At 71.1% G+C, this 55,949-nt stretch carries 53 protein-coding genes (2 of these 53 cut by a window edge); 35 read left to right on the forward strand and 18 right to left on the reverse strand.

All coding sequences use genetic code 11. The features are described 5' to 3' along the window. A protein-coding gene (locus tag HNP44_RS02525) for an RNA polymerase sigma factor (protein ID WP_259141613.1) crosses the window boundary here: on the forward strand, positions 1 to 875 show its 3' portion. 388 nt of this gene lie to the left of the window's left edge; only the last 875 of its 1,263 coding nucleotides appear in the window; its start codon lies off the left edge, out of view; the stop codon is at positions 873 to 875. A 68-nt stretch (positions 876 to 943) separates the two neighbouring features. Here the strand turns inward: HNP44_RS02525 and HNP44_RS02530 are convergent, their stop codons facing one another. Together HNP44_RS02530 and rfbA are read right to left on the reverse strand one after the other, a co-directional pair. Further along, a complete protein-coding gene (locus HNP44_RS02530; RefSeq protein WP_259141612.1) occupies positions 944 to 1,516 on the reverse strand; it encodes a dTDP-4-dehydrorhamnose 3,5-epimerase family protein in 573 nt (190 codons plus the stop codon). Next, complete coding sequence (gene rfbA, locus HNP44_RS02535) at positions 1,513 to 2,382, reverse strand: glucose-1-phosphate thymidylyltransferase RfbA (protein ID WP_259141611.1); 870 nt, start codon at positions 2,380 to 2,382, stop codon at positions 1,513 to 1,515. The genes HNP44_RS02530 and rfbA overlap by 4 nt, the downstream gene beginning before the upstream one ends. Before the next feature lie 65 nt (positions 2,383 to 2,447). Here rfbA and HNP44_RS02540 point away from each other — a divergent pair, with 65 nt between their 5' ends. The 16 genes from HNP44_RS02540 to HNP44_RS02615 all read left to right on the forward strand — a co-directional run bounded on the left by HNP44_RS02540 (position 2,448) and on the right by HNP44_RS02615 (position 17,640). Continuing rightward, positions 2,448 to 3,512: an alpha/beta hydrolase family protein gene (locus HNP44_RS02540; protein ID WP_259141610.1), complete on the forward strand. Its 1,065-nt coding sequence runs from the start codon at positions 2,448 to 2,450 to the stop codon at positions 3,510 to 3,512. After that, positions 3,509 to 3,859: a hypothetical protein gene (locus HNP44_RS02545; RefSeq protein ID WP_259141609.1), complete on the forward strand. Its 351-nt coding sequence runs from the start codon at positions 3,509 to 3,511 to the stop codon at positions 3,857 to 3,859. The genes HNP44_RS02540 and HNP44_RS02545 overlap by 4 nt, the downstream gene beginning before the upstream one ends. Next, positions 3,844 to 4,683 (forward strand): PaaX family transcriptional regulator C-terminal domain-containing protein, encoded by an 840-nt coding sequence (locus HNP44_RS02550; protein WP_259141608.1) that lies wholly within the window; start codon positions 3,844 to 3,846, stop codon positions 4,681 to 4,683. Before HNP44_RS02545 ends, HNP44_RS02550 begins: the two co-directional genes overlap by 16 nt. 9 nt (positions 4,684 to 4,692) lie before the next feature. Next, positions 4,693 to 5,694, forward strand: a complete 1,002-nt coding sequence (gene rfbB, locus HNP44_RS02555; protein ID WP_259141607.1) for a dTDP-glucose 4,6-dehydratase — start codon at positions 4,693 to 4,695, stop codon at positions 5,692 to 5,694. Between the two features lie 145 nt (positions 5,695 to 5,839). Further along, complete coding sequence (gene kstR, locus HNP44_RS02560; RefSeq protein WP_259141606.1) at positions 5,840 to 6,469, forward strand: cholesterol catabolism transcriptional regulator KstR; 630 nt, start codon at positions 5,840 to 5,842, stop codon at positions 6,467 to 6,469. Positions 6,470 to 6,597: 128 nt separating this feature from the next. After that, the gene (locus tag HNP44_RS02565) at positions 6,598 to 7,416 is read left to right on the forward strand and encodes an MlaE family ABC transporter permease (RefSeq protein ID WP_259141605.1); all 819 of its coding nucleotides are present in this window, start codon (positions 6,598 to 6,600) and stop codon (positions 7,414 to 7,416) included. After that, positions 7,416 to 8,270, forward strand: coding sequence for an MlaE family ABC transporter permease (locus tag HNP44_RS02570; protein WP_259141604.1), 855 nt, complete (start codon positions 7,416 to 7,418; stop codon positions 8,268 to 8,270). The genes HNP44_RS02565 and HNP44_RS02570 overlap by 1 nt, the downstream gene beginning before the upstream one ends. Positions 8,271 to 8,282: 12 nt before the next feature. Then, positions 8,283 to 9,314: an MlaD family protein gene (locus HNP44_RS02575; protein ID WP_259141603.1), complete on the forward strand. Its 1,032-nt coding sequence runs from the start codon at positions 8,283 to 8,285 to the stop codon at positions 9,312 to 9,314. A gap of 1 nt (position 9,315) precedes the next feature. After that, positions 9,316 to 10,320 (forward strand): MlaD family protein, encoded by a 1,005-nt coding sequence (locus HNP44_RS02580; protein WP_259141602.1) that lies wholly within the window; start codon positions 9,316 to 9,318, stop codon positions 10,318 to 10,320. Next, positions 10,317 to 11,309: an MlaD family protein gene (locus tag HNP44_RS02585; RefSeq protein WP_259141708.1), complete on the forward strand. Its 993-nt coding sequence runs from the start codon at positions 10,317 to 10,319 to the stop codon at positions 11,307 to 11,309. Before HNP44_RS02580 ends, HNP44_RS02585 begins: the two co-directional genes overlap by 4 nt. An 8-nt stretch (positions 11,310 to 11,317) precedes the next feature. Continuing rightward, positions 11,318 to 12,391, forward strand: a complete 1,074-nt coding sequence (locus HNP44_RS02590) for an MlaD family protein (RefSeq protein ID WP_259141601.1) — start codon at positions 11,318 to 11,320, stop codon at positions 12,389 to 12,391. Then, positions 12,391 to 13,416 (forward strand): MlaD family protein, encoded by a 1,026-nt coding sequence (locus HNP44_RS02595; RefSeq protein ID WP_259141600.1) that lies wholly within the window; start codon positions 12,391 to 12,393, stop codon positions 13,414 to 13,416. Before HNP44_RS02590 ends, HNP44_RS02595 begins: the two co-directional genes overlap by 1 nt. Then, positions 13,413 to 14,489, forward strand: a complete 1,077-nt coding sequence (locus HNP44_RS02600) for an MlaD family protein (RefSeq protein WP_259141599.1) — start codon at positions 13,413 to 13,415, stop codon at positions 14,487 to 14,489. Before HNP44_RS02595 ends, HNP44_RS02600 begins: the two co-directional genes overlap by 4 nt. 19 nt (positions 14,490 to 14,508) lie before the next feature. After that, on the forward strand, positions 14,509 to 16,599 hold the full coding sequence (locus HNP44_RS02605; RefSeq protein ID WP_259141598.1) for an acyl-CoA dehydrogenase: 2,091 nt from the start codon (positions 14,509 to 14,511) through the stop codon (positions 16,597 to 16,599). Between the two features lie 44 nt (positions 16,600 to 16,643). Beyond that, positions 16,644 to 17,429: a 2-keto-4-pentenoate hydratase gene (locus HNP44_RS02610; protein ID WP_259141597.1), complete on the forward strand. Its 786-nt coding sequence runs from the start codon at positions 16,644 to 16,646 to the stop codon at positions 17,427 to 17,429. A gap of 22 nt (positions 17,430 to 17,451) precedes the next feature. After that, positions 17,452 to 17,640 (forward strand): ferredoxin, encoded by a 189-nt coding sequence (locus tag HNP44_RS02615; RefSeq protein WP_013128373.1) that lies wholly within the window; start codon positions 17,452 to 17,454, stop codon positions 17,638 to 17,640. Positions 17,641 to 17,805: 165 nt separating this feature from the next. On the opposite strand, the gene dmpG is transcribed toward HNP44_RS02615, so the two are convergent. Both dmpG and HNP44_RS02625 read right to left on the reverse strand, forming a co-directional pair. Further along, a complete protein-coding gene (dmpG, locus tag HNP44_RS02620) occupies positions 17,806 to 18,855 on the reverse strand; it encodes a 4-hydroxy-2-oxovalerate aldolase (RefSeq protein WP_259141596.1) in 1,050 nt (349 codons plus the stop codon). After that, positions 18,852 to 19,760 (reverse strand): acetaldehyde dehydrogenase (acetylating), encoded by a 909-nt coding sequence (locus HNP44_RS02625; RefSeq protein ID WP_259141595.1) that lies wholly within the window; start codon positions 19,758 to 19,760, stop codon positions 18,852 to 18,854. Before HNP44_RS02625 ends, dmpG begins: the two co-directional genes overlap by 4 nt. Positions 19,761 to 19,911: 151 nt before the next feature. Here HNP44_RS02625 and HNP44_RS02630 point away from each other — a divergent pair, with 151 nt between their 5' ends. Genes HNP44_RS02630 through HNP44_RS02640 form a run of 3 tightly spaced genes read left to right on the forward strand, consistent with a single transcriptional unit; the run spans position 19,912 to position 22,492 of the window. After that, a complete protein-coding gene (locus HNP44_RS02630; protein WP_259141594.1) occupies positions 19,912 to 21,129 on the forward strand; it encodes a cytochrome P450 in 1,218 nt (405 codons plus the stop codon). Between the two features lie 5 nt (positions 21,130 to 21,134). Beyond that, the gene (locus tag HNP44_RS02635; RefSeq protein ID WP_259141593.1) at positions 21,135 to 21,704 is read left to right on the forward strand and encodes a TetR/AcrR family transcriptional regulator; all 570 of its coding nucleotides are present in this window, start codon (positions 21,135 to 21,137) and stop codon (positions 21,702 to 21,704) included. A 35-nt stretch (positions 21,705 to 21,739) separates the two neighbouring features. Beyond that, positions 21,740 to 22,492, forward strand: a complete 753-nt coding sequence (locus HNP44_RS02640) for an IclR family transcriptional regulator (RefSeq protein WP_259141592.1) — start codon at positions 21,740 to 21,742, stop codon at positions 22,490 to 22,492. A 49-nt stretch (positions 22,493 to 22,541) separates the two neighbouring features. Here HNP44_RS02640 and HNP44_RS02645 read toward each other — a convergent pair whose 3' ends face one another. From HNP44_RS02645 to HNP44_RS02655, 3 genes are read right to left on the reverse strand one after another with little or no spacing between them, the layout of a single operon-like run. Beyond that, positions 22,542 to 23,231 (reverse strand): nuclear transport factor 2 family protein, encoded by a 690-nt coding sequence (locus HNP44_RS02645; protein WP_259141591.1) that lies wholly within the window; start codon positions 23,229 to 23,231, stop codon positions 22,542 to 22,544. Continuing rightward, a complete protein-coding gene (locus tag HNP44_RS02650) occupies positions 23,232 to 24,005 on the reverse strand; it encodes a glucose 1-dehydrogenase (protein WP_259141590.1) in 774 nt (257 codons plus the stop codon). A 2-nt stretch (positions 24,006 to 24,007) separates the two neighbouring features. Next, the gene (locus tag HNP44_RS02655) at positions 24,008 to 24,898 is read right to left on the reverse strand and encodes a 3-oxoacyl-ACP reductase (RefSeq protein WP_259141589.1); all 891 of its coding nucleotides are present in this window, start codon (positions 24,896 to 24,898) and stop codon (positions 24,008 to 24,010) included. A gap of 121 nt (positions 24,899 to 25,019) precedes the next feature. Between HNP44_RS02655 and HNP44_RS02660 the strand changes: the two genes are divergently transcribed. From HNP44_RS02660 to HNP44_RS02675, 4 genes are read left to right on the forward strand one after another with little or no spacing between them, the layout of a single operon-like run. Further along, a complete protein-coding gene (locus tag HNP44_RS02660) occupies positions 25,020 to 26,201 on the forward strand; it encodes an acyl-CoA dehydrogenase family protein (protein ID WP_259141588.1) in 1,182 nt (393 codons plus the stop codon). A 15-nt stretch (positions 26,202 to 26,216) separates the two neighbouring features. Then, positions 26,217 to 27,299 carry an acyl-CoA dehydrogenase family protein gene (locus HNP44_RS02665; protein WP_259141587.1) on the forward strand — a complete coding sequence of 361 codons (1,083 nt, stop codon included), beginning with the start codon at positions 26,217 to 26,219 and terminating at the stop codon, positions 27,297 to 27,299. After that, positions 27,296 to 28,939: a GMC family oxidoreductase gene (locus tag HNP44_RS02670; RefSeq protein ID WP_259141586.1), complete on the forward strand. Its 1,644-nt coding sequence runs from the start codon at positions 27,296 to 27,298 to the stop codon at positions 28,937 to 28,939. The genes HNP44_RS02665 and HNP44_RS02670 overlap by 4 nt, the downstream gene beginning before the upstream one ends. 1 nt (position 28,940) lies before the next feature. After that, a complete protein-coding gene (locus tag HNP44_RS02675; protein WP_259141585.1) occupies positions 28,941 to 30,503 on the forward strand; it encodes an AMP-binding protein in 1,563 nt (520 codons plus the stop codon). On the opposite strand, the gene HNP44_RS02680 is transcribed toward HNP44_RS02675, so the two are convergent. Continuing rightward, positions 30,489 to 32,006 (reverse strand): ATP-dependent DNA ligase, encoded by a 1,518-nt coding sequence (locus tag HNP44_RS02680; protein WP_259141584.1) that lies wholly within the window; start codon positions 32,004 to 32,006, stop codon positions 30,489 to 30,491. The genes HNP44_RS02675 and HNP44_RS02680 overlap by 15 nt on opposite strands. A gap of 108 nt (positions 32,007 to 32,114) precedes the next feature. Here HNP44_RS02680 and HNP44_RS02685 point away from each other — a divergent pair, with 108 nt between their 5' ends. Both HNP44_RS02685 and HNP44_RS02690 read left to right on the forward strand, forming a co-directional pair. Continuing rightward, positions 32,115 to 33,131, forward strand: coding sequence for an ATP-binding cassette domain-containing protein (locus HNP44_RS02685; protein WP_259141583.1), 1,017 nt, complete (start codon positions 32,115 to 32,117; stop codon positions 33,129 to 33,131). After that, complete coding sequence (locus HNP44_RS02690; RefSeq protein WP_259141582.1) at positions 33,128 to 33,949, forward strand: ABC transporter permease; 822 nt, start codon at positions 33,128 to 33,130, stop codon at positions 33,947 to 33,949. The genes HNP44_RS02685 and HNP44_RS02690 overlap by 4 nt, the downstream gene beginning before the upstream one ends. Positions 33,950 to 33,989: 40 nt before the next feature. Here the strand turns inward: HNP44_RS02690 and HNP44_RS02695 are convergent, their stop codons facing one another. Together HNP44_RS02695 and HNP44_RS02700 are read right to left on the reverse strand one after the other, a co-directional pair. Beyond that, positions 33,990 to 37,217, reverse strand: coding sequence for a BTAD domain-containing putative transcriptional regulator (locus tag HNP44_RS02695; protein ID WP_259141581.1), 3,228 nt, complete (start codon positions 37,215 to 37,217; stop codon positions 33,990 to 33,992). Positions 37,218 to 37,269: 52 nt separating this feature from the next. Beyond that, on the reverse strand, positions 37,270 to 38,850 hold the full coding sequence (locus HNP44_RS02700; protein WP_259141580.1) for a succinic semialdehyde dehydrogenase: 1,581 nt from the start codon (positions 38,848 to 38,850) through the stop codon (positions 37,270 to 37,272). Between the two features lie 45 nt (positions 38,851 to 38,895). On the opposite strand from HNP44_RS02700, the gene HNP44_RS02705 reads away from it, so the two are divergent. Continuing rightward, complete coding sequence (locus HNP44_RS02705; protein ID WP_259141579.1) at positions 38,896 to 39,915, forward strand: LLM class F420-dependent oxidoreductase; 1,020 nt, start codon at positions 38,896 to 38,898, stop codon at positions 39,913 to 39,915. 3 nt (positions 39,916 to 39,918) lie between these two features. Here the strand turns inward: HNP44_RS02705 and HNP44_RS02710 are convergent, their stop codons facing one another. From HNP44_RS02710 to HNP44_RS02720, 3 genes are read right to left on the reverse strand one after another with little or no spacing between them, the layout of a single operon-like run. Beyond that, a complete protein-coding gene (locus tag HNP44_RS02710) occupies positions 39,919 to 40,605 on the reverse strand; it encodes a hypothetical protein (protein ID WP_259141578.1) in 687 nt (228 codons plus the stop codon). 9 nt (positions 40,606 to 40,614) lie between these two features. Further along, complete coding sequence (locus tag HNP44_RS02715; protein ID WP_259141577.1) at positions 40,615 to 41,112, reverse strand: pyridoxamine 5'-phosphate oxidase family protein; 498 nt, start codon at positions 41,110 to 41,112, stop codon at positions 40,615 to 40,617. 4 nt (positions 41,113 to 41,116) lie between these two features. After that, entirely contained in the window at positions 41,117 to 42,220 is a 1,104-nt protein-coding gene (locus tag HNP44_RS02720; RefSeq protein WP_259141576.1) for an NAD(P)H-dependent flavin oxidoreductase, read from the reverse strand. A gap of 119 nt (positions 42,221 to 42,339) precedes the next feature. Here HNP44_RS02720 and HNP44_RS02725 point away from each other — a divergent pair, with 119 nt between their 5' ends. Then, entirely contained in the window at positions 42,340 to 43,134 is a 795-nt protein-coding gene (locus tag HNP44_RS02725) for a crotonase/enoyl-CoA hydratase family protein (protein ID WP_259141575.1), read from the forward strand. Positions 43,135 to 43,208: 74 nt separating this feature from the next. Here HNP44_RS02725 and HNP44_RS02730 read toward each other — a convergent pair whose 3' ends face one another. Then, a complete protein-coding gene (locus HNP44_RS02730) occupies positions 43,209 to 44,762 on the reverse strand; it encodes an AMP-binding protein (RefSeq protein ID WP_259141574.1) in 1,554 nt (517 codons plus the stop codon). Positions 44,763 to 44,926: 164 nt separating this feature from the next. Between HNP44_RS02730 and HNP44_RS02735 the strand changes: the two genes are divergently transcribed. The 3 genes from HNP44_RS02735 to HNP44_RS02745 are packed head-to-tail and all read left to right on the forward strand — an operon-like array spanning position 44,927 to position 48,104. Further along, positions 44,927 to 45,856 (forward strand): Zn-ribbon domain-containing OB-fold protein, encoded by a 930-nt coding sequence (locus tag HNP44_RS02735; protein ID WP_259141707.1) that lies wholly within the window; start codon positions 44,927 to 44,929, stop codon positions 45,854 to 45,856. After that, positions 45,853 to 46,932, forward strand: coding sequence for a thiolase domain-containing protein (locus tag HNP44_RS02740; RefSeq protein WP_259141573.1), 1,080 nt, complete (start codon positions 45,853 to 45,855; stop codon positions 46,930 to 46,932). The genes HNP44_RS02735 and HNP44_RS02740 overlap by 4 nt, the downstream gene beginning before the upstream one ends. Further along, entirely contained in the window at positions 46,932 to 48,104 is a 1,173-nt protein-coding gene (locus HNP44_RS02745) for a thiolase domain-containing protein (RefSeq protein ID WP_259141572.1), read from the forward strand. The genes HNP44_RS02740 and HNP44_RS02745 overlap by 1 nt, the downstream gene beginning before the upstream one ends. Positions 48,105 to 48,114: 10 nt before the next feature. Here HNP44_RS02745 and HNP44_RS02750 read toward each other — a convergent pair whose 3' ends face one another. Both HNP44_RS02750 and HNP44_RS02755 read right to left on the reverse strand, forming a co-directional pair. Further along, entirely contained in the window at positions 48,115 to 49,251 is a 1,137-nt protein-coding gene (locus HNP44_RS02750; protein WP_259141571.1) for an MFS transporter, read from the reverse strand. A gap of 255 nt (positions 49,252 to 49,506) precedes the next feature. Beyond that, positions 49,507 to 50,730, reverse strand: coding sequence for a cytochrome P450 (locus HNP44_RS02755; protein WP_224645357.1), 1,224 nt, complete (start codon positions 50,728 to 50,730; stop codon positions 49,507 to 49,509). A 246-nt stretch (positions 50,731 to 50,976) separates the two neighbouring features. Between HNP44_RS02755 and HNP44_RS02760 the strand changes: the two genes are divergently transcribed. Beyond that, positions 50,977 to 52,137, forward strand: a complete 1,161-nt coding sequence (locus HNP44_RS02760) for a steroid 3-ketoacyl-CoA thiolase (RefSeq protein ID WP_259141570.1) — start codon at positions 50,977 to 50,979, stop codon at positions 52,135 to 52,137. Between the two features lie 4 nt (positions 52,138 to 52,141). Beyond that, positions 52,142 to 53,119 carry an NAD-dependent epimerase/dehydratase family protein gene (locus HNP44_RS02765; RefSeq protein ID WP_259141569.1) on the forward strand — a complete coding sequence of 326 codons (978 nt, stop codon included), beginning with the start codon at positions 52,142 to 52,144 and terminating at the stop codon, positions 53,117 to 53,119. An 88-nt stretch (positions 53,120 to 53,207) separates the two neighbouring features. Here the strand turns inward: HNP44_RS02765 and HNP44_RS02770 are convergent, their stop codons facing one another. Both HNP44_RS02770 and HNP44_RS02775 read right to left on the reverse strand, forming a co-directional pair. Continuing rightward, positions 53,208 to 54,113 (reverse strand): SDR family oxidoreductase, encoded by a 906-nt coding sequence (locus HNP44_RS02770; protein WP_259141568.1) that lies wholly within the window; start codon positions 54,111 to 54,113, stop codon positions 53,208 to 53,210. Between the two features lie 28 nt (positions 54,114 to 54,141). Next, positions 54,142 to 54,939: an SDR family oxidoreductase gene (locus HNP44_RS02775; protein WP_259141567.1), complete on the reverse strand. Its 798-nt coding sequence runs from the start codon at positions 54,937 to 54,939 to the stop codon at positions 54,142 to 54,144. A 105-nt stretch (positions 54,940 to 55,044) separates the two neighbouring features. Between HNP44_RS02775 and HNP44_RS02780 the strand changes: the two genes are divergently transcribed. Both HNP44_RS02780 and HNP44_RS02785 read left to right on the forward strand, forming a co-directional pair. Then, positions 55,045 to 55,887 carry an enoyl-CoA hydratase family protein gene (locus HNP44_RS02780; RefSeq protein WP_259141566.1) on the forward strand — a complete coding sequence of 281 codons (843 nt, stop codon included), beginning with the start codon at positions 55,045 to 55,047 and terminating at the stop codon, positions 55,885 to 55,887. Beyond that, positions 55,884 to 55,949: the start of a CoA transferase subunit A gene (locus tag HNP44_RS02785; RefSeq protein WP_259141565.1), read on the forward strand. The gene runs 804 nt beyond the window's last position; 66 of the gene's 870 nt are visible here — the first part of the coding sequence; its start codon is at positions 55,884 to 55,886; its stop codon lies off the right edge, out of view. The genes HNP44_RS02780 and HNP44_RS02785 overlap by 4 nt, the downstream gene beginning before the upstream one ends.

Genomic DNA, 55,949 nt, shown 5'->3' on the forward strand with positions numbered 1-55,949 from the left:
CGGCGCTGACCCTGCGCGTGGTCGGCGGGCTCACCACCGGCGAGATCGCGCGCGGCTTCCTGGTCCCCGAGAAGACGATGGGCCAACGCATCTCCCGCGCGAAGAAGACGCTCACCACGGCCCGCGCCGAGTTCAAACTACCCGTCGGCGAGGAGCGCACGCGCCGCCTCGACGACGTCATGGCCGTGATCTACCTGATCTTCACCGAGGGCTACTCCGCTGCCGCCGGCGACGACTGGATGCGTCCCGACCTCGCCCGCGAAGGCATTCGGCTGGCGCGCATGCTCGCCGAGCTCGCGCCCGACGAGCCCGAGGCCCACGGCCTGCAAGCCTTGGTCGAGTTGCAAGGTTCCCGCATCGACGCCCGCACAGACGCCGGCGGTGCCCCCGTCCTCCTGGACAACCAGGACCGAGACCGCTGGGACCGGCTCCTCATTCGACGGGGCCTGGCCGCCCTCCGCCGGGCCGAGGAACTTGCCGCCCGCGGGATCCCGGTGGGCCGGTATTACCTGCAGGCCGCGATCGCCGCGCAGCACGCCCGCGCGTCGACGCCCGCCGACACCGACTGGCCGCGGATCGCCCGCCTGTACGACACGCTGGCCCAGGCGGCACCCGGTCCGGTCGTGGAGGTCAATCGTGCTGTGGCGCACTGCCGGGCGTTCGGCCCCGACGCAGGCCTGACGGTGCTCGACGCCGTCGAGCCGGCCGCCTTCGGCGACGCACCGCTCGTGCCGAGCGTCCGCGGCGACCTGCTCGAGCGCGCCGGGCGGCACGCGGCGGCGGCGGAGCAGTTCGATGAGGCCGCGCGCCGTACACGCAACGAAGGCGAACGAACGCTCCTTCAGGGACGGGCTGCTGCGAACCGAACCCGATGAACCTTCGACACCGCTGCGCGCGACACGCCGCGCGCCGGGCCGCGACGGCCGTCAGAAGTGTCGAACTTTCACTGCCCTTGCCACACGGGCAGCGCGCCCGCGGCGAGCGCCTCCGCCAACGACGGTGCCGCGGTGTCCTTCTCGGAGAGGATCGGCGGCACGTCGTCGGGCCAGGCGATCGCGAGCTCCCGGTCGAGCGGGTCGACGCCGTGCTCGGCGGATGGGTTGTACTCGGACGAGACGTGGTAGGCCACCGCGGCGCCGTCGGTGAGGGCGCAGAAGCCGTGCCCGAGCCCCTCCGCGAGATACACGGTGCGGTGCCCCTCGGAATCGAGGCGCACCGTCTCGACCGCACCGAAGGTGGGCGAACCGACCCGCAGGTCGACGATCACGTCGAGGATCGCGCCGTGCAGGCACGCCACCAGCTTCGCCTGCCCCGGGGGGACATCCGCGTAGTGGATGCCGCGCACGGCGCCCACGCGGTTCACCGAGACGTTGGTCTGCGCCACGACGAGCTCGTGGCCGGTGGCCTCACGGAACGCGGACGCCTTGAACAGCTCGAAGAACTCGCCGCGCGGGTCCGGCCGAACGATCGGGTCCAGGACGAAGGCGCCGGCGATGGGCAGCGGGACGACGTTCACCGGCCCTCCTCGAGCAGTCCGTGCAGGTACGTGCCGTAGCCCGACTTGGCGAGCCGGTCCGCGTGGTCGCGCAGCTGCGCGTCGTCGATGAAGCCGCTCCGCCACGCCACCTCCTCGGGGGCGCCGATCTTGGTGCCCTGCCGCTGTTCCACCGCGCGCACGTAGCCGGTGGCGTCGGCGAGGGCGTCGAAGGTCCCCGTGTCGAGCCAGGCTGTGCCGCGCGGCAGCACCTCGACCGTCAGCCGCCCCGCCTCCAGGTAGTACCGGTTGACGTCGGTGATCTCGAGCTCGCCGCGCGGCGAGGGCTTCAGATTCCGCGCGACGTCGACCACCGACGGGTCATAGAAGTACAGGCCGGGAACCGCGTACGGGGACCGGGGATGCTCCGGCTTCTCCTCGAAGCCCACGGCGCGCCCGGCACCGTCGAACTCGATGACCCCGTAGGCGCGGGGATCGGCGACCCGGTACGCGAAGACGGCGCCGCCATCGATCCCGTCGAACCGCCGCAGCTGCGTGCCGAGCCCCGGGCCGTAGAAGATGTTGTCGCCCAGGATCAGCGAGACCGTCTGGTCGCCGATGAAGTCCGCGCCGAGCACGAAGGCCTGCGCCAGCCCCTCGGGTCGGGGCTGCACCACGTACTCGATCCGGATCCCGAACTGGGAGCCGTCGCCGAGCAGCCGCCGGAACTGCTCGGCGTCGCCCGGCGTCGTCACGACCAGCACCTCGCGGATGCCCGCGAGCATCAGCGTCGAGAGCGGGTAATAGATCATCGGCTTGTCGTAGACGGGGAGCAGCTGCTTGCTCACGCCGACGGTGATCGGGTGGAGCCTGCTACCCGTGCCGCCGGCCAGGATGATCCCTCGCATGCTGCGACTCTATCGGATCACATAACTATCCTTGTGAAACCGGTCGTTCTTGTCACGATAGTTCTATGAGAAGGAAGATCTGGCTCATCACGGCTGTCGCACTCGCCGTGGCCCTGGCATTGCCCCTGGGCGTCCGGATAGCGGTGGCGAACACCTTCGCCTTCGACGAGCACCGCGTGAGCATCCCGGTCACCGACGCGGTCGCGGCCGGCGGGACCGCCCCCGACGCACACACCGGCGGCCGCCTCGACGGCGTACTCACCACCCCGAAGGGCGGCTCCGGCCGCCACGGCCTCGTCGTCTTCGTGCACGGCGACGGGCCGGCGAACGCCTCCCGGGACGACGCCTACCTCCCCATCTGGGAGGCCTTCGCCCGGGCCGGCTACGCCACCCTGTCGTGGAACAAGGCCGGCGTCGGCGGCACACCGGGGAACTGGCTCGACCAGTCACTCGCCGACCGCGGCGCCGAGGTCGCCGCAGCCCTCGACTGGGCCCGCACCCGGCCCGAGATCGACACCGGCCGCATGGGTGCGTGGGGCGTCAGCCAGGGCGGCTGGGTCCTGCCGCCCCTGGCGGCACGGCGCCCGGACCTCCGCTTCCTCGTCCTCGTCGGCGCGGCGATCAACTGGCTGCGACAGGGCGAGTACAACCTCCGCTCGGACCTGCGCGACGCCTCCGACGAGGAGAAGCGACGGGCGCTCGCCCGCCGCACCGCGAACATCGCACTGCTCGAGCACGGTGCCACCTACCAGGAGTACCTCGCGGCGGAGGTGGACAGGAAGCCGATGACCGAGAAGCGCTACGGCTTCGCCCTGCGCAACTTCCGCGCCGACGTCACGCCCGAACTGGGACGCATCGCCGTTCCCACCCTGCTCCTCCTTGGCAGCGCGGACCGTAACGTGGACACCCCGGAGACCGCGCGCGTCTACGCCGCACGGATGCACCCCGGGATGCTCACCGAACACACCTTCCCCGGTGCCACGCACAGCCTGACCCGCGACGACATCGAGTACCGCAGCGACGATCCCCGGGTCATCGCCAGGGCGATCGTGGCGCCGCGCGACATCTACGCGCCCGGCTACCTCGCCGCCCTGGCCGACTTCGCCTCCCGGCAGACGGCCGCGCGATGAGGTCGCCGTTCTGGGCGCGGGTGCTCCGCTCGCTCCCCGGGGCGTTCACCCGGCCCGGTCCGGGCGACCTGCCGGCCTTCTTCGCCACCGCGGACGGCATCGTCGAAGGGCGGCCCGTCCGGGTCTGCGCGCGCCTCGAGACCGACGGTGCGCTGCTGCACGACATGGCCGCCGTCACCGCGGTCCCCGCGGCGCTGGCGACGGCGCAGCTTCCGGGCGTGCGCCGCCCCGGGGTGCACCCGCCCGACGCCGTGCTCGACGCTCCGCGGCTGTTCGCCGACCTCGCGGTAGCGTTTCCGGGCACGCGCGTGATCGTCGAGGAGGAGACCGGATGGCTGACGGACTGATCTCCACGCGCGCGCTCATCGAGGCGATGCTCCGCGAGGACGCAACGATCGACGCGGGCGAGCTGTACGCGGTCGCCGACGCGCTCGGCATGGGCGATCAACAGGTGCGCCTCGCGATCAAGCGGCTCGTGACGGAGGGCCGATTCACCGTCGCCGGACGGGGCCGCGGCGCCGTCCTCACCGCGACCGACGCCACCCGCGCGGGCCTCGAACCCGATCGCGAGCACGTCCGACTGATGTACGCGCAGGACCGGGGGGACGCCCCCTGGGACGGCGTCTGGCACCTCGCAGGATTTGCCGTGCCCGAGTCCGAGCGAGAGGCCCGCAGCGCGCTCCGGGACGCCATCCTCGCGCTCGGCGGCGCTCCCGTCCAGGGCGGCCTCTACGTCTCCTCCCACGCGTGGGAGGAGACGCTGCGCGAAACCGCTCGCGAAGCCGGCTCGGAGGCCTACCTCACCATCCTGAGCTGCACCGACCTCGACGTCGGAGGCGCGCGCGGCGCGGCGGCCGCACAACGGCTATGGCCCCTCGACGGCCTGGCCGACGGGCACCGTCGGCTCGCGGACCTGGCGACCGAGGCACTCGCCCGGATCCCGAATGCGACGCACGCCGAGCGGCTCGCGCTCACCGTCGGGCTCGTCGCCGAATTCACGCGCGCGCACGATCCCGACCCCCTGCTGCCGCCGGAGTTGCTGCCACCGAACTGGATCGGGGCGCGGGCGCGGACCGACGCCGCTCGCGCATGGGCGACGCTCGCCGCCGCGGAGGCCGACTCGGCCCTGCGCCTCCTGCGCTGGTTCGACGTGCCCTTGCAACCCCACTAACCTGGTCCCATGCACATCGTGGTCACCGGCGGCGCCGGCTTCATCGGCGCGAACTTCGTCCGGCGCACCGCCCGGATCCGTCCGGACGTGCGGATCACGGTGCTCGACGCGCTGACCTACGCCGCGAACGAGTCGTCGCTCGACGACCTGCGCGAGCGGATCGACTTCATCAAGGGCTCGATCGCGGACCCCTCCGTCGTCGACGAGGTGGTCGCCGGCGCCGACGCGGTGGTGAACTTCGCCGCCGACACGCACAACGACAACTCGCTCAGCGACCCGTGGCCCTTCCTGGACACCAACATCCGCGGCACGGCCGTGCTCCTCGACGCCGTTCGCCGCCACGACGTCCGGCTGCACCACATCTCCACCGACGAGGTCTTCGGCGACCTTCCGCTGGACACACCCGAGCGGTTCACCGAGGACACCCCGTACCGGCCGTCGAGCCCGTACTCAGCGTCCAAGGCGTCGTCGGATCACCTGGTGCGGGCGTGGGTCCGCAGCTTCGGCGTACGCGCGACGATCTCCAACTGCTCCAACAACTACGGCCCGTACCAGCACGTCGAGAAGTTCATCCCGCGGCAGATCACGAACATCCTTGAGAACGAGCGTCCGAAGCTCTACGGTGCGGGCGCGAACGTGCGCGATTGGATCCACGTCGACGATCACAACGACGCGGTGTGGGCGATCCTGGAGCGCGGCACGATCGGCGAGACCTACCTGATCGGCGCCGATGGCGAGCGCTCCAACCGTGAGGTACTCCGCACTCTGCTGGCCCTCATGGGCCGCCCGGCCGACGACTTCGACACCGTCCCCGATCGGCCCGGGCACGACCTGCGCTACGCCATCGACTCGAGCAAGCTCCGCCGCGAATTGGGCTGGGCTCCGACGCACGCCGACCTCGACGCCGGCCTGCGCGCCACCGTTGACTGGTACCGGGAGAACCGAGCGTGGTGGGAGCCCGGCAAGGCGGGGGTCGAGGCGGCCTACGCGCGGCGCGAAGCCACTTCCTGATGTCGCCGATCGTGTGATCTTCGACCGAACCGACGCAGAAAGCAATGGTCCGGCACGAAAACCTGTTTCAATTGTCGCGACATCACATGCGACCCGACCGTCCGGACACGCGCCGGCGGCCGAAGAGATTCCGAGGTGACCACCCATGCCGCCCGAAGGCACCCCCGCCGCCACCGCCGCTGCGCCCGCTTCCGCCCCATCGCGGGAGGATCTCGATACCGCGGGGCAGCGCGAGCGGCGTAAGCGCATCATCGACGCCACGCTGGCGCTCGCCCGCAAGGGTGGCTACGACGCGGTGCAGATGCGCGCGGTGGCGAAGAAGGCCGACGTAGCATTGGGCACGCTGTACCGCTATTTCCCGTCGAAGGTTCACCTCCTGGTCGCAGGACTGGTAAGCCAGTTCGAGCGGGCAGGCGAACGGATGGAGAAGACCACCATTCCCGGCGACACCGCCGCGGAACGCCTGATGTTCGTGCTGGATCGCAATACTGAATCCCTGCAACGAGCCCCCTTGCTCACTGAGGCCATGGTGCGCGCGTTCATGTTCGCGGACGCGACCGCAGCCGCCGAAGTCGAACATGTGGGCCGCCTTCTCGAGGAGATGTACGCACGCGCCCTCGGAATCAAGGAACCCGACGAGCGGCAACGCGACATGTTCCACTTGATCGCCGATGTGTGGATGGCGAACCTGGTCGCCTGGGTCACCCACCGCGCGTCGGCCACCGAGGTGCAGAAGCGGCTCTCCGTGGCCGTTGATCTCCTCATCAAGGACTGACAACAGCGCAGGTCACTTTGGGTATCCCAGGGAAAAACTGAAACACGTACTAGTTTTGCCCTGACAGTTGATACGCTCCTCTCGAAAATGAGGAGAGGACACCCGATGGTGGTATTCGAAGGCCCGGCGTGAGGGCCGCGGCGCTGTACCGGTTGTACCGGTTGGCCGCGATCTTCACCAAGAGCCTGTCCACGATCGGACGCTCGGTGGTGCTCGCGGGAGAGATCATCTCGTGGACTGTTCGCGGGATCCTGAAGCGGAACTTCGCGGTCGGCGAGATGGTCACCCAGTCGGTGACGCTGCTCCGGGTGACCACGCTGCCGGCCATCCTGGTGGCCATCCCGTTCGGCGCTGTCGTCTCAGTCCAGGTCGGCGCGCTGGTCGACACGGTCGGCGCGAACTCACTGGTCGGAGCCGCGTCGGGCATCGGCATCATCCGGCAGGGCGCACCTCTGGCCACGGGCGTATTGCTCGGCGGCGTCTGCGCCTCGGCCATCGCCGCCGACCTCGGGTCCCGGACGGTCCGCGAAGAGCTGCAGGCCATGCAGGTCATGGGCGTGGACCCGATCGCCCGCCTCATCGCGCCCAGGATGCTCGCCCTCATGATCATCGCGCCGATGCTGCTCGTCGCGATCGTGGCGGTCGCCATGATCGTGGCCCTCACCGTCTCGGTGTGGCAGTTCGGGCTCAGCTCCGGCGGCTTCTGGTCCTCCTTCGGCGCCTTCTCGGCACCGTCGGACCTGGCCTTCGCGGTACTCAAGGCGGAGACCGGCGCGATGATCGTCGGCCTCGTCGCCGGCCTGCGGGGCCTCGAGGCCTCGGGCGGCCCCCGCGGTGTCGCGGACGGCGTGAACTCCTCGGTGGTCCTCTCGATCACCCTCATCTTCCTGTCCTTCCTCGGCCTCACACAGCTGCAAACGATGTTCTTCCCGAGTCAGGTGGCCTGATGACCACCACGAATCCCGCACCGGCGAAGCCGAAGGGCCCGGCTCTGAATTCGAAGCCCGCGAACCTGATCGCCCGCATCGGCGAGGCCGTCGTCTTCGTCGCCCAGTCCATCTACCTGGTTCCCGTCGCGCTGATGAAGTACCGCGGCGAGACCTCACGGGTGCTCAAGCAGCTCGCCTGGGGCCGTGGGTCCGTCGTGGTCGACGGTGGCGTGGTCGTCATGATGGTCATCCTGGGCGCGGCGAGCGGTGCCGCCGTCGCCATCGAGGCCTACGCGGGCCTCAACCTCATCGGCTTCGGCCCGCTCACCGGCGTCATCGGCGGCCTCGCGAACATCCGCGAGATGATCCCCATCTCCGCCGGTATCGGCTTCGCGGCGCAGGCGGGCTGCCGCATGACCGCGCAGATCGGTTCGATGCGGATCGCGGAGGAGATCGACGCCGTCGAGGCCCTCGGCATCCGCTCGATCCCCTACGTGGTCAGCACCCGCCTGATCGCCGGCATCGTCGTGGTGATCCCGGCGTACATGCTCACGCTGCTGCTCGCCTTCCTCACTTGCAAGCTCATCGTGGTCGTCTTCCACGGCCAGGCGCTGGGCACCTACAACCACTACTTCGAGCAGTTCCTCAGCCCGGGCGACATCGCCCTGTCGACGCTCAAGGCCGTGGTCTTCTGCGCCGCCGTCACGATCATCCACTGCTACTACGGGTTCTTCGCCAAAGGCGGCCCGGAGGGCGTCGGCCTCGCCAGCGGCCGCGCCGTGCGCGCCAGCCTGGTCACGGTGCTCACGCTCGACTTCATCCTGACCATCATGTTCTGGGGCATCACCCCCACGATCATCTTCAAGGGTTAGGGGGACAGACCGATGTACGAACTGCTCGGCGGCACACCAGGTCGCCAGCAACGCGTCTTCGTCACCGTCGGCATCGCGGCGATCGCCGTCGTCCTGATCGCCGTCCTGGCGGGCGTCGTCTCCTCCCGGATCCCCGCGTCCGACCCGCGGCTCGCGCTCACCGTCGAATCCGCCGACGTCGGACCCGGCGTCAAGACCGGCACGCGGGTCACCCTGCGCGGCGTGCCCGTCGGCGAGGTCGAGTCCGTGGTGATCCCGCGTGCGGGCCAGGCCCGCGTGGCCGTCCGCTTGGACCGCAGCAGCCTCCGCGGCCTCACCGATGCGCTGTCCGTGCGGTACCAGCCCGGCAACTACTTCGGCGTCACCGAGATGGCACTGGTGCCGGGACAGGGCGGTACGGACCTGCGCTCGGGCAGCACGCTGCGCCCCCGCTCCAGTAACGACACGATCTCCGACCTGCTCACGCGCAGCGCGGTATCGGTGTCCGGCGTGATGACGCCCAAGCTGATCGAGGTGACCCGGAAGGCCACCCAGTACACCCAGGCGATCACGCCGCTGCTGCAGGTGGCGTTCTCCGTCGAACAGCAGAACGCGCGGTCGGTGAAGGTGCCGATCGGGTCCACGCTGCGTACCGTCCGCACCACGCTCGACGGTGCGCCGGGCCTGGTCGAGGGGGCGTTCGAGGGCTGGTTCGTGCCGCAGATGCGGGGTGGCGAGGTCGCGGGCACGCTCGACTACACGGTCAACAACTACGAGAAGATCGACAAGACGACCACGCTCCTCGGCACCGGCTTCTTCACGCCGCTGGCGGACATGTTCGGCTCGCACGAGACCGAATTCACACCGGGCACCGTCATGCTGCGGGTCATCATGGACAGCACCACCAAGGTGATGCGCACCGTGAGCGTCCCGCGCCAGATCGTCCCGCTGATCAGCGGCGTCAACAGCGCCTTCATCACCGTTCCGGAGGGCACCGCACTGCGCATGAACGTCGTCGCCGATCGACTCCCGGGCGCCGCCTCGGTCCTCGAAGGGGGGCGATGACATGCGCGCCAAGAACACTCGCGCCACCATCACCCTCGCGATCGCCCTGATCGTCACGCTCGTCATCGCGGCGGGCATCTTCGCGGCGCTGCGCAACCCGGCCGGCGGCGAGACCCGCGACTACGAGGCACACCTCTCCGATGCCTCCGGCCTGCGGGTGGGCAGCGACGTGCGGTTGCGCGGCGTGCTCATCGGGAAGGTCACGGCGGTCGAGGTCCGCGGCAGCGCGGACGGGAACGGCAACGAGGCCGTGATCGGCTTCTCCGCGCAGGACGACCACCCCGTCACCTCGACCACGCGGCTCGCGGTGAAGTACCGCAACCTCACCGGCGAGCGGTTCATCGAGGTCCAGCCCGGCAGCTCCGCGGGCGGTGCCCCCACCACGTCGATCCCCATGTCGCGCACCACCCCGTCGTTCGACATCACGACCCTGTTCAACGGACTGGCGCCCGTGCTCCGCACCCTGAGCCCCGAGGACGTCAACGAGCTGACGCGGAATCTGTTGGGGTTGTTGCAGGGCGACGACACGACAGCCGCACAGACCTTCGGCGCGATCGACAAGATCACGGCGAACCTGGCCGACCGGCAGACCGTCATCAAGACGCTCATCGACAACGTCACGCGTGTCGCCAACATGATCAACGACTACTCGCCGCAGGTCGTGGAGTTCATCCTCAACTTCGACCTACTGCTGACGAAGGTGCTGGAGAACCTCGACGAGTTCCGGCGCACCGCCACCTACGGCCCCGGCTTCGGCGCCGCGACCAACCGGGTGCTCACCGCTCTCGGCCTGTCCAAGGACCTCGACGTGGAGAAGCTCATGCGCACCGCCTTCCAGGACCCGGGCGCCGCGGTGCAGGCGATGGGCAAGCTGCCCGGCCTGTTCACTGGAGTCGCCGCACTGCTGGGCGCGCCACCCGCGCCCTGCTCGAAGGGATCGGCACCGCTGCCGAACAAGGTCACCGTGCTGACCGGCGGAACGAATGTGACGGTGTGCCTGAAATGATCTTCACCGGACGCCCGCCCTGGCGCGGACTCATCAACCGCAGCACCAAGCTCGGCGCGATCGCCGTCGCGGTGGCGCTGCTCATCACGGCCGTTCTGGCCTTCGTTTACCTGCGCCCGCCGGGCCAGAAGGAACTGGCCTTCGTCACGCAGGACGCCGCGCTCATCAAGCCGGGCGTGGAGGTCCGTGCCTCAGGCGTGCGCATCGGCTCCGTCTCCTCGGTCGAGCTCCGCAAGGACGACGTGCAGGTGACCACCCGGATCGACGACTCGGTCTTCGTCGGCGACCAGACCTCCGTCGCGGTCCGCATGCTCACGGTCGCCGGCGGCTTCTACGTAGCGGTAGCCTCCGCCGGACGGGCCGCCCTGGGCGACAAGCCGATCCCGCGGAACCGAGTGAGCCTGCCGTACAGCATCGGCGACCTGCTGCAGGACGTCCCGGAGAAGCTCGAGCCCGTCGACCGCACCCAGCTCGCCTCCTCGATCAAGGCACTGAGCACCGGGCTCGATGCGAACCCCGGCTCGGTGGACAACATCGTGGAGGGCGTGAACTCGCTCCTCGGCCAGCTCACGGAGCAGCGCGACCAGATCGGCCGCATCATCAACGTCAGCACCCAGTACGCGACCGGCTTCGCCGAGCAGCGCGAGACGATCATGAACATGATCCACAAGGCGTCGCTGGCGATCGTCACGCTCGACCAGACCGCGACCAACTTCGGAGTCGCCTACCAGGGCCTCGCCGGGATGTTCGGCAAGATCAAGCCCTTCCTCGATCTGTACTGGAAGTACCGCGACACGCTCGGCGATGCCTTCGCGAAGATGGAGACGGCGCTGAAGACGACCAACGTGACGATCCCGGCCATGATCGGCGAACTGCAGAAGGCGATCGACACCATGCAGAAGAGCCTGGAGAAGCAGGGCAAGCCCATGCCCGCCGATACGGTGCTCGCCAGCCGCCTCTGCTTCCCGACGGCGACGGTGAGCTGCTGATGCGCCCGATGAGGATCTCCTTGCTCGCCGCCGCCGCGGCCTTGCTGGCGCCGCTGGTGCCCGCCGGGATCGGCACGGCCGCGGCCGCGGCCAGCACCCAGTGCGCGTACCTCGCCGACGGCATCGGCTTGTACCCGGACAACGACGTGACGCAGATGGGTGTCAAGATCGGCGCCGTCCGGAAGGTGGAGCCCTCCGGAGACGGGGTGAAGGTCACTTTCGAGGTCTCCGGCCGCACGCTGCCCGCCGCGGTGAAGGCCGTCACGCGGTCGACATCGATCCTCGCGGACCGCTCGCTGGAGCTCGTCGGTAACTACTCGTCGGGGGCCACGCTGAAACCGGGCACCTGCATCACCCGCGAGAACTCGGCGACGCCGAAGTCGATCTCCGAGACCACCTCCGCCGCAACCCGCCTGGTCGACTCCGTCACCGAGGGCGGCGCCTCCGCCGACCTCGGCAGGCTTCTCACGCGCCTCGACACCGAGGTCGGTCCGTCGGTGCCGCCGCAGGCCGCCCGCTCGCTGACGAACCTCTCGACCGTGTTGAGTGATCCGGCGGGCTTCCTCGGCGACGTGACGACCGTGGTGAGCAACGTCCGTCCGCTGATGCAGAGCATGGACCAGCAGTGGGGCGAGCTGCTGCTCACCCTGCAGCACGTGGGGAACGTCCTCGACCAGTACGGCAAGATCACCTTCCCCGCCGTCTCCGAGATCTTCCAGACTCTGCCCGTGTTCTTCCTCGTCGGCGACGACATGATGCGCCGCTACGGCCACATCCTGCGACCCGGCGGCACGATGGCGGCGGACGCCGTCAAACTGGCCGCGACCGGCGTGCGTTCCAACGAGGCGCTTGCGCGCATGCTGCCGGTCTTCGGCTCACAGATCGCGCCGTACCTCCCCCGCGGCGACGAGGCGCCCACCGCCGTCGCGGGCGTGCCCGTCACGACCGTCGCCACCCGCGATCCGAGCGCCCTGTGCGCGCAGATCAACGCGCAGGCGCCGGGCGCCTGCACGGTGGTCGCAGGCAAGGCCCAGACCGCCACCGTCGACCTCGCACAACTGCCGTTCCAGGGAGACCGCTGATGTCCCGCACCCGCAGCACCGTGCGTTGGCTCCCCCGGCGCCTCTCCACCGCTATCGTGGTCGGCGCGGCCGTCCTTCTCGCCGGCTGCGGCGTGAGCCCCGCCAACATGGACATGCGCAATCCGCTCGGCGACGGTGACCAGTACGACGTACAGCTCCAGTTCGCCGACGTACTGAACCTGCCCATCGGCGCACGCATGTCACTCGGCGGCCTGACCGTCGGCCGCGTGAAGGCCGTGAACCTCGGCGAGGACGCCGCGACGGTCACCGTCCGTGTCGACAAGACCGTCTCGCTTCCCTCGGACATCCACGCCGCCGTGCTGCAGGACACCCTCCTCGGCGAGGCCTACGTCCGGCTCGAGACACCCGAGAAGTCCACCGGCACCGCGGCACCGCTCCGCGCCGGTTCGGTCCTGCCGCTGAGCCAGACCAGCCCGCCCCGGTCGGTGGAGAGCACGCTCACCATCCTCGCCGACTACTTCGGCAGCGGATCGGTGCAGGACGTCAGCAAGACGATCACGCGCCTGAACACCGCGCTGCCCAAGGATCGCCCGCAGTTCGACCTGCTCTCCGCGCAGCTCAATCGCGACGTCACCGGCATCGGCGCCAATACCACCGAGGTGAACCGACTGCTCGACGCGGCGACCGACATGGCCGACCGGATCGCCCAGCAGGAGAGGAACTTCAAAGATGTTCTCTCGCCGTACCATCTCAAGTACTGGTCGAACCAGGGCAAGCTGATGTCGAATATCGGCGTGCTGCTACCGGCCGTCGGCGGCATGCTGCAGCAGGGTTCCTGGCTGATCCCACTGATGAACTCGTCCTCCGATCTCTTCGAGCTGCTCACCGCCGACATGGTGTCGCTGGGATCCGCGATCCACGGCGGCTCGATCCTGGTCAACAAGAACCTCGCCCCCTTCCTGAAGAAGCCAGTGGTGAAGGTCGACTCGGTGACCAACACCGCGGGGCAGGACGTCTCCCCCGGCGCACTCAAAGTGCTGCGACTGATCGGACAGGCACGATGACCCGCTCCGGACTCGCCTCCACCCTCGGCCTCATCGCACTGGTGGTCGTCTCCGTGCTACTCCTGGGAAGTCAGGGCGTGCAATGGTTCTCGCCGTCTGACGAGCGCGTCGCGTACATCCGCCTTACCGACGCCAACGGCCTGCAGGAGGGCTCACGCGTCCTCGACCGCGGCGTCGAGGTCGGCAAGGTGCGTGGGCTCACCGTCGACGCCGACCGGGTCGAGGTCGAGGTCGGCTACACCAAGGACACCCGGATAACCCAGGGCGCCAAGGTCCGTGTGCAGAACCTCTCGGGCCTCGGCGAGACCTACCTGACCATCGCCCAGGGCGACGGTGCCGCCGTCCCCGACGGTGCGCGCCTCGAGGGCGTCGTCGACACTGCGGACTCCACCGTCGGCGCGCTGTCGAGTTCGCTCTCCCGCCTGATGAAGCAGCTCGATCCCGCGACGGTGCAGCGCCTGCTCGCCCGCGCCGACGACGCGCTGCCGGACGGCGAGCGGACGGTGCCGACCATCGACGCCGGAGCGGTCCTCACCGCGACGTCGATCCTGCGCCAGCTGCCCGACATCGGCGATCTCCTGCAGTCCTTCAACTCGATCACGCCGCGCGCCGGCGACGTCGGCGCGCTTCTGCTCAGCCTCGACCAACCGCTGCGCAGCTTCGGCAAGGGCTACGGCGAGATGGCGCCCTACTCCGTCTCGTACATCAGCAAGGGCGACTATCCGAACGTCATCAAGGACGGCATGCTGGAGCTGTTCAAGGTGATCCAGGGCTTCGAGGACAATGCGGCGCCGAGCGTGCAGTACCTGTCCGAGCTGATGCTCCCGTCGGTCCGGGCGATCGCCGATCCGCTGTCCACCATCAACGGCGGCCAGCTTCTCGACACCGCGCTCGCCTCGGTCCGCGGCCGCTCCGGCGCCGTCACCCTGCGCCTGGCGCCGTCCGACACCCGCCCCGCGAGCCCGTCGTCGGCGAAGCCCTCCGCCAAGCCCTCGGGCGCACCGTCGAGCTCGACGCCGGCGGCTCCGTCCAGCAGCACCGCACCGTCCAGCACCCCCGCACAGCCCCGCTAACGCGGGCCGAAGGAGAACCGTGGCCCTCGCGATCACCGATGTCCAGACCGCCCTCGCCGAGTCGATCCGCGATTGGGCCGAGCGCGCGCACCCCGTCGACGCGGTCCGCTCCGGAGATGCCGGCGCGGTCGAGAAGGCCTGGCGCGGACTGGCGGAGATCGGAGTCTTCGGCATCACGCTGAGCGAGGACCTCGGCGGGTTCGGCGGCACCCCCGACGACGCCGCGGCCGCCGTCGAGGCCGCGACCGCCGTCCTCGCCCCCGGCCCCGTAGCCGGCACCATCGCGGTGGGAGTCCTACTGGAGCGGTACCTGAGCGGGACGGACCGGCTCGCCGCCGTGCGTGCGGATCTCGCCGCCGGTGAGGCGCGGGCCGCGCTCGTCGTCGACGGCGACGGCGCGCTCGCGCCCGACGCCACCCCACAGTCCCACCTGCTCGTCGAGTCCTCCTCGGGCGCCTGGCACCTACTCCCGCCAGGGCACGCCGGTGTGACCGTCGAGCCGCTGCCCGGCCTCGACACCTCGCGGCCGCTCGCCCGGATCCACCTGGAGGCCCCCGACTTCGACACGGCCACCGAGATCCCCGGGCTGACCTCCGACGACGCCCGCGCCGCGCTCGCCACGTTCGCCGCGGCCGAGGCCGCCGGCGTCGCCGCCTGGGCCCTCCGCACCGCCGCCGACTACTCGAAGGTGCGCGTCCAGTTCGGCAAGCCGATCGGCTCCTTCCAGGCGATCAAGCAGATCGTCGCCGACATGCTGTGCCGCGCCGAGCAGTCCGCTGCGCTGGCCTGGGACTCGGCACGATCCGTCGGCGCCGGGGCGGAGCACCACCTGGCGGCCGCCCTCGCCGCCGCGGGCGCCCTCGACGCCGCCGCGGCGAACGCCAAGGACGCGATCCAGGTGCTCGGCGGCATCGGCTTCACCTTCGAGCACGACGCGCACCTCTACCTGCGGCGCGCCACGGCGCTGCGACTGCTGCTCGGCGACACCCCCGGATGGCGCACGCGCGCCGCGGAACTCGCGCTGGCCGGCGTCCGCCGCGGGCTGGACTACGAGGTCGAAGGCGATCATAGCGCCGCCGCCGCCGAGGCCGAACGGATCGCGGCGATGACCGCGGGCGAGCAGCGGCGCGCCCTCGCGGAATCCGGCTTGCTGGTACCGCACTGGGATCCGCCCTACGGACGCGGCGCGCGGCCCGCGGAGCAGCTGGTCCTCGACGGGGCGTTGGAGGCCGCCGGCGTCGAGCGCCCGACGCTGGTGATCGGGGCGTGGGCGGCACCCACCATTCTCGAACACGGCACACCGGAGCAGGCCGAGCGCTTCGTCTGGCCGACGCTGCACGGCGAGATCAGCTGGTGCCAGCTGTTCAGCGAGCCCGAAGCCGGTTCCGACCTGGCGTCGCTGCGGACGAAGGCGACCCGGGTCGAGGGCGGATGGTCGCTCACCGGACAGAAGGTGTGGACCTCCCTCGCGCACGAGGCCGACTGGGCGATCTGCCTGGCGCGCACCGATCCCGACGCCCCGAAGCACAAGGGCATCACCTACTTCCTCGTCGACATGCTCTCCGACGGCATCGACGTGCGGCCGCTCCGCGAGATCACCGGCGACGTGCGGTTCAACGAGGTCTTCCTCGAGGACGTCTTCGTCCCCGACGACTGCGTCGTCGGCGCGGTGAACGGCGGCTGGCGACTCGCCCGCACCACCCTCGCCAACGAGCGGGTCGCGATGAGCGGCTCGGGCCTCGGCGCGCGGCTCGAATCCCTGCTCGCCGATCCCGGGCCGGACGCCGATCTCGAGTCGCTCGGCAGCCTCATCGCCGAGGCCGCCTCGTGCACCCTCCTCGACCTGCGCGCCGTCATCGCGAGCGTCGGCGGACAGGATCCGGGTGCCTCGTCCAGCGTGCGCAAGCTCGTCGGGGTGCAGCATCGGCAGGCCGTCGCGGAGGCGTGCCTGCGGCGCCTCGGGTCCGACGGTGCCGTCGCCGGCCCGGAGGACCCCGCCGACGCGCGGTACGAGTTCCTGCTGACCCGGTGCCTCTCGATCGCGGGCGGCACGTCGCAGATCCTGCGGAACGTCGCCGCGGAGCAGCTCCTCGGGCTCCCCCGCTCCTGAGTCGTTCCCTACCGCAGAACTGAAACCTGTTCTAGTATTCGAGCATGGACGATTCCGCTGTCTCCGCCGCCGCAGACGCGCTCCTCGGCGCGCATGCCGCGTGCGCGCCGATCGACCCGATCATCGGCATGTTCCCCGACGCCACGATCACCGACGCCTACCGCATCCAGCAGGAGCAGGTGCGGCGCTGGGAGGCCGCGGGCGACGTCGTGAAGGGCCACAAGGTGGGGCTCGCCTCGCTCGCGATGCAGCGGCAGATGAACGTCTTCGAACCGGATTTCGGGCACCTCACCGCGTCGATGTTCCATCTGGAGCAGATGCCGATCGACACGTCCTCGTGGATGCAGCCGCGGATCGAGCCGGAGATCGCCTTCGTACTCGGTCGCGAGCTGCGCGGACCGGGCGTCACGGTGGCCGACGCGATCCGCGCCGTCGACTTCGTGGTCCCCGCGCTCGAGGTGGTCGACTCGCGGATCAAGGACTGGAACATCTCCATCGTCGACACGGTCGCCGACAACGCCTCGTCGGGCGGGGTGATCCTGGGCAGCCGCCCCGCCCGCCTCACCGACGTCGACCTGCGCACCGTCGGGTGCACCTTCCGGATCAGCGGCGAGCAGGTGGGCACGGGCGCCGGCGGCGCCGTCCTCGGCTCGCCGATCAACGCGCTGGTCTGGCTCGCGAACACCGTCGGCCCGCTCGGCACCGCGCTCGAGCCCGGCCACGTCGTGCTGCCCGGCTCCATGACGCGCGCCGAACCCGTGCGCGCCGGAGACATCATCGTCGCCGACATGGGACCCCTGGGCTCCGTGACAGCCGTCCTCGCCCCCTGACCGACCCCGAACGGAGAACACCATGAAGATCATCATCGGCGACGCCTGCACCGGCTTCGGTGTCTGCGAGGGCATCCGCCCCGACGTCTTCGAGGTCAACGACGAGGGCTTCGCCGAGGCCACCGACGAAGGCCTCACCGACGCGGACCGCGAGGACATCGAGTACGCGGCCTCCCAGTGCCCCACCCAGGCCATCCGCATCGAGAACTGACCGCGCTGCCGCACCATCGACACCTCGCTTCGCTCGACCGCGCTCCCTAGCGGGACGGTCACCTCCCCAGGTCCATGGACCTGGGGAGTGCACGCCACGCGGCGGCGCTGCACGTCCCGCTAGGGAGGGTCCGACGGTGCCGCCCGGGCACCGTCGGGCCGCCCGTCAGACCTTCTGGGCTGCGGACATCTCCACGGCGATGGCGATGATCATGTCCTCCTGGCCGCCCACGTAGCCGCGGCGGCCGCACTCGTAGAGGATCTCGTACGCGGGCACGTCGTAGCGCTCCGCGGCCCGCTCCGCGTGCAGCAGGAAGCTGGAGTACACGCCCGCGGCGCCCTGGACGATCGAGCTGCGGTCCATCACCGGCAGGCGCGTGATGTACGGCTTCACCACCTCCTCCGCGGCGGCCATGAGCGCGTCCTTATCGGTGCCGGTCCGCACGCCGAGCTTCTCGAAGGCGGCCGAGAGGACCTCGGTCGGCGAATTGCCCGCGCCCGCACCGAGGGCCAGCAGGGAACCGTCGATCTGCTTCGCCCCGGCGCGATAGGCGAGCACCGAGTTGGCGACGCCGAAGCTCAGGTTCTGGTGGCCGTGGTAGCCCACCTGCGCGTCCTCGCCGAGCTCCGCCACGAGCGCGGCGACGCGATCGCCGGCGTCCTCGAGGATGAGCGCGCCGGCCGAGTCGACGACGTAGACGCACTGGCAGCCCGCGTCGGCCATGATGCGCGCCTGCTTCGCCAGCGCCTCGGGCGTGGACATGTGCGAGAGCATGAGGAAGCCGACGGTCTCGAGGCCCAGTTCCCGTGCGGCCCCGAAGTGCTGGATCGAGACGTCCGCCTCGGTGCAGTGGGTCGCGATGCGCAGCGTGCCGGCGCCGAGGTCGGCCGCGACGCGGATGTCCTCGACGGTGCCGAGGCCGGGGAGCATGAGCACGGCGATCTTCGCCTGCTGCGCCTCATCGACCGCGGCGGCGATCAGCTTGCGCTCGTCTACCAGCGAGAAGCCGTAGTTGAAGGTGCTGCCGCCGAGGCCGTCGCCGTGGGTCACCTCGATGAGCGAGACGCCCGCGTCGTCGAGTGCGCGCACGGTGTCGCGCACGTTCTGCTCGGTGAACTGGTGCGCCATCGCGTGACTGCCGTCGCGCAGCGACGTGTCGACGATGCGGACGTCCCGGTTCGGGTCGCTCCAGAGGTCGCCGTTGATGCCGATCATGCGTTCACTCCTGCCAGGATGCGCTGCGCGAGCAGCTCGCCGGCGCGCGCGGCGGCGGCGGTCATGATGTCGAGGTTGCCCGCGTAGGTGGGCAGGTAGTCGCCGTTGCCGGCGACCTCCAGGAAGACCGCGACGCGCGCCTTGCCCTCCCAGCCGGGCCGGGGCTCGTCGTACTGCGGCGGAGCCTTGAGCGTGTAGCCCGGGACGTACGCCTGCACGTCGGCCACCATCTTCTCGATCGAGGCGGTGATCGCGTCGCGGTCGGCGTCGGGGTCGATGGCGCAGAACACGGTGTCGCGCATGATCATCGGCGGCTCGACCGGGTTGATGATGATGATCGCCTTGCCTTTGGCGGCGCCGCCGACCTCCTCGATAGCGCGGGCGGTGGTCTCCGTGAACTCGTCGATGTTGGCGCGCGTGCCGGGCCCCGCGGAGCGCGACGATACCGACGCGACGATCTCCGCGTAGCTCACGGGCGTCACGCGGCTGACCGCGTGCACGATCGGAATCGTCGCCTGTCCGCCGCAGGTGATCATGTTGACGTTGGGCGCGTCCAGTTGAGACTCCAGGTTCACCACCGGACAGGCCAGCGGGCCGACGGCCGCGGGCGTGAGATCGACGGCGACGATGCCCGCCTCCGCGTACCGCGGGGCGTTGGCGCGGTGCGCCTTCGCCGACGTCGCTTCGAAGATCAACTGCGGCGGCTCCGGCCGCGCGAGCAGCCAGTCCACCCCCTCGGCCGAGGTCTCGAGCCCGAGCTCGGCGGCGCGCTTGAGGCCGTCCGATTCCGGGTCGACGCCCACCATGTAGCGCACGTCCACGTGCTCGCTCCGTCGCAGTTTGGCCAGCAGGTCGGTGCCGATGTTGCCGGGCCCGACGATCGCCGCAATCACTTTCTCTGTCATGCCGCCATCGTCGGCCGGGCAGCGCGGCCGCGTCCACGCCCTCGTTCCGGTGAGCGGGACGCTTGGCCGAGCAGATCCGTCATTGACGAATTCTGTTATTCATCTTACAGTCGAGACGTCTATCTACTTTTGTCTCACATCGGAGCACGCCATGCCCGCCACCACCTTCGCCCCGCGCTCCTCCGAGACCTGGGCGGACCCGTTCCCCCTGTACCGGGAACTCCGCGCCACCGGGGCGGTACACAGAGCCGAGGCACTGGACGGCGAGGAGCTCGAGTACTACGTCCTACCCCGGCACGCCGACGTGTGGCGCGCGCTGCGCGAGCCCGGCGACTTCTCGTCCGCGCAGGGGCTGACGCTGCACTACGGCGAGCTCGAGAAGATCGGCCTGCAGGAGAACCCGCCCATGGTGATGCAGGATCCGCCGGTGCACACCGCATTCCGCCGCCTCGTCGCGCGCGGCTTCACGCCGCGACAGGTCGCCGCGATCGAGCCCGCCGTCCGCGCCTTCGTCGTGGAGCGCATCGAGCACCTCCGCGCACAGGGCAGCGGAGACATCGTGCACGAGCTGTTCAAGCCACTCCCGTCCATGGTGGTCGCGCACTACCTGGGCGTCCCCGCCGCCGACCGCGGGCGCTTCGACGGCTGGACCGAGAGCATCGTCGCCGCGAACTCCGGCGGCGGAGACCTCGCGTCGGTGGTCGCCTCCGCCGCCGACGCGGTCGGCGAGCTCATGGCCTACTTCGCGGCGTTGATCGAGCGGCGGCGCACCGAGCCCGAGGACGACGTGGTCTCGCACCTGGTCGCGGCCGGCGTCGGTGCCGACGGGGACCCGGCGGGCGTGATCTCGATCCTCGGCTTCACGTTCACCATGGTCGCCGGCGGCAACGACACCACGACGGGCCTGCTCGGCGGTGCCGTCCAGCTCCTACAGCGCAACCCCGAGCAGCGACGTCTCCTGGCCGCGGATCCGGCGCTCATCCCGGGCGCCGTCGAGGAGTTCCTTCGGCTCACCTCGCCGGTGCAGGGACTCGGCCGCACCACCACCCGCCCCGTGGACGTCGACGGGACCACGATCCCCGCCGACCGCCGGGTCCTCCTGCTCTACGGCTCGGCGAACCGCGACGAGCGGGTCTTCGGCGCGGACGCCGATGAGCTCGACGTCACGCGCAACCCGCGCAACATCCTCACCTTCGCGCAGGGGCCGCACCACTGCCTGGGTGCCGCGGCCGCGCGCATGCAGTCGCGCGTCGCCCTCGAGGAACTGCTGGCCCGCATCCCGCAGTTCGCCGTCGATCTCGACGAGGTGCGCTGGGCGCCCGGCGCGTACGTGCGCCGACCGACGACGGTGCCGATCTCCGTAGGATGACCGCCATGACTTCCGCCACGCCGAACAGCTGGGCCGCGGCCGCCCGGTCCGGCGCGGCGGAGCGCATCCTCGACGCCGCGGCCGGCTTGTTCGCCGAGCACGGCGTCGCCGCGGTGGGCATGGACGACATCGCCCGGGCCGCGGGCTGCTCCCGCGCCACGCTCTACCGGTACTTCGCCAACCGCGAGCTGCTGCGGTCCGCGTACGTGCTGCGCGAGATGTCCAGGGCCCTCGACCACCTCGCGTCGACCGAGCCGCCGTCCGGATCCGCCCCGGAGCATCTCGTCGCCGTGATCGAGACGGCGATCGCCTACGTGCGGGACCGGCCGGAGTTGCTCGCCTGGTTCGCCTCGGAGGACTTCGCCGTGGGTCCGGTCCTCGCCGAGAACGCCGGAGCGCTCGCCGCGGCGGCGGCGCGCTCCCGCGTCTCCACCGACCTCCCCCAGCTCGCCGATCCGCAGGTCTTCGACTGGGTCGTCCGGGTCATCGTCGGGCTCCTCGCCCACCCCGGGGCGAGCGACGAGTACGAGCACGAGCTCCTCGTCCGGTTCGTCGGGCCGATCGTCCACGGATAGCCGCCCACCGGGTCCCGGCCTGGCACACTGGAGGCATGTGTCCCGCTCAGCGGAACGACGGTGCCACCGTCGACCGCATCTCCGCCCTGCTGTCGACCTACCGTCCCGGCGACGGCGGGCTCGGGGTGTCCGAGCTGGCGCGGCGCACAGACCTACCCAAGTCGACGGTGCACCGCCTCACGGGGCACCTCGTGGCCGCCGGACTCCTCGAGCGGTCGGGAACCGACCTGCGACTAGGCGTGCGACTCTTCGAGATCGGGCAGCTCGCCACGGGCCATCGCGACCTCGTCGACGCCGCGCGGCCGGTGCTCGCCGACCTCCGCTCCGCGACCCGCAACACCGTCCACCTCGCACGCCTCGAGGGCACCGAGGTCGTCTACTTCGAGGTCCTGCCCGGACCGGACGCGCCGGACCTGCCGTCGCGCGTGGGGGGCCGCATGCCCGCACACGCCACCGGTGTGGGCAAGGCGATCCTCGCGTTCGCCGACGACGCCGTCGTCGACGGCGTGATCGCGGCGGGCCTGCCGCGCGTGAGCACCCGCACCATCACCTCCCCGGCGATCCTGCGCCGACAGCTGCAGCGGATCCGCGACGAAGGCGTGGCGTACGAGCGGGAGGAGTCCGGCAGCGGCACCGTCTGCGTGGCCTGCCCCATCCTCGACGCCGACGGTGCCCCCGTCGCCGCGATCTCCGTAGCGGGCTGGAGCAACCGCATGCGCTCGGAGCGGGTCGGCCCCGCCGTCCGCGCCGCCGCCCTCATGCTCTCCCGCGTCACCGCCCCCCATTGAACGATGTTTTGGAGAGCATTTCCGCAGGTCGCGTTCTCCAAAACATCGTTCAATCGGGGAGGTGGAGGGTCAGTGCCGGTTCGGCGGTGCTGAAGTCGACGACGGCGAGGCCGCGGCGGGCACCGTCGTACACCGTGGCGGTCACCATCGGGCCCGAGGCGAGGACCTTGCCCACCTGCAGTCCGCGCAGGTGCAGCAATTCGGCGGCCCGCCGTCGCCCCGCGCCGCCGACGCCGCGGACCCCTCCGAGGAAGCCCAGCGCGGCGCGCGACCCGAGGGTGCGGAACAGCCGGGGCCCGAGGAGCGCGCCCGCAGCGAGCCCACGCGGGCCGGAGAGCAGCAGCGCGGTGATCATGCCGCGCAGCTCCCAGTGCGCATACAGACCTGTGATGGCGGCGCCACTGGGCCCGTCGGTCACGGTGTAGCGCAAGTGCATCGGGATGTGCAGCGTGACGCCCGTGCTCATCGTTGTATGCACGGTGAGGTCACGGATCATGAGACCGCCGCTCTCGCCCGGGACGATGATGTCGTGCTCGACGTCGAAGACGATGCGGTTGGGCGCGATGAACATGTCGTAGAACCGCGCGATCGCCGCTGGATTCGTCTGCGGCAGCGGCCCGACCGGGTCGTGGACGGCACCCCCGGGCGCGAACAGCGCGGTCCAGGCATCCTTGTCGTGTGCCGCGACCGCGGCGGGAGACGCCTCCACTACCCGCCGGATCGCTTCGGTGCCAGGCATCTACAGCTTCAGTGCGTGTGTCGCGGTGGCACCGCCGTCGGCGACGAACTCGGCGCCGGTGCTGTAGCTCGCCTCATCGGAGGCGACGAAGAGCACCAGCGCGGCGATCTCGTCGGCGCTGCCCTGCCGGCCGATCGGCAGGCGCTGCTTGAGCCAGTCGGTGGGCGGCTCGTTGCCGCCCAGGGCGTCGGTCACCATCGCGGTGTCGATCATGCCGGGATGCACCGAGTTGACGCGGATACCGTACTGACCCAGCTCCATCGCCGCAGACTTGGTCATGCCGCGGATCGCGAATTTACTGGCGGTGTAGGCGGTCAGGTACGGCATGCCGCCCAGCCCCTCGACGGACGACGTGTTGACGATCGACCCACCGCCCGCGGTCTTCATCGGTTCCACAGCGGCACGCATGCCGAGGAAGCAGCCGAACTGGTTGATCCGGATCACGCGCTCGTAGTCGGCGAGGGCGGTCTGCTCCAGGGCCGAGAAGAAGAGCACGCCGGCGTTGTTGACCAGCACGTCGAGTCCGCCGAAGCGCTCCTGCACCTCGGCGACCGCGGCGGCCCAGTCGTCCTCGCTCGTCACGTCGAGGCGGCGGTACACCGCGGCGTCGCCGAGCTCGGCGGCGAACGCCTCGCCCTGCTCATCCAGGACATCGCCGAGCAGCACCTGCGCACCCTCGGCGACGAACCTCCGCGCGACCGCGGCGCCCTGACCGCGGGCGGCACCCGTAACGAGCGCACGCTTCCCGCTGAGCCGTCCAGTCGAGTTCGTCATGATCAGCCCTCCAGCTGTGCTGCGACGAACATGCGGTCGTCGCGGTCCGCGAAGTAGCCGCCCACGGCGGCGGCGAGATCGGCCTCATCCCACTGGCCGCCGTCGGCGTCGAAACGCGCCTCCAGGCGCGGCGGCGCCATCAGCGCGACCATGCCGCCGTGCACCACGAAAACCTGCCCGTTGACGCGGACGGCCTCGGGGCCGGCGAGAAATCGCACAAAGCGAGCAACATGATCAACGGACAGCGGGTCCACCGCGCTCTCAGGGGCGGCGTCGAAGACACCCTCCGTCATTGCAGTCCGGGCGCGAGGACAGATCGCGTTGGCACGCACGCCGTAGCGGCCGAGGCCCCGCGCCGTGGCGATGGTGAGCGCGGCGATTCCCGCCTTCGCGGCGGCGTAGTTGGGCTGCCCGACGGAGCCGAACAGGAACGCCTCCGAGGAGGTGTTGATCACGCGGCCGTAGACCTCGCCACCGGACGCCTTCGCGGCGTCGCGCCAGTACGCGGACACATTGCGGGAGAGCAGGAAGTGCCCGCGCAGGTGCACTCGGACGACGGAGTCGAACTCCTCGTCGGTCATCGAGAAGATCATCTTGTCGCGGCAGAAACCCGCGTTGTTGACCACGATGTGCACGCCGCCCAGCCGCTGCGCCGCGGCCATGAGCGCGTCGGCCGTCTCCCGGTCACCCGAGTCCCCCAGGACAAGCTCGGCGCGGCCGCCGGCGGACCGGATCCGCGCGACCACCTCCTCGGCCGCGGGCGAGACGTCGCCCACCACGACGGCGGCGCCGCCGCGGGCCAGCGCCAGCGCTTCGGCGCGACCCAGGCCGGCCCCCGCACCGGTCACGATCGCCACCTTGCCGTCCAGGCTCGCCACCTCTGCCCGCGTCATCTGCCACCCTTCGATGTAGGAACCTGTTCCACAACGGAGCCTGCGCTCCCTCTCCTGAGGAAAATACCGCCGACAGCGCCGTTCCGTTCCGCTTTTCTAGAACTTGTTCTACAGTGGCGCCATGCGGATCGACTATGCGCCGGAACAGCAGGAGCTGCGTGCCGAGCTGCGTGCGTACTTCGCCCAGCTGATGACCCCCGAGCGTCGCGAGGCCCTGCTCGGGCCGGGCGGCGAATACGGCGACGGGGAGGTGTACAAGGAGATCACGCGGACCCTCGGCAAGGACGGCTGGCTCGCGATCGGCTGGCCCGAGGAGTTCGGCGGCCAGGCCCGGCCCATGCTCGACCAGCTGATCTTCACCGACGAGGCCGCCGTCGCCGGCGTGCCCGTCCCCTTCCTCACGGTGAACACCGTGGGTCCTGCGATCATGGCCGGCGGCACCGCGGAGCAGAAGGCCGAGTTGCTGCCGAGCATCGCCGCCGGCGAGACCCACTTCTCCATCGGCTACTCCGAGCCCGAGGCTGGCACCGACCTCGCCGCCCTGCGCACCCGTGCGGTCCGCGACGGCGACGACTTCGTCATCAACGGCCAGAAGATGTGGACCTCGCTCATCGAGTACGCGGACTACATCTGGCTCGCCGCGCGGACGGACCCCGAGGCGCAGCGCCACCGCGGCGTCTCGATCCTCGTCGTGCCGACCGACCGCGAGGGCTTCTCCTGGACGAAGGTGCACACCGTCGCCGGGCCGGGCACCTCCGCCACCTACTACGAGGACGTCCGGGTGCCGGCCACTTCGGTGGTCGGCGAACTCCACGGCGGCTGGAAGCTCATCACCAACCAGCTCAACCACGAGCGGGTGGCGCTGACGTCCGCGGCGCCCCTGCTCGACTCGGAGCGCCAGGTGCGGCACTGGGCGCAGAACACCAAGCTGGCCGACGGTACGCGCGTGATCGACGCCGAGTGGGTGCAGACCCACCTCGCCCGCGTCTACGCCCACGCCCAGTACCTCAAGCTGCGGAACTGGAAGATCGCCTGGGCCGCGGACCACAGCGAGCTCGGCCCCGCCGACGCCTCCGCCACCAAGGTCTTCGGCACCGAGTACGCGACCGAGGGCTACCGCCTGCTGATGGAGGTGCTGGGCAGCGCCGGCATCATCCGCGCGAAGTCGCCGGGCACGCTATTGCGAGGACGGATCGAACGGCTGCACCGCAGTTCGCTGATCCTCACCTTCGGCGGCGGCACCAACGAGATCCAGCGCGACCTGATCGCGGGTGCCGGACTGCACCTGCCCGTGAGCCGCTGAGGCGAAGGAGGACCCATGGACTTCACCGTTCCCGAGGCGCAGACCGACCTCGCCGCGCTCACGCGACGGATCGCCGAGGACTGGTTCGCGAAGAACCCCAAGCCCGGCGATTCGGGCTTCTCCCGTGACCTGTGGGCCGTGCTGGCCCGGTCCGGCGTCCTCGACGCGGCGCTGCCCGCGACGGTCGGCGGCGGCGGTCTCGGCCTCACCGCGCACGCCGCGGTCCTCGCCGAGCTCGGTCGCACCGTCGCCCCCGCGCCGTACCTCGACACGATCCTCGTCGGCGCCGAGATCCTCGCCGAGTACGGCACGCCGGAGCAGATCGAGAAGTGGCTCGTCCCGGTGCTGCGGGGCGCCGACACCGTCGCGATCGTGCTCGGCGACGAGCACACCGGCTTCACTGCCACCGCCTCCGCCGACGGCTGGCGGCTCAACGGCGCGCAGACCGCGGTCTCGTCGGCCGCCTTCGCCGACACCCTACTGGTGGAGGCGGCCACGGTGGACGGCCCGGCGATGTTCCTGCTCCCCCGAGAGGCCAAGGGCATCAGCATCACCCGGCAGCACGTGGTGAACGGGTCCGACACCGCCCTCGTGGAGGCCGCCGCCGTACCGCTCCCGCGCGAGTCCCGGCTCGCCGGCGAGGGCGCACCCGCCCGCGCCCGTCGTCTCGCGACCATCGGCTGGTGCGCCCTGCAGGCCGGCATCACCGAGCGCGCCCTCGAACTGACCGCCGACTACGCCCGCACCCGCGAGCAGTTCGGCAAGCAGATCGGCAGCTTCCAGGCGGTGCGCCAGCGCCTCGCCGACGCGTACATCGACGTCGAGGCGGTCCGCCTCACCGTGCTCGAGGCCGCCTGGCGCGAGTCCGAGGGCCTCGACGCCGCAGCCGAGATCGCCACCGCCAAGTTCTGGGCCGCCGAGGCCGGGCACCGCGTGGCGCACACCACCGTCCACGTGCACGGCGGCGTCGGCATCGACACAGATCACCCCACCCATCGCTACTTCGTGGCGGCCAAGCGCGCGGAGTTCGCGCTCGGCGGCGCGACGGCCCATCTCCGCGCCCTCGGCGCGACCCTCGCCGGAAGGAATCCCGCATGATCCGCAAGCCGTACAAGACCGCGACCAGCGCGCTCGCGCCGAACGAGGCCGTCGACTACATCGTCATCGGTTCCGGCAGCGCCGGTTCGGTGGTGGCCGGCCGCCTGGCCGACACCGGTGCGACCGTCGCGCTGCTCGAGGCCGGCCGCAACGACAACACCCGGCTCGCCCAGGTACCGGGCATGATCTCGATGGTCCACACAGTGCCGCAGCTCAAGGCCCGGGTCGCGTGGAAGCAGTACTCGGTCCCGCAGAAGTTCGCCAACGATCGCCGGATCCCGATGACGCGCGGCAAGATCCTCGGCGGCTCGAGTTCGATCAACGGCATGCTCTTCGTGCGCGGCAACCGCGCGAACTACGACTCATGGGCCGCCGAGGGCGCGACCGGCTGGGACTACGAAGGCGTCCTCCCGGCGTTCAAGCGGCTCGAGAATTGGGAGGACGGCGCGACCGACCTCCGCGGTGCCGGCGGCCCCATCGAGGTCACACGTCAGCAGCACCTCACGGCGGCCACCCGGTCGTACATGCAGGCCCTGTCCTCCGCCCTCGACACACCGGTCATCGAGGACTACAACGGCCCCTCCCAGGAGGGCGTCAGCGTCTTCCAGCAGAGCGCCTCGGGCGGAACGCGGTTCAGCTCCGCGCACGGCTACCTCCGCGGCGCGCGACCGAACCTGCGGGTGCACGTGAACGCGCACGTCAAGCGGGTCGTCATCGAGAACGGCCGGGCCACCGGCGTCGAGGTGCTCGACGGGAACTCGGTCACCACCATCCGCGCGAATCGTGAGGTCATCGTCTCCGGCGGTGTGATCGGCACCCCGCAGATCCTCATGCTGTCCGGCATCGGGCCGGGCGCGCACCTGCGGGAGAAAGGGATCGACGTCCACGCGGACCTGCCCGTGGGGCAGAACCTGCACGACCACCTCTTCGTCCCGCTGACCTTCCTCATGAAGGACGCGGTGCACAAGGGCACCCCGCCGTACTTCGCGAAGGGCCTGCTCCAGGAGTGGCGCAAGCCCGGCGAGAGTTTCATGGCCAACACGGTCTTCGACGCCGCCGCCTTCGTGCGCACGTCGTACGCGAAGGACATCCCCGACCTGCAGATCCACTGCCTGCCGTGGAACTACCCGACGCCCAACCAGGACGCCGACAAGCTGCACATGGTGGATCCGCGACCGGGCCTGACGATCCTGCCCACGCTGATCTACCCGCAGAGCCGTGGCGAGCTGCGCCTCAATTCGGCGGATCCGTTGGAGCAGCCGTTGATCGACCCCGGCTACCTCTCCGATCCGCAGGACACCGAGGTGCTCATGGAGGGCATCGGCATGATCCGCGAGGTCATGCGCCACCCGTCGGTCGCGCCGATGGTGAGCGAGGAGTTCACCCCCGGCGCCGCCTACACGGACGACGCCGCCCTGCGCCGCGAGCTGCCGAACCGCGTGCACTCGGTGTACCACCCGGTGGGCACCTGCCGGATGGGCACCGACGAGCGCGCGGTCGTCGATCCGCAGTTGCGCGTCAATGGGATCGAGGGGCTGCGCGTCGCGGACGCCTCGATCATGCCGTCTATCACCGGCGGCAACACGAACGCGCCGTCGTACATGATCGGCGAGATGTGCGCGCGGTTCCTCGGCGCCTGAGATGAGCGACGCTCGCTCGCAGTCGCTTCCGACGGTCGCCGACCTGCTCCGCGCCCGCGCCGACGATCCCGGCGCGGGCCTGCAGGCCGGCGACCGCACGTGGAGCTGGGCGGAGCACGTCGCGGCGTCCTCAGTCTGCGCCGCCGTCCTGCGGGATCTTCTGCCCGACGGAGCCCCACCGCACGTCGGCGTGCTCGCCGATAACGTCCCCGAGTTCTCGCTTCTGCTGGGCGCGGCGGCTCTGTCGGGCGCGGTCGTCGTGGGGCTCAATCCGACCCGTCGCGGCGCCGCCCTCGCCCGAGACGTCGCACTCGCCGACTGCGGCGTCGTCCTCACGCAGGGCCGGCACGCGGCGATCCTCGACGGCCTCGACCTCGACGTCCCGGTCATCGATCTCGACGGTCCGCGCTGGGCCGCGCTCCTCGACACGCACGCGGACGCCCCGTTGCCGAGAGCCGACGTGACCGCGGACAGCCTGCTCGCCCTCGTCTTCACCTCCGGCACCAGCGGCGAGCCGAAGGCCGTGCAGGCCACGCACGGCAAGTTCACCGGCGCGGGCATCATGCTGGCGCAGCGGTTCGGATTGAGCGGTGCCGACACCGCCTACGTCGCGATGCCGTTCTTCCACTCCAACGCGCTCCTCGCCGGATGGGCGGTGGCCGTGGCCGCCGGCGCGACCGTCGCCCTGGCCGAGCGCTTCTCGGCGTCGGGCTTCCTCGCCGACGTGCGCCGGTACGGCGCCACGTACGCGAACTACGTCGGTACGCCGCTCGCCTACATCCTCGCCACCGAGGAGCGTCCCGACGACGCCGACAATCCGCTGCGCGTCCTGTACGGCAACGAGGGCCGCGCCGAGGATATCGCCGCTTTCGCCCGACGCTTCGGCTGCCGTGTCCAGGACGGCTACGGCTCGTCGGAGAACGGCGTCGCGATCGCCCGCACCCCGGACACCCCGCCCGCCGCTCTCGGCCCGCTGCCCGACGGGGTCGCCGTGTGGAAGCCGGGCACCTCGATCGAGTGCCCGCGTGCCGAGACCGCCCCGGACGGAACGCTCCGCAACGCCGACGACGCGATCGGCGAACTCGTGAACACCGCGGGCACCGGCGGGTTCTCGGGCTACTACAACGATCCGGCCGCCGACGCCGCCCGCTCGGACGGCGGCGTCTACCGCACAGGCGATCTCGCGTACGTCGACGAGGCGGGCTACGTCCACTTCGCCGGCCGCACCGGCGACTGGATACGGGTGGGCGGCGAGAACCTGGGCGTCGCGCCGATCGAGCGCGCTCTCCTGCGCCACCCCGCGGTCGCGGAGGCCGCGGTCTACGGGCTGCCGGATCACGTCGGCGATCAGGTGGCGGCGGCGCTCGTCCTCGCACCTGGCGCGGAACTCAATCCAGCGGACTTCGCAGCGTTCCTCCGCGCGCAGCCGGACCTCGGACCGCGGCAGTACCCGCGCCGCTGGCGGATCGTCCATGAGCTGCCGCGCACACCGTCGTTCAAGGTGCTCCGCCGCGCCCTGGTCGCCGACGGGATCGACGCCACCGCACCGCTACCCGGGCAGTAGTGCCCGCACCGCGTCGATCGTGTCCGCCTCGGCGGCGGTCTTGTCCGGGCGATAGCGCAGTACCCGGGCGAAGCGCAGAGCGACGCCGCCGGGGTAGCGGCGCGAGACCTGCACCCCGTCCAGCTCGATCTCGACGACGATCTCGGGACGGAGGTAGACGGTGTGCTCGTCGCGAGTGCGCTCGTGCAGCGGGAACTCCTCGGTCTGCCAGCGCAGCAGCGCGTCGGTGAGCCCCTTGAAGGTCTTGCCCACCATGACCGGATCTCCGCCGTCCGGGTCGCGGGCGCCGAGGTGCAGGTTCGACAGCATCCCCGTGCGGCGACCATAGCCCCACTCGGCGCCCAGCACCACCAGGTCCAGCGTGTGCGTCTGCTTGACCTTCTGCCACGCGCGACCCCGGCGGCCCGCCGCATAGGGCGCGGCGAGCGCCTTGATCATCACGCCCTCGTGCCCGGCCGCGAGAGCGGCCTCGTAGTGGGCCGCGGCCTCGTCCGGGGCGGGGCGGGCCAGCGCGGGGATGCGCAGCTCTCCGGCCACCGTCTGGAGCGCGTCGAGCCGGACAGACAGCGGCTCGTCGAGCAGGTCGCGGCCGTCGAGGTGCAGGCAGTCGAAGAAGTACGGGCGCAGCACCGTCCCCCCGGACTCGGTCGACCCGAACCGGCTCATCGTCTCCTGAAAGGGCCGCGGCCGCCCCGCATCCGTGAGGGCGAGCGACTCCCCGTCGAGGACGACCGACCGGCACGGCAGTTCCCGTGCCAGCGCAACGATCTCGGGCACCGCGTCGGTGATGTCACGGAGCGTGCGCGTGTACACCCGCACCTCGTCGCCGAGCCGATGCACCTGGATCCGGGCTCCGTCGAGCTTGAACTCGACGCTCACGTCGGTGCCCAGGTCGGCCAGCGCGGCGTCCACGCCCTCCGCCGGTGAGGCGAGCATCGGCGAGACGCCGCGCAGCACCTCGAGGCCGAACCCCGCGAGCTCGTCGACGCCGCCGCGCAGGGCCGCAGCAGCGGTGTCCGGCAGCGAGCCCGAGAGCATCGCCGCGCGCCGCACCGTCTCCAGCGGGACGTCGGCGGCGCGGGCGACCGCGTCGGTCACGACGCCCGCGAGCGCGCCCTGCCGCAGCTCGCCCGTGATGAGCCCGACGAGGAACCGCTGTTCCGCCGCCGTCGCCCGGCCGAACAGGCCGGTGAGGACGGCGTCCCGTCGGGCGACGGAGCCGGCACCCGAGGTGCCGGCCAGCTCGTCGAGCGCATCGGTCACCTCCTCGACCGTCAGCGCCGGTTCCTCGGCGGGGGCCAGCGCGTCGACGGTCCGCGCGACGGTGCGCCACCCGGCGCCGAGGTGGCCCTGCAGCAGTTCGCCCGACAGCCAGGCGACGATGGGCCGTACATCTGCCGGCCCGGCGGCGCCGATCACAGCGGCCAGCGCGGCGATCTTCGCGGTGCGCGAACGCGTGCCCGCGACCTCGGTGGACACGGCGACGACCTCGGCGAACAACACCCCGTCATTGTGGCGCACACCCCTGACAGGTGCGGCGCGACCGGCGACGACAGCCCGTGCCAGCGCCACGACAGCCCCACGACAGCGGGGCGATGCATCGTGGTGGCCATGACGATCACACAGATGAGGACCGGCCAAAACCCGTCTTCCCCCACCGACCTCGCGATCGACGCCCGCGGCCTGGTCAAGCACTTCGGTGCGACTCGAGCGGTCAACGGCGTCGACCTGCAGGTGCCCACCGGCACCGTCTACGGCGTCCTCGGCCCCAACGGCGCGGGGAAGACGACCACCATCAGCATGCTCGCCACGCTGCTCAAACCCGATGCGGGCAGCGCCCGGATCTTCGGGCACGACGTCGTCGCCGAGTCCACTACGGTGCGCTCGCTCATCGGCGTCACCGGGCAGTACGCCTCCGTCGACGAGGACCTCACGGCACGGCAGAACCTGGTCCTTTTCGGCCGGCTGCTCGGCAAGAGCCGCACCGAGTCCCGTTCGCGTGCAGAGGAATTACTCGGCGCCTTCGGCCTGGAGGACGCGGCGAGCCGCCCGCTCAAAGAGTTCTCCGGCGGCATGCGGCGGCGGCTCGACCTGGCCGCCAGCCTCATCGACACCCCGCCGCTGCTGTTCCTCGATGAGCCGACCACCGGCCTCGACCCGCGCACGCGCTCGCAGATGTGGGACACCATCCGCGAGCTCGTCGCCCAGGGCTCGACGGTGCTGCTCACCACGCAGTACCTCGACGAGGCCGACCAGCTGGCCGACCGCATCGCGGTGATCGACCACGGCCTCGTCATCGCAGACGGCACCGCCGACGAGCTCAAGGCCTCGGTCGGTTCGTCGACGCTGCAGCTCACCCCGGCCGATCGCGCCGACGCACCGGTCGTCGCGCGCACCGTCGAGAAGATCCTCACCGAATCGGCCGCGTTCAGCCCCGAGGCGGCCCGCGTAACCGCGCCGCTGCACCGCCCCGACCTGGTTCCCGATCTGCTCATCGCGCTGCGCGAGCAAGGTGTCGCCATCGAGGAGATCACGGTCTCCAAGCCCAGCCTCGACGAGGTCTTCCTCACCCTCACCGGCCGTCCCGACGACACGGCCGCCACCGATTCCGCCCAGGAGGCATCATGACCACCACCCTCACCCGCGCCCCCGGCCGCACGCCGGACCGCGCGGTCCCCAACCACATCGGCCTCGCCGAGACCGTCCGGCAGTCCTTCACGATGGGATGGCGCGGCGTGCTCAAGATCCGGCACAACCCGGAGCAGCTCTTCGACGTTGTGCTGCAGCCGATCATCTTCACGCTGATGTTCACCTACATCTTCGGCGGCGCGATCAGCGGCGACGTGCACAGTTACCTGCCGGTCATCATCCCCGGCATCCTGGTGCAGACCGTGATCGTCGCGTCGATCGTCACGGGCACGCAGCTCCGCGAGGACATGAACAAGGGCGTCTTCGACCGGTTCCGGTCGCTGCCGATCGCCCGGATCAGCCCCCTCGCCGGCGCGCTGCTCGCGGACGTCGTGCGCTACCTCATCGCCACGGTCATCACCTTCGTCGTGGGCATCGCGATGGGGTGGCGCCCCGATCCGGTGGGCGTCATCGCCTCCACCGCGCTGATCCTGTTCTGCAGCTTCGCCGTGTCGTGGATCTTCGCGCTCATGGGCTGCCTCATGCAGAAGGCCACCGCCGTGCAGGGCGTCTCGATGATGATCATGTTCCCGCTCACCTTCCTGTCCAACGCCTTCGTCCCGGTCGAGACCATGCCGGGCTGGCTGCAGGCCTTCGTGAACGTGAACCCGATCAGCCACCTGGTCTCCGCGATCCGCGAGCTGTGCAACACCGGCCACGCGGGTATCCACGTCGTGTGGAGCCTCGTCGGCGCGCTGGTGATCATCGCGATCTTCGCGCCGCTCGCCGTGCGGGCATACATCCGCAACGCCCGCTGACGGGACCGCCCGCAGCAGCCGCCGGCACCCGCCCGCCGCGCTACGCCCTCCGGCGGAGCGCGGCGGTAGTGTCGCGCAGGAGCCGGACCGCCCGCGACCGGGACAGTCCCGCGATGCGTTCGCCCTGAGCGCGCCACGCCGCCTCCGGGGCGCCCTGCGGCAGGTCGGCGAGCCGCTGCATCGTCTCGTGCATGACCGGATAGTCCTGGCGCGCACCGAGCCTGCGTGCGAGCCCCGCCATGATCGCGGCCTCCTCGGACGCCGGATCCGTCGCCACCAGGTGGGCACCGACGGCCAGGGCCATCGTCGCCGCCTGGGGCAGGTCCCAGTAGCCGGTGATCCCGAACATGGCCTCGTCGCCGGCGATCAGCGCCGAGACGAGCTCTCCTCCGGTCTCCGGCGCCCCGCTCGCCACGACCCCGAGCAGCGCGATGGCGACCAGCATCTCGCCGCCGGGATCCCTGCTGCCGTTAGGGATCCGGCGCACCAGCAGCTCGCCCGCCCGCCGGTACAGGGCCGCGTCGGGGGCGCCCCGCAGCCGTGCCAGCTCGGCCGCCCCGATCATCATGGCGGCCACGACCTCGGGCCCGCCGTCGGGATCGGGGTCCGTGGGCAGCCACGCCCCCTGGAGGGTGCGTTGCAGCGCCTCCGCCTCGTCGATCCGGCCGAGCGAGCACAGGCTCGCGACTAGGTACGCCATCGCCTGCTTCGCGTCCTCGTCGGCGCCGATCGAGGCCAGCTTCTCCGTGGCCGTCCGGTAGCGTCGCTCCGCCTCGTCCCAGCGGGTCTGCTGGCCGAAGATGCTCGCCGTGCTCATGGCGAGCATCGCCTCCGTCCAGGCGTCGCCCGGTTCACCGATCGCGCCGATCGCGGCGGAGTCCTCCAGGGCGCCCGCCAGATCACCACAGTTCTCCCGCAGGTTCATCCGCGCCGCCAGCGCGTGCAGGCGGACGTCGTCCGCGGGCGAGCTCACCCCGGCGAGCACGAGACGGAGGAGTCCGTACACCGAACGCTGGAGGAAGAAGGCGCTGAAGTAGTCGGCCGGCTCGAGCAGCGTCCGCTCGGGCCGGTGCAGCCTGCGGATCATGGTGCGACCGCGCGCGACGTGGCGCGACGTCGGATCCGCCCCGGGCGCGGCGCACGCCGCGAGCACCGTGCCCTGCCACAGCTCGCGATCCTCGTCGGCGAGCCCCGCGGCCAACGCCTCGCGCGGGTCGGGCAGGGCGTGGACGATCCGAATGCCGATCTCCTGCACCTGCGCGTGCAGGCTCCGCATCGACCACAGGCCCGCGAGCAGCGGGAAGACCCGGATCACCGTCCACGCCGCGTCGCGGTCGCCGGCGACGAGCGCCTCCACGGCCCCGCGGAGCACGAACGCCAGGTTCTCGAGGTCCTCCGCGAGGCGCCCGATCACCGCATGACCACCGACGGAACGGTATTCGCGCCACATCGCGGAAGCGAGATCGGCGGCCCAGGACGCCATCGCCAGATCCACGAAACGGCTCTCGGGCGTCCCGCCGGCGGACGGCGGCGCCTCCGTGAGCCGCTCCTCGCCGAACTCGCGGACCGTCTCGAGCATCCGGTAACGGGTGCGGCCCGCGCTCTCGGCGACGTGCACGAGGGACTGGTTCGCCAGCGAGATCAGCGCGTCATCGAGCGCGACCGGATCCAACCCCGTGGTCGCGGCCGCAGCCCCGGTGTCGAAACCCGCGGGGAACCTGCACAGCCGGCGCAGGGCGAGCTGCGCGTCGGGTTCCAGGAGGTCCCAGCTCCACTCGATCACCGCGTGCAGCGTGCGATGGCGGTCGGGTGCGGACCGGTCGGCGGAGCGCAGCAGCGCGAACCGCTGTTCCAACCGGTCGGTGATCTCCTCCACGCTCAGGGTGCGCACCCGCGCCGCGGCGAGCTCGATCGCCAGCGGGAGGCCGTCCAGTCGGCGGCACAGCTCGGCGACGGCGTCCTCCGGCAGCGCCACGTCGGGACGCACGGCGCGGGCGCGCTGCGCGAACAGCTCGACCGCGGCGGACCCCGCACCGTCGGTCGCCAGGACGGGCAGCGGGTGCACCCGCTCCGCCCGGATCTGCAGGGGCGAGCGGCTCGTCGCGAGCACCGTGACGCCGGGCGCCCCCGCCACGAGGTCGGCCACCACGTCGGCGCAGGCGTCCACGACCTGCTCGCAGTTGTCCAGGACGACGAGGCAACGACGACGACCCAGCACTTCCAGCACGCGCGCACCCAGATCTCGGATCACCCTGCGCGGCATGCCGTCCGCGCCGAGGTCCGATTCCGCCAGGCCGAGGCCACGGGAGATCGCGGGCAGCACGCCTGCCGCGGAGCGGACCGCGGCGAGGGGCACGTAGTAGACCGGCGTGCCGGCGTCCGCGACGGCGGCACCGACCGCCTCTGCGATGCGGGTCTTCCCCACCCCGCCCGGCCCGAGCACGGTCACCACCCGCGCCTCGCCGACCAGACGCACCAGTTCGGCGACCTCCGCAGCGCGCCCGATGAGCGGCGTCACCTCGGCCGGAAGTCCCACGGCCGCGGCGCGTGCGGGCTTCGACGACGTCGGCGTCGTACCCGCTAGCAGCTCGCGGTGCAGGCGCGTCGCCTCGTCGCCGGGCTCGGTCCCCAGCTCGGTGATCGACGTCCGCCGCAGCTCCGCGTACGCGGCGAGGGCCTCGGCGGTCCGGCCGGATCCGGCGAGCGACCGCATGAGCATCACCCGGGCGGGTTCGTCGAGCGGATCGGCGGCGATGCGTCCCTCGGCGATCGCGCGCGCCGCGTCGAAGTCGCCGGCGGCCAGCGCGGCGGCGGCCCGCCGCGCCTCGAGCCGGTCGAAGGCGCCGGCCGCGCGCCGCGCGAGCTCGTCCGCGGGCCCACCGTCGTCGAGGTCGTCGGCCGGCGTTCCGCGCCACAGGCGCAGGGCCCGCGCCTCGTCGCCCCGATCGCGGAGAGCGGCCTCGGCCCGGGCGAGGTCGGAGTCCGCGTCGAGGCGGTAGCCGCCGGCCACGGCCTCGAGGACGGCGGGCCGGATGAGCGCTCGGACGCGCGAGATCTGGGTATGCAGCGCGGCGTTCGGCGACTTGGGCGGGGTGTCGCCCCACACCTCGTCAACGAGGCGGTCGGCGCTCACCGGTCGACCGTCGGCGAGCACCAGCGCGACGAGGAGTCGCCGCGCCCGCACCCCGGGCACGGGTCGGCCGCCGGCGACGACCGGTCCGAGGACGCCGATCATCGCCGCGTCGTCGGGGGCGCTGCCGTCGTGCACCCGGCCAGCGTAGTCGCGGACGGTCCGCCGGTCCGCGGTCGCGGTGGCCCGATCAGCGGATGCGCAGCTTGCGCATCCAGCGCAGGACCTGCTTGGTCTGCTGGGCGTACTGCTCGTAGCTCTGCCCCGGGCGCGGGTTGTACACCTGCTGCTTCAGGGTCGCCAGGTTGGTGGTGTCGGTGTACTTGAGCAGGCCCGCGTCGCCGTGGCGCACGCCCACGCCCGACGCCTTCCATCCGCCCGACGGGGTGCCCTTGCTCGCGAAGGAGGCCGCGAAGCCGTCGTTGACGTTGACGTTGCCCGCCTCGAGCTGCGCGCCGATCCGCGCCGCGCGGCGCAGGTCCTTGCCCCACACGCTGGCGTTGAGGCCGTAGCGCGTGTCGTTGGCGAGGCGGATCGCCTCCTCGTCGCTGGAGTAGCGGAACAGGGCGACCACGGGGCCGAAGGTCTCGGCGGAGGCGAGATGCATGTCCGGGGTGACGCCGGTGAGGATCGTCGGCGCGTAGAACGCCGGTCCCACGTCGGTGCGCTCCCGCCCGCCGCACAGCACGGTGGCCCCCTTGGCGCGCGCGTCCTCGACGTGGGCGGCGACCCGGCGCAGCTGGTCGGGCGAGGCGAGCGAGCCCATGTCGGGCTCGTAGTCGTAGGTCGCGCCCAGCTTGAGGGCGCCCGCGGCGGCGACGAACCGGCGGGAGAACTCGTCGTAGATGTTCTCGTGCACGTACATCCGCTCGATGTGCATGCACGCCTGGCCGGCGTTGGCGAAGACGGCGAAGATCGCCGACGGGATGGCCTCGTCGAGGTCAACGTCGTCGAGCACGATCATCGGGTTCTTGCCGCCGAGCTCGAGGCTGCAGCCGATGAGGTTGCGCCCGGCCCGTTCTCCGACGGTGACGCCGGTCACGCTGGAACCCGTGAACATGACGAAGTCCGACTCGTCGATGAGGGCAGGGCCCACGTCCGGCCCCTGCCCGCAGACCACCTGGAACAGGCCCTCCGGCGCGCCGGCGCGGCGCAGCAGCTCGACGCCGTAGAGGGCGGCGAGCGCGGTCTTGTTGTCGGGCTTGAGGACCACGCCGTTGCCAGCGATGAGCGCGGGGATCGCGTCGGAGAGCGCCATCGCGAAGGGGAAGTTCCACGGCGCGATGACGCCGATGACGCCCTTGGGGCGATGCAGCTCGACGGAGTTGCTCACCACCGGAACGGGGCCGCCGCGACGGCGTGAGCGGAGCAGTCTGGGTGCGGACTTGAGGTAGTGGCTGATCACCATCGGGACGTCGCACGACTCCTCGAAGGCCATCCGCCGGTTCTTGCCGGTGCCGCTCTGGATGAGGTCGACGAGCAGCTCGTTGTTTTCGAGGATCAGCTCGTGCAGGCGTCGGAAGACGGCGAGCCGCTCCTCGAGGGAACGCTGCGCCCACTGCCGCTGGGCCTCCCGCGCGGTGGCGAAGGCGGCGACCACGTCGCCCGGGGTGGACTGCGGGAGCGTGCCGATGGACGCGCCCGTGAACACCTCGGTCATGGTGAACGGTTCGCGGCTGCCGTCGGCGACCACCAGCGCGGTGAGGCGCTCGATGAGCTCGTCGGTGACGCGCGCGGGCAGGGTGCTGTCGATCTGCGTGGGCGAAGCCATACCGAACTGTAACCCAAACCCTAGAACTTGTTCTAGATTTGGGGAATGGTGAACGATCTCAATCTCGGCATCAACCTCGGCTACTGGACCCGTGGGCCGGAGGACCACACCGCGGCGGTGATCGCCGCCGACGAGCTCGGCTACGACTACGTCTTCACCGCCGAGGCCTACGGCTCCGACGCCTTCTCGACGCTCGCCTGGTACGGGGCCCGAACGAAGCGGATCAAGCTCGGCACCGCCGTCGCGCAGATCCCCGCGCGCACGCCCACCGCGACCGCCATGCACGCCCTGACGATCGACGGCCTGTCCGGCGGCCGCATGGTGCTCGGCCTCGGCGCCTCGGGGCCGCAGGTCGCCGAAGGGTGGTACGGGAACCCGTTCCCCAAGCCGCTCGCCCGCACCCGCGAGTACGTCGACATCGTGCGCCAGGTGATCGCCCGGGAGGAGCCCGTCACCAGCGCGGGCCCGCACTACCCGCTGCCGCTGCCCGGCGGCACGGGGCTGGGCAAGCCGCTCAAGTCCATCGCGCTGCCCGTGCGGCCGCGGATCCCGATCTTCCTCGGCGCGGAGGGGCCGAAGAACGTCGCGCTGTCGACCGAGGTCGCCGACGGCTGGCTGCCGCTGTTCGTCGATCCGCAGCAGGTCGAGCCGGTCTTCGGCGAGTCCCTCGCGGGCCGATCCGCGGACTTCGAGATCGCCGCGACCGTCTCGGTGATCGTCTCCGACGACCTCGACGCCGCCCTGACGCAGGCGAAGATCCCGCTCGCCTTCTACATCGGCGGCATGGGCCACAAGTCGACGAACTTCCACCTCGACCTCATCGGGCGGCTCGGCTTCGCCGACGCCGCGGTCGCGGTGCAGGAGAAGTTCCTCGCGGGCGACCGCGCTGGCGCCGTCGCCGCCGTGCCCGACGAGCTCGCCGACTCCATCGCCCTGCTCGGGCCGATCGACCGGATCGCCGAGCGCCTGGCGCTGTGGCGGGACTCCCCGGTCACGACGGTGCTGTTCAGCGGCGTCCGCGACGAGCCCACGCTGCGCGCCCTGGCGGAGGCGGCGCGAGGCTGAGCGTCACCGTCGGCCGAAGGTGAAGGCGAGGTCCCACGGGTCCGCGTCCCACCGGCTGATCGCCTCGATCATCACGGTCGGGGCGGTCGCCACGGTCTCCGGGCCCGACGGTGCGCTGATCGTCGCGGTCCGGTCCCACTCGTCGACGAAGGGCGCCCACAGCTCGGAATCCCGGGGCGCCGGCGCGGTCTCGACGACGGTGACGAAGACCCCCGGCTCGGCCCCGGCGGGCAGCACCGCGAAGAGGCAGAAGGGCTCCCGCTGCGCGTCCCGCGCGCCGCGCTCGACCACCAGGTACTCGTCGGTCGCGGCGCAGTGCTCGACGGCCCGGGTGAGCACCTCGCGGAAGTCCTCGAAGGTCGAGCGCGAGGGCCGCTTCTCCGGCGCGAGGGCGATGGACTGCGCCTCCATCGTGAGGCTCCCGTCGTCCGCCCGGAGCGGGACGCGGGGCCGCACGAGGAGCGCACCGTCGGACTCGGACAGCCGCGCCGCCTCGCGGTAGCGGCCCTCCTTCCGGGACACCCGGCCGATCCTGCCCGTCGCCTGGACCTCGCGGAGCCAGGCGTCGTCGGGCACGGACCAGAGGTGGGAGGCACCGTCGTCCGACCAGGTCCGCACGAGTCCCCCGACGCAGGGGCTGATCTCGACGAACCCCGCGGAATCGGCCGGCTGCGCGTGCGTTCCGGGCATCGTCGGCGCCTACACGAACGCCGCAGTGCTCCCGCTGACGGGCATCGCGGGCATGCCGAGCTTGCGGTGGTCCCAGCTCCGGACACGGTCGCCGCGCAGCCGCACCGCGACGCGCTTGTTCATCATCGCGTCGATCGCGGGCCGAAGGTCCTCGGAGTAGGGGCCGAAGTACCGCTCGTAGACCTGCTCGCAGACGGCGCGCACCGTCGCCTCGTCCTCGACGATCTCGGCGACGCCCTCGATGGTGACGCCGCGGAGCTGGTCGTAGGAGTCCCCCGCCTCGATCGACGCGCTCATGATCGGGTTGCGCCGCAGGTTCACGACCTTCTGCGACTTCACCTTGGTCTCGATCCACAGGTCACCGTCGATCACGGCGTACCACATGGCCACGAGGTGCGGGGCCCCGCTCGCACCGATCGTGGCGATGGTGGCGGTGCGGCTGCGCTCGAGGAAGTCCTCGACCTCGGCCTCGGTCATCTGGATGGTGCCGCGCTGATTCGTTCCCATGGGGTCAGCGTGCCAGGTTCACTCGGTCGACGGCATCCTCGAACTCCGCCACCAGCTCGGCCATGATCTCGGCGACCGGGCGTACGGCGTTCATGCGGCCGACGATCTGGCCGACCGGCATCGCGACGACGGACGGGTCGCCCGACGCGTGGATCCGGCTGTGCGCCTCCCCCACCAGCAGGTTCTGCAGGGGCATGGGCAGGGCCGACGGTGCCCCCGGCTGCTCCCACGCCTCCGTCCACCGGGTCTTGAGCAGGCGGGCGGGCTTGCCCGAGAAGATCCGCGTGCGCACGGTGTCGGCGCTCGTCGCGGCGACGAGGGCGTCCTGCATGGTCTGCGACTTCGTGTGCGTCTCGAGGTACTCGGTGGTGGTGAGCCAGTACGAGCCCATCCAGACACCCTCGGCGCCGAGGGTCAGGGCCGCGGCGATCTGTCGGCCGGAGCCGATGCCGCCCGCGGCGACGACGGTCGCGTCGTCGCCCACCTCGTCGACGATCTCGGGGAGCAGCACCATGGAGCCGATCTCGCCGGTGTGGCCGCCGGCCTCGTAGCCCTGCGCGATGACGATGTCGACGCCGTTGTCGACGTGGGCGCGGGCGTGCTTGGCGCGGCCGGCCAGCGCGGCGACCTTGACGCCGTGCTCGTGCGCGGCGTCGATGACGTCCGCGGGCGGCGAGCCGAGGGCGTTGGCGATCAGCGCGATCCGGTGGCCCAGTGCGACGTCGACGTGCGAGCGGGCCACCGAGTGCAGCCAGCCGAGCACGCCCGCGCCGGCGGCACCGTCGGGCAGCTCCGGCACCCCGAGCTCACGGAGGGTCCGCTCGACGAAGGCGCGGTGCTCCGCCGGAATGAGTTCGGAGAGGTCGCCGGCACTGCCCTCGGTGGGCACCTTGTTGGGCATGACGATGTCCACGCCGTAGGGCCGGCCGTCGGTGTTGGCGTCCATCCAGTCGAGGACGGCGTCGAGCTCGGCGGGGTCGTTGAACCGGACGCAGCCGAGAACACCGAGGCCGCCGGCCCGGGAGACCGCCGCGGCCACGTGCTCCGACGGGGTGAAGGCGATGACCGGGTACTGGATACCCAGGTCCTCGCACAGGGGTGTGCGCATGAATCCTCCTGAAGACTTCTTTCCTCCAAACTAGAACCTGTTACTGTTCGAGGAAGCGGATTCCCGCAATTGCCGATCCTCGTTTCGGCGAGGTCCTCGACGACAAGGAGCCTCAGGTCATGACGGACGCCCCGCACGCCCTCGTCGAGCAGCGCGGCCACACGCTGCTCATCACCATGAACCGACCGGAGCGCAAGAACGCGCTCACCGGCGAGATGTTGCAGATCCTCAGCGACGCCTGGGACCGCATCGACTCGGACCCCGAGATCCGCAGTGCGGTGCTCACCGGCGCGGGCGGTGCCTTCTGCGCCGGCGCGGACCTGAAGAACATGGCGAAGTCGAACCCCGGCGAGGCGATGAAGGAGGGCAGCGCCTTCGATCCGGCCCGGATCCCCGGCCTGATCAAGGGTCGCCGCCCCGGGAAGCCGCTCATCGCCGCGGTCGAGGGCGCCGCCATCGCCGGCGGCACGGAGATCCTGCAGGGCACCGACATCCGCGTCGCGGGCGAGAGCGCGAAGTTCGGCGTCTCCGAGGCGAAGTGGAGCCTCTACCCGATGGGCGGCTCCGCGGTCCGGTTGCCGCGGCAGATCCCGTACACGGTGGCGGCAGACCTGTTGCTCACCGGCCGGCACATCACCGCGGCGGAGGCCAAGGAGTACGGGTTGATCGGCCACGTCGTGCCCGACGGGAGCGCCCTGGACAAGGCCTTGGAGCTGGCCGAACTGATCAACGCCAACGGCCCCCTCGCCGTGCAGGCGATGCTGCGCACCATGCGCGCCACCGAGGGCATGCACGAGGAGGAGGCCTTCAAGGTCGACGCGAAGGAGGGCCTGCCCGTCTTCCTCTCCCGCGACGCCAAGGAGGGCCCGCGCGCCTTCGCCGAGAAGCGCACCCCGGTCTTCGAGGGCCGCTGACCCTGCAATTGAACGACGTTCTGGAGAATCCGACCTGCGGGTTTGCTCTCCGGAACGTCGTTCAATTCAGGTAGTCAGGCGTACTGGGCGCGCAGGGCCTTCTTGTCGGGCTTGCCGAGCGGGCTGACGGGGATGGATTCGACGAGGTCGACGGTCTTCGGCGTGTAGACGACGCCCTTGCGGTCGCGGACCAGATCGCGCAGTTCCTCGACGTCGACCGTCGCGCCGGCGCGCGGCACCACGACGGCCTTGACGGCCTCGCCCCACTTCTCGTCGGGCACCCCGATCACCGCGACAGACGCGACGGACGGGTGCGACGAGATCACGTCCTCGACCTCGCGTGGGAAGACGTTGAAACCACCCGTAACCACCATGTCCTTCTTCCGGTCGACGATGTAGAGATAGCCCTCGTCGTCGAACCGCCCCACGTCGCCGGTGTGCAGCCAGCCGTGCTCGGTTGCTTCGACCGTCTGCTCCGGCTTGTTCAGATAGCCCTGCATCACCAGCGGTCCGCGCACGCAGATCTCCCCCGGCGCACCGGGTTCGACGGGGCTCCCGGCATCGTCGAGCAGGGCGACGTTCACCCACGGGACGGGCTTTCCGCAGCTCGCGAGCCGCTCCGGCTTCGACGGGTCGTGGTCGCCACGGCGGAGAACGGAGATGGTCATGGGGCACTCGGCCTGGCCGTAGAACTGAAAGAACACGGGCCCGATGCGCTCGATCGCCTCCGTCAGCCGGGTCGGCGAGATCGCGGACGCGCCGTAGAAGACGGTCTCCAGGCTGGACAGGTCGTAATCGCCGAACTTCGGATGGTCGAGCAGCGCGTAGATCATGGTGGGCACCAGCATCGTCGCGGTGATCCGGTACTTCTCGATCGCCGCGAGCACGGCCTCCGGCTCGAACCGCGGCAGCACGACCATCGAACCGCCGGTCATCGACGTCGGGTTCCAGAAGGCGCCGCCGGCATGGCTGAGCGGCGCGCACACCAGGAACCGGATCTCCTCCGGCCATTCCCATTCCGTGCGCTGGATGCGCAGGAGCGCCGCGCCACCGGAGTAGCTGAGCATGACGCCCTTGCTCTTGCCCGTGGTGCCGCCGGTGTACGCCAGGCTCGCGGTCGACGACGGGTCGGCGGTGTGCGCGGTGAGCGGTCCGGGCTCGAATCCGACCGCAGCGGCGGTCAGGTCGACGCCGGTCTCCGTGGGTCCCAGCGAGAGCAGCGTTTTCAGCCCCGGCACCCGTTCCCGCAGGTCCGCGGCGCGCTGCTCGTAGAGTCGCGGATCGTAGATGAGGGTCTCGATGCCCGCGTCCTCCATGACGTAGACGTGGTCGTCGAGCGAGCCCATCGGGTGCAGCGCCGCGAAGCGCACGCCCGTGATGAGGTTGGTGGACTGGGCGATCAGTACCTCGTGCCGGTTGCCAGAGAGCATCGCAACGGGGCTGCCGACGCCGAGCCCGAAGGACGCGTAGGCCTGCGCGTAGCGGCTGACCTCGTCGCGCACCTGCGCGTACGTCAGCACGGAGTCACCGTCAGGGCCCGTGACGTGGACGGCGACGCGGTTGGGGAAGGCGGCGAGGGAGCCGAGCAGAATATCGCCGGCCAGCGGCTCGCGGTGCAGATCGTCCATGGAACACCTCGTGGATCGTTTGCGGGAATACCGTCGCGCTAACGCGGTAGGAACTCCTCCCACGGTAAAGGCTGACTACCGTTTCCGGGATACCCTTGCGCCAAAAAGTTAGAACGTGTTTCACTCGGGTGGTGACCGTAGAACCGCAGACCCTCTCGGCGCCGATGTACCTGTCCTTCGACTACACCCGGTCGCTCGGACCGGTGCTGGGCGCGTTCATGACGAACCTCCGCGAGCGCCGCATCGTCGGCACCCGAGACTCGGCCGGTCGGGTGCACGTGCCCCCGCTCGAGTTCGATCCCGACACCACCGCCGCCCTCACCGAGATCGTTCCAGTCTCCGACACCGGGACGGTGACCAGCTGGAGCTGGAACGCGCACCCCGTGGATGGGCAGCCCTTCGACCGACCCTTCGCCTACGCGCTCATCAGGCTCGACGGTGCCGACACCTCCCTCCTGCACGCCGTCGACGTCGCGGGCCCCGAGGACATCTCGACCGGCATGCGAGTGCACGCCCTCTGGGCCGCCGAGACGACCGGCGCGATCGGCGACATCACGCACTTCGTCCCCGGCGAGGGCGACGGCGTCCCCGCTGTCGCCGCACCGTCGGACGACCCGATCGAGGTCCTCATCACCCCCGTCGCGCTGCGGCTCGAGCACTCCGCCTCCGTGCCGGAGACCCGGTACCTGCAGGCCCTGGCCGAGGGACGGCTGCTGGGTCAGCGGTGCGGGACGTGCGGCAACGTCTACGTCCCGCCGCGCAACGCCTGCCCGATCGACGGCATCCCCACCACGGAGGAGGTCGACCTCCCGGACACCGGCGTGGTCACCACCTTCTGCGTGGTCAACGTGCCCTTCCAGGGGCAGCGGATCAAGCCGCCGTACGTCGCCGCCTACGTGCTGATCGACGGCGCCGACATCCCGTTCCTCCACCTCGTGCTCGGCTGCGACCCGTCCGAGGTGCGGATGGGCATGCGGGTGCGGGCCGTGTGGAAGCCGCGCGAGGAGTGGACCGAGAGCCCCGGCAACATCTCGCATTTCGAACCGACCGGTGAGCCGGACGCCCCCTACTCCAGTTACGAGAAGCACCTGTGAGCACACGCACCTGCACCGATCCGGACGGCTCCGTCGCCGTCGTCGGCTACGCCGCCACCCCGTGGCTGCGCGCCGCGCAGACCACGACCAACGGCGTGGAGATGCTGATCCCGCTGTTCGCCGACGTCTTCGCCCAGACCGGCCTCACCATGTCCGACATCGGATTCTGGTGCTCCGGGTCGTCGGACTACCTGGCGGGACGGGCCTTCTCGTTCATCGCCGCGATCGACTCCATCGGCGCCGTGCCGCCGATCAACGAGTCGCACGTGGAGATGGACGCCGCGTGGGCGCTGTACGAGGCCTGGGTGAAGATCCGCACCGGCGAGATCGACACCGCCCTCGTCTACGGCTTCGGCAAGTCCTCCGCGGGTGTACTGCGCCGCACGCTGACCATGCAGCTCGACCCGTACACCGTCGCGCCGCTGTGGCCGGATTCGGTGTCGGTCGCGGCGCTGCAGGCCCGCGCGGGCATCGACTCCGGCGCGTGGACCGAGGCCGACATGGCCGCGGTCGCCGCGCGCAGCCTCACCGACGCGACGACGAACCCGGCGGCGCAGGTGTCGCGCACCGTCGACGCGGAGACGCTCCTGGGCGAGCCGCTGTGGGCGGATCCACTGCGCCGGCACGACATCGCGCCCGTCACCGACGGTGCCGCCGTCGCTATCCTCGCCTCCGCCGAGCGCGCCCGCGAGATCCGGGAGAACCCCGCGTTCATCACCGGCCTCGAGCACCGGATCGACTCGCCCGCACTGGGCTCGCGCGACCTCACCCTGTCGCCGTCGACCACCGCCGCGGCCCGCGCCGCCGGAGCGGACGGCGTGCAACTCGCCGAGCTCCATGCACCCTTCACCCACCAGGAACTGATCCTGCGCAGGGCGATCGGTCTCGACGACGACGTACGGATCAACCCGTCCGGCGGTGCGCTCGTGGGGAATCCCATGTTCTCCGCGGGTCTCGCCCGGATCGGCGAGGCCGCCCGCGCCGTGTGGAACGGCGACGCGGAACGCGTCCTGGCGCACGCCACCGGCGGACACGCCCTGCAGCAGAACCTGATCGCCGTGATGGAGGCCAAGTGATGGGCAAGCCCACCGCAGTACTCGGAACGGGCCAGACCCGCCACCGCGCCAAGCGCACCGACGTCTCGATGGCCGGCATGATCCGCGAGGCCGTCGACGCAGCGCTGCTCGATTCCGGCACCACCATGGCCGACATCGACGCCATCGTGATCGGCAAGGCGCCTGACATGTTCGAGGGCGTCATGATGCCCGAACTGTTCCTCGCCGACGCGCTGGGCGCCGTCGGCAAGCCGCTGCTGCGCGTGCACACCGCGGGCTCGGTCGGCGGCTCCACCGCCGCCGTCGCCGCCGCTCTGGTCAAGTCGGGCGTGCACAAGCGAGTACTCACCGTGGCGTGGGAGAAGCAGTCGGAGTCGAACGCCATGTGGGCGCTGTCGATCCCGGTCCCGTTCACCGTGCCCGTCGGTGCCGGTGCCGGCGGCTACTTCGCCCCGCACGTCCGCTCCTACATCCGGCGCTCCGGCGCGCCCGACCACGTCGGCGCGATGGTGGCGGTCAAGGACCGGCGCAACGGCGCCCGGAATCCGCTGGCGCACCTGCACCAGCCCGACATCACGCTCGAATCGGTGCAGGCGTCCCAGATGCTCTGGGACCCCATCCGCTTCGACGAGACCTGCCCGTCGTCCGACGGCGCCTGCGCCATCGTGCTCGGCGACGAGCAGGCCGCCGCGGCGTCGGAGGCGGCCACCGGCAACCGCGTCGGCTGGGTGCTCGCGACCGCGATGCGCACCGAGCCCCTCGCCTACGCGGGCCGCGAACACGTCAGCCCCCGCGCGGGCCAGGACGCCGCGGCCGCGCTGTGGCGCGACGCCGGCATCACCGACCCGCTGCGCGAGGTCGACGCGGCCGAGATCTACGTTCCCTTCTCCTGGTTCGAGCCCATGTGGCTGGAGAACCTGGGATTCGTCCCCGAGGGGCAGGGCTGGAAGCTCACCGAGTCCGGGGGTACCGAGATCGGCGGGGAGCTGCCGGTGAACCCGTCGGGCGGCGTGCTCTCCTCCAATCCGATCGGCGCGTCCGGCATGATCCGGTTCGCGGAGGCCGCGAAGCAGGTCATGGGGCGGGCCGGGGACTACCAGGTCGACGGTGCCCGAAAGGCACTCGGGCACGCCTACGGCGGCGGTTCGCAGTACTTCTCCATGTGGCTGGTGGGCGCGGACAAGCCTGCGTAGACACCGGATATCACCGACCCGCCCGGAGCCGCGTGCCGGCGAGGATCGCCGCGGCCGTGACGGCGGCGGCGAATCCGGCCGGTCCCGCGATCCCGCCGAATCGGTCGAGGACCGCGCCGGCGCCCAGGGGCCCCACGACCGCGCCCACGTTGAGCGCGGCGGTGGCGTAGGAGCCGGCCATCGTGGGTGCAGTCTCCGAAGCGGACCCGATCGAGAGGGCGATCAGAGTACCGCCGACGGCGAATGCGAGGAGGCCCGACAGGGGCACGATCGCCAGCAGGAGGAGCGGTTCCCGTCCGCCGGAAGCGAGCATTACCCAAGCCCCCACCAGGAGCGGCGCGCCCACAGCGAGGAGCATCCGGTGTCGGGCGTCGGCGACTCGGCCGACGATCGCGACGCCGGCGCACGCACCCGCCCCGAAGAGCATCAGCACCAGCGGGATCCACACCGCCGACAGCACCTCCTCCACAGGGACCGCGAGGTAGGGCAGGACGCCGAAGGTTCCCGCATTCACCAGCGCGGTGAGGACGAGCACAGCCGCCGTCCGACCGTCCCACAGCGCGGCGAGTTCCGTTCGGAGCGAAGGGCGCCCGCGTTCGATGGAATCGAGGGCAGCCGCCCCGAGGATCGCGAGGAACGGCGGAACGCACAGCACCGCGACCGCCCAGAACAGCGCCCGCCACCCCGCAGCAGCGCCCACGACGGCGCCGGCGGGCACGCCCGCGACCATGGCGACGGTGGTCCCCGCGAGCAACATCGACAGCGCCCGCGCCCGCCGGTCGGGGCCGACGGCCGCGGCCGCCACGGTGAACGCGACGGCGAGGAAGCCGGCATTGGCGAAGGCGGACACCACGCGGGTACCGAGCAACACCGGGAGGGACGCGGTCAGCGCGCCGACGACGTGCGCCGCCGCGAACAATGCGAGGAAGCCGAGCAGGGCCGAGCGGGGCGGCCACCGTCGGGCGAGGGCCGCGGTGACCGGGGCACCGACGACCATCCCGACGGCGAACGCGGAGACGAGGCTTCCCGCTGCGGACGGGGCGACGGCGAGGTCGGCGGCGAGATCCGGCAGGACGCCGGCGAGCATGAATTCGGAGGTACCCATCGCGAAGACGGCGAGGGCGAGGAACAGGACGAGTCGAGGCACGGAGCACTCCTGGGACGACGGGAAACGTGGATCGTCTCCGGTCGCCGCGGCCGACTCGGGCCCGCGGATCAGCGCACGACGGCGCGGTTCTGCACGGGGTCGGCGGCGGGACCGGCGACCCCTTCCTCATGCGATTCCGGTGTGCTCACCCGACCACGCTAACCGGCGCGGCCACCCCGGGGCCACCGGGTTTCCGGCCCCCGCACACGACGAAGCCCCCGGGAGATCCCCAGGGGGCTTCGTCGCGGTCGGCGCCTACTCGTAGGCGACCTTCCAGTGCTTGATGCCGTTGAGCCAGCCCGACCGCAGGCGCTGCGGGGGCTCGAGTTCGCGCAGGTTCGGCATGACGTCCGCGATGGCCTTGAACATGAGGTCCATCTCGAGGCGGGCGAGGTTCGCGCCCACGCAGTGGTGGGTGCCGGAGCCGCCGAAGCCGACGTGCGGGTTCGGGTCGCGCAGGATGTTGAAGGTGTAGGGATCCTCGAAGGCGTCCTCGTCGAAGTTGGCCGAGGCGTAGAACAGCGCGACGCGCTGGCCCTTCTTGATCGTCTGCTCGCCGAGCTGGACGTCCTCGAGCGCGGTCCGCTGGAACACCGAGACGGGCGTCGCCCAGCGCACGATCTCGTCGGGCGCGGTGCGCGGCCGCTGCTCCTTGTAGATCTCCCACTGGTCGGGATGGTCGACGAAGGCCTTCATGCCGTGGCTGATGGCGTTGCGAGTGGTCTCGTTGCCGGCCACCGCGAGCAGCAGCACGAAGAACGCGAACTCGTCACTGCCGAGCCCGTCGCCGTCGATGTCGGCCTGCACCAGCGTGGTCACGATGTCGTCCATCGGACACTTGCGGCGCTCCTCCGCCAGGTTCCACGAGTAGCCGGTGAACTCGGTCATCGCAGTGAGATAGTCGCCCTCGAACTCGGGGTCGTCGTAGGCCATCATCGAGTTGGACCAGTCGAAGAGCTTCTTGCGGTCCTCCTGCGGCACGCCGAGCAGCTCGGCGATCGCCTGCAGCGGGAGCTCGCTGGCCACCTGCTCGACGAAGTCACCGCCGCCGGCCTTACGGGCCTCGTGCACGATCTGCTCGGCCCGCTCCGCCAGCGCGTCGTGCAGGGACTGCACCGCCTTCGGCGTGAAACCGCGCGAGATGATGCGCCGCGTCTTGGTGTGCTGCGGCGGATCCATGTTGAGCAGCAGCATCCGCTGCATGTCGATCTGCTCGCGCTCGATCTCCGGACCGAACCGGACGATCGCGCCGTTCTCCCAGTTCGAGTACTGCTTCGGGTTCCGCGAGATGGCCTTGATGTCCTCCAGCTTGGACACCACCCAGAAACCACCGTCGTCGAACCCGGTGGTGCCGGGCGGGATGTCCTGCCACCAGACCGGTGCCGATCGCCGCAGCTCGGCGAACTCGGCCTCGGGCCGCCGCTCCGACCACAGGTCGGGGCTGGTGAAATCGAACCCCGCGGGGAAGTGCACGCTCACGCCGCCTCCTCAAGCGTCTCCACCCGGACTCTGGCCAGGCGTATCTGAAACATGTTCTACTCATTGAAGCACAGACGGTCCGCTCGTGAGCTAGATTGCGAAGGACGCTGGTTGCACAGCAGTTACACAGGGACGAACCAGTCGCGGCGCCACCGCATGAGGCTCGACAGAGCCGGAGATCGGCGCCACAATCGAGAACGTGCTCTACCCAATCGGGGCGAGCCGAGAATGTGAGGAACGATCGATATGGGCATCCCCGTCATCGTCGACGCCGTCCGCAGCCCCATCGGCAAGCGGGGCGGCTGGCTGAGCGGACTGCACCCCGCCGAACTCCTCGGCGGCACCGTCACCGCACTCCTCGAGCACGCCGGCGTCGATCCGGCACAGGTCGAGCAGATCATCGGCGGCAACGTCACCCAGGCCGGCGAGCAGGCCGGCAACATCACGCGCACGGCGTGGCTCAACGCCGGCCTGCCCGAGCTGACCGGCGCCACGACGATCGACGCGCAGTGCGGCTCCGCGCAGCAGGCCACCGGCCTGATCGCGGGCCTCATCGCGACCGACGCGATCGAGGTCGGCCTCTCGTGCGGCGTCGAGTCCATGAGCCGGATTCCGCTGGGCGCGAACCGGCCGGAGGGCCTCGGCACCTCGCGGCCCCCGTCGTGGACCATCGACATGCCCAACCAGTTCCTCGCCGCCGAGCGGATCGCCGAGCGCCGCGACCTCACCCGCGAGGACATCGACGCCTTCGGTCTCGCCTCCCAGCGCAAGGCCCTGCAGGCCTGGCAGGAGGGTCGCTTCGACCGCGAGGTCGTCTCGCTCAAGGCGCCCGCGATGGCCGACGGTGCGCCCACCGGCGAGACGATCGAGGTCTCCCGAGACCAGGGCCCGCGCGAGAGCACCGCGGAGGGGCTCGCCAAGCTCAAGCCCATGCTCGACGGGGGTCGGCACACTGCGGGAACCTCCTCCCAGGTGTCCGACGGTGCCGCCGCCGTCCTGCTCATGGACTCCGACCGCGCCGCCGCGCTCGGCCTCAAGCCGCGCGCCCGCATCGTTTCGCAGGCCCTCGTCGGCGGGGAACCGTACTACCACCTCGACGGCCCGATCCGCGCCACCGAGCGTGTGCTTGAGCGCTCCGGCCGCTCGCTGAGCGACATCGACCTGTTCGAGGTCAACGAGGCCTTCGCCTCCGTCGTGCTGTCCTGGCAGCAGGTCATCGGCCCCGACCCGGACAAGGTCAACGTCAACGGCGGCGCCATCGCGCTCGGACATCCGGTGGGCTCCACCGGCGCCCGCCTCATCACCACCGCGCTGCACGAGCTGGAGCGCCGCGACGCGTCGACCGCCCTCATCGCGATGTGCTGCGGCGGCGCGATGGCGACCGGCACCATCATCGAGCGGATCTGAGCCGATGCGCGTAGCAGTCACCGGCGCGGCCGGATTCGTGGGCGGGAACCTCCTGCAGCAGCTCGTCGAGCAGGGCCACGAGGTGGTCGCGATCGACCGCGCCAGCTCGGCGCACGCCCCGGAGGGCGTGCGCTGGGTGCAGGCCAGCGTGCTCGAACCCAGCGAGATGCGTGCAGCGCTCGAGGGCGTCGAGGTGGTCTACCACCTGGTCGCCATGATCACGCTGCGGATGCAGGACGAGGCCGCGTGGCGCCTGAACACGGAGGGCGTGCGCGTGGTGGCGCGCGCGGCGCTCGACGCGGGCGTGCGGAAAATGGTGCACCTGAGCTCTATCCACGCCTTCGACCAGGATCTTGTCGACGTCATCGACGAAACGGCGCCGCGGTCCGAGCGGCCCGAGATCCCTGTCTACGACCGATCCAAGTGGGCGGGCGAGCAAGAGCTCCGTAAGGTTATCGACGACGGGCTCGACGCCACCATCTGCAACCCCACCGGCGTCTGGGGACCCGCCGACCACGGTGCCGCGCTCTCGCGCCTGAACCGCCTCGCGCACACAGCGGCCCGCGGCCGGATGCCCGCCTTCGTCTCCAAGGCCGGCTTCGACCTGGTCGACGTGCGCGACGTGGCGACGGGCGTCATGCTCGCGGCCGAGAAGGGACGCACGGGCGAGAACTACCTCCTGGGTGGCGAATTCACGCCGATCATCGATGCGATGCGACTCTCGGCGCAGGCCGCCGGCAAGTCGGGGCCGAGGGTGGCGGTGCCTATCGGAGCGCTCGCCGCGATCATGCCCGTCCTGGAACCGATCAACGCCCGACTCGGGTCGGACGTGCTGTCCAAGGCGGCCCTCGGCCCGCTGTTCGCGTCGCCGCTGGTCGATATCAGCAAGGCCCGCAACGAACTCGGCTACGCACCGCGTACGATGGCGACCACCGCCACCGAATTGGTGCAGTTCTTCGCGGAGTCCGGCCGGCTCGACTGAGCCCACAGACTCGGAACACCCCCTCACCGAGACGCGGCCGGCCGCGCGGAGATCCCCTCCCGCGCGGCCGGTATCGTCGTTCCGGGGATCAGGCCCCGTACACGGGCTCCGGCGCCGGCCCCTCGGCGATCAATTCGCGCACGACGGTACCCAGCTCCGACGGCGCCCAACGGGCGCCCTTGTCGCGCTGCGGGCCGTGCCGCCAGGCCTGCGCGACGGACACCTTGCCGCCCTCGACCTCGAACACCCGGCCCGTGACATCGGCGGACTCGACGCTGCCGAGCCACACCACCAGCGGTGAGATGTTCTCGGGCGCCATCGCGTCGAAACCGCCCTCGGGCGCGGCCATGTCGTCGGCGAAGGTCACCTCGGTCATGCGGGTGCGCGCGGCGGGCGCGATCGCGTTGACGGTGATGCCGTAGCGCCCCATCTCGGCGGCGGCCTGGATCGTCATCTCGGCGATGCCTGCCTTGGCCGCAGCGTAGTTGCCCTGCCCCACGCTGCCGAGCAGGCCCGCTCCGGAGCTCGTGTTGATCACTCGGGCGTCGGGCCGCCGCCCCGCCTTGGACTCGTCGCGCCAGTAGCCCGCCGCGTGGCGCAGCACGGCGAAGTGCCCCTTGAGGTGCACCCGGGTCACCGCGTCCCACTCCGCCTCGGACATGTTCACCAGCATCCGGTCACGGAGGAAGCCCGCGTTGTTCACCAGCACGTCCAGCCGGCCGAACTCGTCGATCGCGCTGCGCACCAGCGCCTGCGCGCCGTCCCAGTCCGCGACGTCGGAGGCGTTCGCGATGGCGCGGCCGCCGGCGGCGCGGATCTCGTCCACGACCTGCTGGGCGGGGCCCGACGAGGCGTCCGCGCCGTCGAGCCCGACGCCGTAGTCGTTGACCACCACGGCCGCGCCCTCCGCGGCGTAGGCCAGTGCGTGTGCGCGGCCGATGCCGCGGCCCGCGCCGGTGACGATGACGACGCGACCGTCGACGATTCCTGTCATTGTTCTTCTCCTCGTTCGTGGTTCGGATCTACCGCGCGTCGCGCTCGGCGTTCGCCGCGGCCAGGAAAGCGGGGCGTTCGCCGCCGCCATGGACGAGCAGTGTCGCGCCGGTGACGTAGGACGCGAGCGCCGAAGCCAGGAAGGCGGCGCACGCCCCCACCTCCTCGGGGTCGGCGAGCCGGCCCAAGGGCACGGTTGCGCCGATCGCCGCGATCCCGGCGTCGTCGCCGTAGTGCTGCTCGGCCGCCTCGGTGCGCACCATGCCCACGTCGAGCGCGTTCACCCGCACGGCGGGCGCCCACTCCACCGCGAGGCTCGCGGTGAGGGAGTCGAGACCGGCCTTCGCCGCTCCATAGGCGGCGGTGCCGGGCGACGGGCGCGTGGCGCTGACGCTCGAGACGTTGACGATCACCCCGCTGCCGGCCTCCTGCATCACCGCGTTCGCTCGCTGCGCGACCAGCAACGGGGACAGCAGATTGAGCCCGACGACCTTCTCGTGGAACCGGGGCGACGCCGTGGCCGCGTCCGAGAAGGGCGCTCCCCCGGCGTTGTTGACGAGCACGTCGAGCCGGCCGTGCCGCTCGACGATGCCCGCGATCAGGGCGTCGACCTGCTCGGGCTCGCGGACGTCGGCGGCCACGAATTCGGCGACGGCACCGTCGGCCTCGACCGGACTCTCGGGTTCCCTGCGCGCGCACACCACCACCGTGGCGCCCTGCCGGAGGAAGACACGGGCGACGCCCGCGCCGATCCCCCGGACGCCGCCGGTGACCAGCACCACCGCGTCGTCGAGTCCGAGATCGCGCCCCGCAGGTGCGTTCGCCACAAGATTCACCACTTCCCATTCCGGTCGGCCGGGCTTCGGTGGTAGCGTACCAAGCAATTGCTCGGTTTAGATCACGTTCTACCTGTCTACCTCGAAGGAGTCGGTGTGCCTTCACCGATCACGACCACCGTCGACGAGCCCGGGATCCACACGATCACCGTCGACGCACCCCCCGTCAACGCCCTCACCGTGCAGGGCTGGTTCGACCTCGCGAGCGCCATCACCGAGGCCGGACGCGACCCGTCGTGCCACGTCGTGGTGGTCCGCGCGGAGGGCCGCGGCTTCAACGCCGGCGTCGACATCAAGGAGATCGACGCGGCGCAGGCCGCCGGCGACGGCTACGGCGCCCTCATCGGTGCGAACCAGGGCTGCGCCGCGGCCTTCTCCGCGGTCTACGACTGCGCGGTGCCCGTGATCATCGCGGTGAACGGCTTCTGCCTCGGCGGCGGCATCGGCCTCGTCGGCAACGCGGACGTCGTGGTCGCCTCCGACGATGCGACCTTCGGCCTGCCCGAGGTGGATCGCGGCGCGCTCGGCGCCGCGACGCACCTCGCCCGGCTCGTGCCGCAGCACCTGATGCGCACCCTGTACTTCACCGCCGGGACGATCACCGCCCAGCAGCTGCATCATTTCGGCTCGGTGTACCGCGTGGTGCCCCGCGCCGAGCTCGACGGCGCCGCCCTCGAGGTGGCCCGGGACATCGCCGCCAAGGACACCCGCGTGATCCGCAAGGCGAAGGAGGCGATCAACGGCATCGACCCGGTGAACGTCCACACCAGCTACCGGTTCGAGCAGGGCTTCACCTTCGAACTCAATCTGGCGGGCTACTCGGACGAGCACCGCCGCGAGTTCGTCTCCACCGGCCGCACGGTCGGCGAGGCGTCCAGCGCCGGGAGCGGAGCGAGCGGGCGACCTGTTTCCGACGACGCAGCACAGGAGAACGCATGATCGACAAGACCATGACCGCAGAGCAGGTGGTCGCCGAGCTCGAGGACGGCATGACGCTGGGC

The sequence above is a fragment of the Tsukamurella ocularis genome (assembly GCF_024807615.1).
GTDB classification, from domain to species: Bacteria; Actinomycetota; Actinomycetes; order Mycobacteriales; family Mycobacteriaceae; genus Tsukamurella; species Tsukamurella ocularis.

Bases quoted from the DNA above. Each gene is read 5' to 3' on its own strand.
- rfbA (WP_259141611.1), bottom strand. From the start codon at position 2,382: ATGCGAGGGATCATCCTGGCCGGCGGCACGGGTAGCAGGCTCCACCCG.
- HNP44_RS02540 (WP_259141610.1), top strand. From the start codon at position 2,448: ATGAGAAGGAAGATCTGGCTCATCACGGCTGTCGCACTCGCCGTGGCC.
- HNP44_RS02545 (WP_259141609.1), top strand. From the start codon at position 3,509: ATGAGGTCGCCGTTCTGGGCGCGGGTGCTCCGCTCGCTCCCCGGGGCG.
- HNP44_RS02550 (WP_259141608.1), top strand. From the start codon at position 3,844: ATGGCTGACGGACTGATCTCCACGCGCGCGCTCATCGAGGCGATGCTC.
- rfbB (WP_259141607.1), top strand. From the start codon at position 4,693: ATGCACATCGTGGTCACCGGCGGCGCCGGCTTCATCGGCGCGAACTTC.
- kstR (WP_259141606.1), top strand. From the start codon at position 5,840: ATGCCGCCCGAAGGCACCCCCGCCGCCACCGCCGCTGCGCCCGCTTCC.
- HNP44_RS02570 (WP_259141604.1), top strand. From the start codon at position 7,416: ATGACCACCACGAATCCCGCACCGGCGAAGCCGAAGGGCCCGGCTCTG.
- HNP44_RS02575 (WP_259141603.1), top strand. From the start codon at position 8,283: ATGTACGAACTGCTCGGCGGCACACCAGGTCGCCAGCAACGCGTCTTC.
- HNP44_RS02580 (WP_259141602.1), top strand. From the start codon at position 9,316: ATGCGCGCCAAGAACACTCGCGCCACCATCACCCTCGCGATCGCCCTG.
- HNP44_RS02585 (WP_259141708.1), top strand. From the start codon at position 10,317: ATGATCTTCACCGGACGCCCGCCCTGGCGCGGACTCATCAACCGCAGC.
- HNP44_RS02590 (WP_259141601.1), top strand. From the start codon at position 11,318: ATGAGGATCTCCTTGCTCGCCGCCGCCGCGGCCTTGCTGGCGCCGCTG.
- HNP44_RS02595 (WP_259141600.1), top strand. From the start codon at position 12,391: ATGTCCCGCACCCGCAGCACCGTGCGTTGGCTCCCCCGGCGCCTCTCC.
- HNP44_RS02600 (WP_259141599.1), top strand. From the start codon at position 13,413: ATGACCCGCTCCGGACTCGCCTCCACCCTCGGCCTCATCGCACTGGTG.
- HNP44_RS02610 (WP_259141597.1), top strand. From the start codon at position 16,644: ATGGACGATTCCGCTGTCTCCGCCGCCGCAGACGCGCTCCTCGGCGCG.
- HNP44_RS02615 (WP_013128373.1), top strand. From the start codon at position 17,452: ATGAAGATCATCATCGGCGACGCCTGCACCGGCTTCGGTGTCTGCGAG.
- dmpG (WP_259141596.1), bottom strand. From the start codon at position 18,855: ATGATCGGCATCAACGGCGACCTCTGGAGCGACCCGAACCGGGACGTC.
- HNP44_RS02625 (WP_259141595.1), bottom strand. From the start codon at position 19,760: ATGACAGAGAAAGTGATTGCGGCGATCGTCGGGCCCGGCAACATCGGC.
- HNP44_RS02630 (WP_259141594.1), top strand. From the start codon at position 19,912: ATGCCCGCCACCACCTTCGCCCCGCGCTCCTCCGAGACCTGGGCGGAC.
- HNP44_RS02635 (WP_259141593.1), top strand. From the start codon at position 21,135: ATGACTTCCGCCACGCCGAACAGCTGGGCCGCGGCCGCCCGGTCCGGC.
- HNP44_RS02640 (WP_259141592.1), top strand. From the start codon at position 21,740: ATGTGTCCCGCTCAGCGGAACGACGGTGCCACCGTCGACCGCATCTCC.
- HNP44_RS02645 (WP_259141591.1), bottom strand. From the start codon at position 23,231: ATGCCTGGCACCGAAGCGATCCGGCGGGTAGTGGAGGCGTCTCCCGCC.
- HNP44_RS02650 (WP_259141590.1), bottom strand. From the start codon at position 24,005: ATGACGAACTCGACTGGACGGCTCAGCGGGAAGCGTGCGCTCGTTACG.
- HNP44_RS02655 (WP_259141589.1), bottom strand. From the start codon at position 24,898: ATGACGCGGGCAGAGGTGGCGAGCCTGGACGGCAAGGTGGCGATCGTG.
- HNP44_RS02660 (WP_259141588.1), top strand. From the start codon at position 25,020: ATGCGGATCGACTATGCGCCGGAACAGCAGGAGCTGCGTGCCGAGCTG.
- HNP44_RS02665 (WP_259141587.1), top strand. From the start codon at position 26,217: ATGGACTTCACCGTTCCCGAGGCGCAGACCGACCTCGCCGCGCTCACG.
- HNP44_RS02670 (WP_259141586.1), top strand. From the start codon at position 27,296: ATGATCCGCAAGCCGTACAAGACCGCGACCAGCGCGCTCGCGCCGAAC.
- HNP44_RS02675 (WP_259141585.1), top strand. From the start codon at position 28,941: ATGAGCGACGCTCGCTCGCAGTCGCTTCCGACGGTCGCCGACCTGCTC.
- HNP44_RS02685 (WP_259141583.1), top strand. From the start codon at position 32,115: ATGACGATCACACAGATGAGGACCGGCCAAAACCCGTCTTCCCCCACC.
- HNP44_RS02690 (WP_259141582.1), top strand. From the start codon at position 33,128: ATGACCACCACCCTCACCCGCGCCCCCGGCCGCACGCCGGACCGCGCG.
- HNP44_RS02700 (WP_259141580.1), bottom strand. From the start codon at position 38,850: ATGGCTTCGCCCACGCAGATCGACAGCACCCTGCCCGCGCGCGTCACC.
- HNP44_RS02705 (WP_259141579.1), top strand. From the start codon at position 38,896: ATGGTGAACGATCTCAATCTCGGCATCAACCTCGGCTACTGGACCCGT.
- HNP44_RS02710 (WP_259141578.1), bottom strand. From the start codon at position 40,605: ATGCCCGGAACGCACGCGCAGCCGGCCGATTCCGCGGGGTTCGTCGAG.
- HNP44_RS02715 (WP_259141577.1), bottom strand. From the start codon at position 41,112: ATGGGAACGAATCAGCGCGGCACCATCCAGATGACCGAGGCCGAGGTC.
- HNP44_RS02720 (WP_259141576.1), bottom strand. From the start codon at position 42,220: ATGCGCACACCCCTGTGCGAGGACCTGGGTATCCAGTACCCGGTCATC.
- HNP44_RS02725 (WP_259141575.1), top strand. From the start codon at position 42,340: ATGACGGACGCCCCGCACGCCCTCGTCGAGCAGCGCGGCCACACGCTG.
- HNP44_RS02730 (WP_259141574.1), bottom strand. From the start codon at position 44,762: ATGGACGATCTGCACCGCGAGCCGCTGGCCGGCGATATTCTGCTCGGC.
- HNP44_RS02735 (WP_259141707.1), top strand. From the start codon at position 44,927: ATGTACCTGTCCTTCGACTACACCCGGTCGCTCGGACCGGTGCTGGGC.
- HNP44_RS02745 (WP_259141572.1), top strand. From the start codon at position 46,932: ATGGGCAAGCCCACCGCAGTACTCGGAACGGGCCAGACCCGCCACCGC.
- HNP44_RS02760 (WP_259141570.1), top strand. From the start codon at position 50,977: ATGGGCATCCCCGTCATCGTCGACGCCGTCCGCAGCCCCATCGGCAAG.
- HNP44_RS02765 (WP_259141569.1), top strand. From the start codon at position 52,142: ATGCGCGTAGCAGTCACCGGCGCGGCCGGATTCGTGGGCGGGAACCTC.
- HNP44_RS02770 (WP_259141568.1), bottom strand. From the start codon at position 54,113: ATGACAGGAATCGTCGACGGTCGCGTCGTCATCGTCACCGGCGCGGGC.